Genomic DNA, 53151 nt, shown 5'->3' with positions numbered 1-53151 from the left:
AAAAGCCCCAGCATTGCAGGAGGATACCGCAATCCCTGGTGGGCAGAAAGCACGGCTCACCGCATCGCGGCGATCCAGTCGCGCACCAGCGCGAGACCCGCTTCGTCGGGCTGCGTGCGGCCAAGCTCCGGCATCATGACGCCGGGTTCGGTCGATTCCATCCGATAGGTGAGGATCGAGCGGTCCGGATGACCGGGATCGATCGAGACCATGCGCCCGCCGGAGCCGCGCCCCGCCGCGACCGGTCCCTTGCCGATGCCGATGTGCGGACCCGAAGGCGTCTCCCAAGTGAGGAACAGGCCCGAGTTCGACGCGGGGCCGTCGGGCTTGTGGCAATGGCCGCAATTAACGTCGAGATAGGCGCGGGCGCGGCGTTCGAGGCTTTCGTTCGCGTCCTTCCAGTCCGGCAGGCGCGGTGCGTTTTCAGGGACGCCGGTGACAAGGCCGAGGCGCGAGAGGCGCGCGAGATTGTTTTCGCCCTCGAAATCGTGGTTGAGGTTCCGCGCCTTGGGGCCGATCGGCACCAGCGTGTTCCCGGTGGCGTGGCAGCCCTTGCACTGGTTGACGTTGGGCACCTGCCAGTCGAGCGGTATGGACTTGCCGGCGCCGTCGTGGCCGATGACGGCGACGCGCGCGCCGGCGCGTTTCAGCGTGGCCACACTATCGTCAGCGTTCCACGCATAGGGCCACGCCTTCCAGCCGTCCGCCTGATGGACGAGGAGCCGCGTCTCGATGAGATCGAGGTTGCCGTCCGCACGTGTGAAACCGAAATGCTTGATGAGCACGCTGCCCACGGGAATGTCGAGCAGGCCTTCGCCTGTGTAACGCGCGGTCTTGCCCTCCGGCACATAGAGGAAGCGAGCCTTGTCGGCGTGATCCGAGAAGAGCGGCGTTGCGAGGCCATAGGGGACGACGCGGGCGTTTGGTCGCGTCGCGCCGCCATCGAGGAACAGGCCGGTTTCGGCGAGCGTCGCCGGTGCCGCAGCGCCCGCGAGAACCGCGTCGTTCACCGTCGGGGGCGCGGCGGAGGCGACCAGCAGCGCGGCCGCAAGCAGGGCGGCGGCGCGCAGCATCAGGGCATCGGCTGATCGGCAGGAAGCACCACGGCGGCAAGCGCTGCGGAAGCGCCCGCAGGCGCGACCGGCGCTGGCTGCGCCTTCGAGGGCGGCGTTCCGGCGACGGCAAGCCCGAGCGACACCATCGGTGCGTCGCTCGCGGGGGTGGTCGTGGTATCGTCGGGCTTGTCGCCGAAGCGCGTCACGCCATCCCACAGCACCGGCGGCAGGCCGCCGCCGAGCGCAGCGGCAAGCTCCACGCCACCCGGGAATTTGGGGTCCCAACCGTTCCTGCCGAGCACGTTGCCGAAGATGCGGACATTGCGCGCGAGCGGGTTGTAGCTCGCGTCCTCGAACGGCCGCACGTAGGAAACGACCATCACCGCCGCCGTGCGATTGCCCTCGATGCGGTTGCCGGAAACCTCGACGTTCTCGTTCGCCATCACCATGATGCCGAGGCCCTGCGGTACCTCAGCGACGATGTTGCCGGGCGGGGCGAAGTTCGGCGTGTCGTTGTCGACGACCGTGTTCGAGAAGATGCGCGTCGAGTGCCCCCCCATCTTCGGCAGGTTCGGCAGATCGAAGACGAGGATGCCGCCGGTGTTGTGGTGCGCGAGGTTGCCGTAGACGTCGGCGTGCTTAGAGTTCTCGATCTCGATGCCCGCGACGTTGAAGCTGACGCGGTTGTTGCGAACGATGATGTTTTCGGACTGGCCGACGTAGACGCCCGCGTCCGAGCAGGCGACGACCTCCGAATTCTGCACGAGCACGTTCGTCGCTTCGACCGGATAGAGGCCGTAGGCGCCGTTGTCCTTGTGCGGCCCGCGCGTCCAGACGACGCGCAGATTGTCCATCGTGATGCGATCGACGCCCTTCGCCTTGATGCCGTCGCCCTTCGTGTCCTCAACCGAAAAGCCGGTGAGCAGCACGCGGTCCGACGTGACGAGCAGCCCCTCGCCTGCCCCCGTCTGGCCCTTGAAGCTGAGCACGCTCGCTGCGGGCCCGGCGCCGCGCACGGTGACATTGTCGACATCGAGCGACAGGCCGTTCGTCAATCGGAAGGTGCCCGCGCCGAGCTCGATCACATCGCCCGGCTGCGCCTCGATGAGCGCGGTCTGCAACACCTCCTGATCATTGTCGCCGGGCGCGACAACAATGGTCCTCGCCCATGCGGGTGATGCCGAAACCAGCAGAAACGCCAGCAATGCCTTGCGCATCATGTCCATCCTCCCCTTTTCCGGCCATTATCGTCAGCTTGACGAACCCTGCCAACCCTGCGGAAACTGAGCGGGAGACCTTGAGGGAGGCCCATCATGCACGACATCGTCATTCGCGGCGGAACGATCGTGGACGGCACCGGCGGCGCGCCGTTCACCGGCGACATCGCCATCGACAACGGCCGCATCAGCGCGGTCGGCAACGTGAACGAGGCAGGCCGCGAAGAAATCGACGCGGCCGGCCAGATCGTGACGCCCGGCTTCGTCGACATCCACACGCACTACGACGGGCAGGCGACGTGGGATGACGTCATGGCCCCTTCCGCCTGGCACGGCGTGACCACCGTGATCATGGGCAACTGCGGCGTCGGCTTCGCGCCCGCGCGGCCGGACCGGCACCAGTGGCTGATCGGCCTGATGGAAGGCGTCGAGGACATTCCCGGCACCGCGCTCGCCGAGGGTATGACATGGAACTGGGAGAGTTTTCCCGAGTACCTCGGCGCGCTCGAAGCCCTGCCGCGCACCATCGACGTCGCCTGCCACGTGCCTCACGGCGCCGTGCGCGCCTATGTGATGGGCGAACGCGGCGCCGCGAACGAAGCGCCGACCGCGGACGAGATCGAGGCGATGTCCCGGATCGTCGAAGAAGGTCTGCGCGCCGGCGCGCTCGGCTTCTCGACCTCGCGCACCGTGATCCACAAGTCCGTGGACGGCGAGCTTGTGCCCGGCACCACCGCCACCGCCGAGGAGCTGATCGGCATCGGCCGCGCGATGGGCCGCGTCGGCCACGGCGTGTTTGAAATGGCATCCGACCTGATGCCCGAATGGAACGAGTTCGACTGGATGAAGCGCCTGTCGAAGGAAACCGCGATGCCGGTGACCTTCGCCATGCTGCAATCACCGCTCAAAGCCATGCACTGGACCGACCAGATGGCCGCGACGAAAGCCGCGAACGACGACGGCGCCAACATCCGCGCGCAGATCTCGCTGCGCGGCACCGGCGTGCTGATGGCATGGCGCGGCACCGTGCACCCGTTCGTGATGCGCCCGTCGTGGCAGGCGATCGCCGGCAAGCCTTGGGCCGAGCAGCTCGCGACGCTGCGCGACCCTGCGTTCCGCGCAAAGCTGCTTGCCGAGGACAACCTGCCGCCGCCGCACCCGGACACGGCGGCGCTGTTCATGCTGGTGACGCAGGGCTGGACGATGCAGTTCCCGCTCGGCGAGGAGCCGGACTACGAGCCCGCACCCGAACGCAGCCTCGCCGCGCTCGCGAAGGCGAGCGGCAAGAGCCCGGCCGAGGTGGCCTATGACGTCATGATGGAGGGAGATGGCACGGGCTTCGTCTATCTGCCGATCCTCAATTACGTGGACGGCAACCTCGACTTCGTGAAGGGCCTGCTGGAGCGCGACGACACGGTCATCTCGCTGTCGGACGGCGGCGCGCATTGCGGCACGATCTGCGACGCGGCCTCCCCCACCTTCCTGCTGACGCACTGGGTGAAGGGCCGCGCGCGCGGCCGCATCCCGCTCGAACTCGCGATCAAACGGCAGTGCCGGGATACTGCCCTCCTCTACGGCCTCGCCGATCGCGGGCTGCTCGCGCCGAGGTATCTCGCCGATCTCAACGTCATCGATCTCGATCGGCTCAAGCTCGGCAAGCCGTGGCTGGCATTCGACCTCCCGGCGGGCGGCAAGCGGCTGCTGCAGACGGCGGATGGGTATACCGCGACGATCAAGTCCGGCGCCGTCACCTTCCGGAACGGCGCGGTGCAGGCAGCACGGCCCGGGCGCGTCGTGCGCGGTCCGCAGGCGGAACCGTTGCTAATGGCGGCGGAATAAGCGAAAAGGGCCCTGTATTAGTTGACTGATACGGAAGGGGTTCGTCCGATGCGCAAGTTCCTGCTCCCGCTTTTCGCCGCGCTGACGCTCGCGGCGTGCGGCATCAATACCGTGCCGACGCGCGAGGAGGCCGTGAAGGCGGCGTGGGCCGAAGTGGAAAGCCAGTATCAGCGGCGCGCGGACCTGATCCCGAACCTCGTCGCCACGGTGAAGGGTTTCGCCGCGCAGGAACGCGAGGTACTCGAAGCGGTCACGCAGGCGCGCGCCTCCGCCACGCAGACGACTATCAACACCGACCAGCTCACCGACCCCGCCGCCGTCGCGCGCTTCCAGGCCGCGCAGGACCAGCTTTCGGGCGCGCTTTCCCGCCTGCTCGTCACCGTCGAGCGCTATCCGGACCTGAAATCGAACGAGAATTTCCTCGCGCTGCAATCGCAGCTCGAAGGCACAGAAAACCGCATCACCGTCGCGCGGCGCGATTACAACCAGTCGGTACAGGCCTACAACACCGAGATTCGCACCTTCCCGAGCCTGATCGCGGCGAAGTTCATCTACGGCGCCGAGCCGATCACGCCCTTCAAGGCCACCACCGCCGGAGCCGAAACCGCGCCGACCGTCTCTTTCGAATAGAGATGCGCTGGCTGGCGTGCCTCGCCGCGCTGTTGCTGGCGTTCCCAGCGGCAGCGCAGGAGTTCCCGAAGCTTTCGGGACGCGTCGTCGATGCCGCTGATCTCTTGTCGCCTGAAACCGAGGCCGCGCTCACCGAAAAGCTGAAGACGCTGGAAGACACGACGACACGCCAGCTCGTCGTGGCCACGATCCCCGACCTGCAGGGATACGACATCGCGGACTACGGCTACCGGCTCGGCCGCAACTGGGGCCTCGGCCAGAAAGAGGATGACAATGGCGCGCTGCTCATCGTCGCGCCCAACGAGCGCAAGGTGCGCATCGAGGTCGGCTACGGCCTTGAAGGCTATCTGACGGACGCGCTCTCGTCCGTCATCATCAACCGGCAGATCGTGCCCCGTTTCCGCGAGGGTGACATGGAAGGCGGCGTCGTTGCCGGCACCGACGCCATCGTCGCGCAGCTCTCGCTTCCCCCCGAGGAAGCCCGCGCGAACCTGATCGCCGCGCGCGAGCGGGGGCAGGAAGAGACGCGGCACGGGCTTGGGCTTATCCCCACCATCCTCATCATCTGGTTCGTATTCTGGATGCTGCGCGGCGTGCTCGGCGGCAAAAGGCGGCGCGGGCGCGGCGGGCCCATCATCATCTGGGGACCAGGGAGTGGCGGCAGCTGGGGTAGCGGGGGCTGGGGCGGCGGTTCCTCGGGCGGGTTCGGCGGTGGCGGATTTTCCGGCGGTGGCGGCAGCTTCGGCGGCGGCGGTGCGAGCGGGAGCTGGTGATGCGGCTGACCAACGATGAACACGCCCGCATCAGTGACGCCATTACGTCAGCGGAACAGACGACATCCGGCGAAATCTTCTGCGTGGTTACGCAGCGCACGGACGATTACCGCGCCGTCCCCTTCGCATGGGCGGCGCTCGCCGCGATCGTTCTGCCCCCGCTCCTGCTCTGGATCGGCATTCCCGATCCGCTGTGGTTCACGAGCGGCGGCTGGAGCGACGGCGGGCATCCCGCGCCGCGGCTCATCATCGCGCTCTATGCCTCGCTTTCAGCGCTGCTCTTCGTCGCAGCGTTCCTCGTCGTGCGCATTCCGCCGGTCCTGCACCTGCTCACCCCGCGGTCGCTGCAGCGCAGCGCCGTGCACCGCGCGGCTGTCGAGAGCTTCCTCTCGCATGGCATTCATGTCACCGAAGACCGCACCGGCGTGCTCATCTTCCTGTCGCTTGAAGACCATGCCGCCGAGATCGTTGCCGACGAGGGTATCTATGCGAAGGTCGCGCACGATGTGTGGGGCGATGCGCTGGATGCGCTGCTCGCCGAGGTTCGGGACGGCAGGATTGCTGAAGGTTTCATCAAGGCGATCGGACTGTGCGGTGGCGTGCTTTCGGCCCACTTCCCGCCATGCGAACGCAATCCCAACGAACTGCCGGACAAGCTGATTGAAATTTAGAGCATCGTGCGGAAAAGTGGGAAGCGGTTTTCCGCCAGGAACGATGCGGCCACGAAAATGTATTGCAGGCAAGGGGACTGAAAATGTTGAATGAATTCAAGGCCTTTATTGCAAAGGGCAATGTGCTTGACCTCGCCGTCGCGGTCATCATCGGCGGCGCATTCGGAACCATCGTCACCTCGCTGACACAGGATGTGATCATGCCCGTGATCGGCGCGATCTTCGGCGGGCTCGATTTTTCGAGCCTCTTCATCCGTCTCGGCGCCGTGCCCGAAGGCTATGCGGGATCGCTGACCGACTACGCGGCGCTCAAGGAAGCAGGCGTGCCGATGCTCGGCTACGGTGCCTTCATCACCGCCGCAATCAACTTCCTGATCCTCGCCTTCATCATCTTCCTGCTCGTGCGCACGGCCAACAAGCTGATCGTGAAGAAGGAAGAAGCACCTGCCGGCCCGAGCGAGGAGGTGCTGCTGCTTCGCGAAATCCGGGATTCGCTGAAGAAATAGTCTTCACTGTCAAAAGCAAAGGGCCGCGCGACTGTCTCGTCGCGCGGCCCTTTTTCATGTCCGGCTTTTGTTAGAGCGCGCTGCGCGAAATCAGACGCAGGACGCGCGCTCTATCTCTTTGTTGACGCATCGTTCCTGGCGGAAAACCGGTTCCCACTTTTCCGCACGATGCTCAGAAGCGCTCGCCCGAAAGCCGCTGGCAGAGCATGTCGAGCTGATCGAGATCGCTGTAGAACAGCGTCAGCTTTCCGCCTTCCCCATCGAACTCGAGCCGTACACGGAGGCCGAGCTGCTCGGCGAGCTGGCCTTCCAGCGATTCAAGATCGGCACTGCGGGCCGCTTCGCGCGGCGCAGCCTTGCGAGGTGCGCGCGGCTTCTTCGCCCGCGCCTCGACCTCGCGCACCGAGAGGCCCATCTGCACGACGTCGCGCGCCAGCGCCGAGGGGTCGGGCGCGGTGAGCAGCGCGCGCGCGTGACCCATAGTGAGCCGCCCATCGATCAGCAGGTCGCGCACGTCATCCGGCAGATCGAGCAAGCGCACGAGATTCGCGACATGGCTGCGCGACTTGCCGACGATGCGGGCGATGTCTTCCTGCGTATGGCCGTAGTCGTCGATCAGCCGCTTGTAGCCTTCCGCCTCTTCGATCGCGTTCAGATCCTGGCGCTGAATATTCTCGACGAGCGCGACCTCGAACGCTTCTTCGTCGGTTAGGCGCCGGACGAGCACGGGCACGTCGTGGAGCTGCGCGGCCTGCGCCGCACGCCAGCGGCGTTCGCCCGCCACAATCTCGAAACGGCCGCCATCCACCGGGCGCACGAGGATCGGCTGGAGCAGGCCCTGACGCTTCACCGAGGCGATGAGTTCGGCCTGCGCGGTCTCGTCGAAGCGGCGGCGCGGCTGCTTCGGGTTCGGCGAGATCATCGCCATCGAGAGCATCTGCGCGCCCATGCTACTGCCCGCGTCGCCCGCCGGAACCACTGGCGCTGCTGTCCCGGCTTCGGTGCGCGGCGGCAAGGCGGCGCTCCCCATTTCCTCAAGCAGGGCGGACAGGCCGCGGCCGAGGCCGGTGGGACGCTTAGGCTGAGACATGGACCAGTACTTTCAAAGGATTAAGCGGCGCGCGCGTGCGGTTCGGTCCGCCCCAGAAGCTCGCGGGAGAGATCGATATAGGCTTCGGAGCCGGCGCAGCGGTGATCGTAGACAAGAGCGGGAAGCCCGTGGCTCGGCGCCTCGGACAGGCGGACGTTGCGCGGAATGATCGTCTCGAACACGATCTTGCCGAGAACCGCCCGCACGTCCGCGGCTACCTGTTCGGAGAGGCGGTTGCGCTTGTCGTACATCGTCAGCACCACACCGATGATGTTGAGCCGCTGATTGTACCCTGCGCGCACGCGCTCCACCGTGTTCAGAAGCTGGCTGAGGCCTTCAAGCGCGAAGAACTCACACTGGAGCGGCACGAGCAGAGACTGCGCGGCGACCATCGCGTTCATCGTCAGAATGCCGAGCGACGGCGGGCAATCGATGATGATGTAGTCGTAGGCCTGCATCGCCGGCGCCTCGAGCGCGGCGTCGAGGCGGTGGATGCGGCCCTCCATCTCGACGAGTTCGACCTCGGCGCCCGACAGATCGACCGTCGAAGGGATCAGCGACAGGCGCGGGATCGCGGTGGAAACGACAGCATCTTCTGCGCTGCACGCACCGATCAGCACATCATAGCTCGTGCGCTGGCGGGTGTGCTGATCGACCCCGACGCCGGTCGAGCTGTTACCCTGCGGATCAAGATCCACGATCAGCACACGCCGCCCGGTCGCGGCGATCGCCGTCGCGACGTTGATGGCGGTCGTGGTCTTGCCGACACCGCCCTTCTGATTTGCCACCGCGATTCTGATCACCGACGCCTCCGTACACTGTGCGCCCGCACGATCCGCCCCCGCGAATCGGTAAGACTGGGAATCAATTCATGTTCGAAAACGAAGCGGCGCCTGGCTTCCGCAAGCTCGTCCTCAACCGCCGCGCCTTTCAGCAACAGCCACGTGCAGGACTTTGCCGCATAGGGTTCACCCCAGTCAAACAGCTTCGCGAGCGGCGCGCAGGCACGCGCAGTGATCGTGTCGAACTTGACGGAACCGAGCGATTCCACGCGCTGATTCAAGACCTTGACGTTTCGCTCCAATCCCAGTGCGTCGCGCACGGTTTCAAGGAACACCGTCTTTTTGCGAATCGAATCGACAAGCGTGACCGAATCACCCGTCATCAGCGCGATGACCATTCCGGCGAAGCCCGCGCCGCTGCCGATATCGAGCCAGGTCGGGCGATGTGCAGCACCTTCGCGCTCGGTGAGCTGGAGAAGCTGCGCCGAATCGGCGAAGTGACGGACCCAGACGTGCGGCAGCGTCGCTGGCCCGACGAGGTTGAACTTCGTCTGCCACTCGGTGAGCAACTCGGCATAGATATCGAGCTTCGCCAATGTTTCACGTGAAACATTGAACGTCCGCGCAAACCATGCGCGCTGCTCTTCGGGAGACTCAGGCGGCGCGTTTGACATGGCGGAGCAGTGCGGTGAGGGCAGCGGGGGTGACACCGGCGACGCGTGCAGCGGCACCCAGGCTGTCGGGTCGAGCGCGCTTAAGGCGATCGATCATCTCGTTCGACAAGCCGCCGATCACGGAATAGTCGAGATCGTGGGGCAGGCGCAGCGCCTCATCGCGACGAAAGGCGTCGATCTCGTCGGACTGTCGTTCCAGATAGACAGCGTAGCGCGCATCCGTGTGCAGTTGCTCGGCGTGTGCCTCCGAAATATCGGAAAGTTCGGGCCAGACCGCTGCGGCGTCGGTCCACGCGACATCGGGAAAACGCAGCCATTCGAACGCCGACCGCGTCACGCCATCCTGACGTACCGCGAGACCCGAGCGCTGCAGGTGGGCGGGTGATGCGCGGGCCGCCTCGAGGAGCGCCCGCCCCTTCGCAAGCGCCTCGGCACGTTCGCGATAAAGGCGAGCACGATCACCGCCCAGCAGGCCGAGAGCGATCGCCTTTTCGGAGAGTCGCTGATCGGCATTGTCGGCGCGCAGGTGCAGGCGATACTCGGCGCGCGAGGTGAACATCCGGTAGGGCTCGGTTACGCCCTGCGTCACGAGATCGTCGATCATCACGCCGATGTAGGATTCGGCGCGATCGAACCCGCCCTCTTCCAATCCCAGCGCCGCCCGCGCGGCGTTCAGCCCAGCGACCAGCCCCTGCCCCGCGGCCTCCTCGTAGCCGGTCGTCCCATTGATCTGCCCAGCAAAAAACAGGCGCGGGATCGCGTGCAGTTCGAGCGTCCGTGAAAGCGCGCGCGGATCGATATAGTCATACTCGATCGCATAGCCCGGCCGCGCGATCTCGACGCGCTCCAACCCGGTGAGCGTACGCAGGAATGCCAGCTGCACATCCACGGGAAGTGAAGTGGAGAGGCCGTTCGGATAGATGAGAGGATCATCGAGCCCCTCCGGTTCCAGAAAGACCTGGTGCCCGTCGCGATCGCCGAAGCGCATCACCTTGTCTTCGATCGACGGGCAATAGCGGGGGCCGGTGCCTTCGATGCGTCCGCTATAGACTGCGCTGCTTTGAATGTTCTGGCGGATGATGTCGTGCGTGGTGACGTTGGTCCGCGTGATGCCACAGCTAAGTTGTGGATTCGTCGCTGCGCGCGTCGAGGCCGCGAAGAAGGAAGGCGCTTCATCTCCCTCCTGCCACTCGACACGCGTCCAGTCGATCGTCCGACCGTCGAGGCGCGCGGGCGTTCCGGTCTTGAGGCGTGCCATCGGCAAGCCGAGGTCGCGTAGACGGCGCGCGAGCGCGACAGACGATGCCTCGCCAACGCGTCCCCCGGCATGGACATCACCCCCAACGTGGATGACCCCGCCAAGGAAGGTGCCGGTGGTGAGCACCACCGCACGCGCGGCGATTTCCGATCCGTCTGAAAGTACGACTCCGGATAGGCCGTCCGCATCGACGAGCAAATCGTCAACGCGCGCTTCCAGAACCTGCAAACCGTTTTGGGTATCGATCGCTTGCTGCATCGCGCGGCGATATAGCTTGCGGTCGGCCTGCGCGCGGGGGCCCTGGACCGCTGGCCCCTTGCGGCGATTGAGCAGTCGGTACTGGATCGCCGCCGCGTCAGCGGCTTCCGACATGACACCGCCGAGCGCATCAAGCTCCCGAACGATATGCCCCTTGCCGAGGCCGCCAATCGCCGGGTTGCAGGACATGACACCGATGGTTTCCCGGCCCGGCGTTACCAACAACGTACGCGCACCCGTGCGCGCGGCGGCAGTCGCCGCCTCGCAACCGGCATGCCCGGCCCCGATGACGAGTACGTCGAATCGTTCCATTATGGGTGACGAACTATCCGAATCGGCGCTTCGTGTCGACGTCGTGTTTCACGTGAAACAATGCCCCCTCAGAACGGCGGAAAATGTTTCACGTGAAACATCATTTGCCAATGCAGAAGCGTCCAAACACAATATCCAGTATGTCCTCGACGCCAACCCGGCCCGTCAGCCGGCCCAGAGCGCGCATCGCAACCCTCAACGATTCGGCCCGTAGTACAACGTCGGGCTCCTCAGAAGAAACGATCAGCGCGTGTCGGCATTCGGCAAGCGCATCGCGCTGACGCGCATGTGTTACCAGAGCATCCTGCCCCGCCCCGGCCAGTGCGCTTGTCCTCTCCACGAGGAGCGATTCAAGCGCTGCAAGCCCCTCTCCCGTCACCGCGGACACGCGCAGCCGTTCGCCCATAGGGTCGACACGAAGATCCGCCTTTGACTCGACGACTACCGCCTCCGCCGGGATCGTCGTGTCCCGATCATCCGGGCCGACAAGAAAGACCACGAGATCCGCCTCGTCTGCGCGTTCACGCGCGCGGCGGACACCTTCGGCTTCAACAGCGCCCTCCGCATCGCGAAGGCCCGCCGTATCGACAAGCGTCGCGGCAACGCCGCCGAGATCGAGATGCACCTCGATCACGTCGCGCGTGGTGCCCGCCTCGGGTGAGACGATGGCAACGTCGCGCTTGGCGAGCGCATTAATCAGACTCGATTTCCCGGCATTCGGTGCGCCGAGCAGAACGATGATTAGACCGCGTCGCAGGCGTTCCGCAAATTGGTAGTTACCCAGGTGACTTTCGATCTCGCGCGCGAGTGCCATGATCTCCGGCCCCTCGCCTTCAACAAGCCGTGTGCTGACATCCTCTTCGTCATCGCCGAAATCCAGTGACGCTTCGGTTTCAGCGAGGATCGAAAGCAGCCGTCCATGCCAGCTTTCAGCAAGCGCCCGCAGGCCGCCCGATGCCTGCCGTAGCGCCTGACGCCGCTGCGCTTCGGTCTCCGCATCGATGAGGTCGGCAAGCCCCTCGGCTTCCGTAAGATCGAGCTTGCCGTTGTCGAACGCCCGCCGCGTGAATTCCCCGGGCTCGGCCGGGCGCAATCCCTCGATCGCACCCAGCGCACGCAGCAGTGCCGCAACCACCGCCGGGCCACCCGTGACGTGGAGCTCGGCAACGTCTTCTCCCGTGAAGCTTGCGGGTGCGGGAAACCACAGGACCAGCGCGTCATCGATCGGCGTTCCGGCATCCCGAAGGCGCACGAGCGTTGCACGGCGCGGTGCGGGCAAACGTCCACCAAGCGCCAGCAATGCCGCGCTCGCTGCCGAACCCGACACACGAACAACCGCGACACCGGCAGGCGGCCGGCCTGACGATAAGGAGAATATCGTTTTCTTTTCAATCATTTAGAAATGACGTCATGGCGTCGGGTACTAACCCTTCTTGCCGCTCGTGACGCCTCCGGTCATGGCGTTCCACATCGCCTTCTGCACCTCGCCGATCCCGCTCGCCGCGCTCGGCATCCAATTGGACATAAGACGCTCGACATCCCCTGCCGTGATGCCGTCCTTCATGAGACCCGTCATGCGATCGATGTAAAGGTCGTGCAGCGGGCGGACATCGGGAAGCCCCATGAACGCGCGCGCTTCTTCCGGGGAGCAGTCGATCTCGATATTCACCTTCATGGGCGCCCCTCCTCTTGTGAAAGCCGCACGGTGGCGGATAGGTTCGAGACGCTAAAGCATCGCGCGCAAAAGTGGGAACCGGTTTTGCGCAAAAACGACGCAACAGAAAAAGAACAGAGCGAAACCGGGAAGATCAGACCCATGGCAGAGGCGCTCCGAAACGAAACACTGAAGCGTTCCCATGCCTCCGGCGTACCCCGTGGCTGACCCCGCCATCATCGGGGCTGCGCGTGCCGACGATGACGCGGGAATTCTCGCCATCGTCAATGACGCGATCCTCAATACGACCGCGTGGTATGATCACGAGCCGTGGACTGCGGAGCGCGTTGCCGAATGGCGCACTGCAAAGCTGGCGGACGGCTGGCCCGTCCTCGTTGCGGACGCCGCGAACGATGTCGCCGGCTTCGGCAGCTTCGGCTCCTTCCGCGCCAAGCAGGCCTACGCTGGCACGGCCGAACATTCCGTATATGTTTCAAACACATATCGCGGCCACGGCTATGAACGGCAGCTTCTTGAAGCGTTGATCGATCTCGCACGCGGCCGCGGCCTCCATACGCTCGTTGGCGGAGTCGATTCCGAAAACGCGGGAAGCCTTGCCTTTCACCGCGCACTCGGCTTCGAGGAAGCGGGGCGGCTGCGCGAGGTCGGGCGCAAGTTCGATCGCTGGCTCACACTCGTGTTCATGCAGAAACTGCTGTGAAGGAAAGTCCGATGGCGTATCGAATGGCGTTTCAGAAAACCGGTGGGCCCGAGGTGATCGAACGGCAGGATTTCACGCCCGTCCCGCCCGGCCCCGGCGAACTCGCGATCCGGCATACAGCGATCGGGGTCAACTTCATCGATACCTACCACCGTAGCGGGCTCTACCCGGTCAGCCTTCCCGCCGCGCCCGGCATCGAAGCCGCCGGCGTCGTCGAAGCCATCGGCGAGGGCGTGAGCGGCTTCGCGCCGGGAGACCGCATCGGCTACTTCACGGGAAGACCCGGCGCCTATGCCACGCATCGCAACATTCCAGCTACACAGGCGCTGAAGCTTCCGGACACCCTGCCGGACGAAGACGCGGCAGGCGTGATGCTGAAGGCGGCAACCACCGAATATCTCGTCGAACGCTGTGCCCGCGTGAAAGCCGCAGACGCAGCGCTCGTTCACGCGGCCGCGGGCGGTGTCGGGCTGCTCCTCGTCCAGTGGCTGAAGGCGATCGGCGTCCGCGTCGTCGCCACGGCCGGATCCGCTGACAAGCAGGCGCTCGCACGGTCTGCGGGTGCCGATGTCGTCTGCGACTATGCCGACGCCGCCACCACAGCACGGGAGATGACGGGCGGCACCGGGGTGGACGCGGTGTTCGACGGCGTCGGCAAGGCAACGTGGGATGTATCGCTGTCGGCGCTCCGCACGCGCGGGCTCCTTGTGAGCTTCGGCAACGCCTCGGGGCCCGTGACGGGCGTCGACCTCGGCATTCTCGCCGCCAAAGGCTCGCTCTTCGTCACACGCCCGACGGTCGCGCACTATTACGCCACGCCTGAGGACTTCCGCGCCGGATCGGCCCGCTTCCTTGAAATGCTCGCCACCGGCAAGCTGAAGGCCGATATCCACCAGCGCCACGCGCTTATAGACGCCGCGCAGGTCCACCGCGATCTCGAGGCGCGCAAGACCACGGGCGCGACGATCATGCTGCCGGAGGCGTGACCTTCTCGATCCTGAGCACCCGCTCCGCGCCACTCCGGTCCGGCCAGCGGATCGTCTGACCTTCAGCGAGACCGATGAGCCCGGCGCCGACGAGCGAAAGGATCGAAAGCTTGCCGGCCGCAATATCCGCTTCCGGCGGGTAGACGAGTTCGACCGTCCGGCGGGCGCCGCTGCCCTCGTCGATGAAATCGACGCGCGCGCCCATGCGCACGACGCCCTGCGGGAAGCTTTCAACGCCATGCACGGCGGCGCGTTCGATTTCGCGGAGGAGAAGCGCTGCGGCCTCGGGAAGGCGCGCCTCCGCGGCGAGGGCAAGATCTCCGAGCCTTTCGGCTTCGGAATCGATGAGGTGAATCGGCGGACGCGATGCGTCGATCATGGAACAGGTCTTTCTGACGGCATTGGGGGGGGACGTGGCTGAACTGCCCCGAACCCGTCGGGACATGCCGTCAGGGTCCGGGGCTAAATGCCCGCCAGAAGTTGGCCTCCGCTGCAGAGGCGGCGTGAAAGACTGCGCGTATCCATGATGCGGATGCTGTCCGGACCCTTCGCCGGTGTCAACCGCCGAACACGCCGAGTGTCATCACGCCCACCGAAGGATCGACGATCCCCTCGTAGATCATCTTGAACGCAACGTAGATAATCACGATGAGGCCGAAATAGGCGATCCAGCGATAGCGCTCGATATACTTGGCAATGATGTTCGCCGCGATGCCCATCAGCGCCACGGAAAGCACAAGCCCGACGATCAGGATACCCGGATGGTCGCGCGCGGCACCTGCGACGGCAAGCACGTTGTCGAGGCTCATCGAAACGTCGGCGACGGCGACCGCCCAGGCTGCAGCCAGGAAGCTTTTCGCCGGGCGGATGCCCGAATCTTCGTCGCCTGCGATCTCCGGCGATCCGGGCGATGCGCCAGCGCGTGCCGGATGAAGTTCGCGGTACATCTTCCAGGAGACCCACAGCAACAGCAGCCCGCCTGCAAGAATAAGTCCGACGATCTGCATGAGCTGCGTGACGACAAGTGCGAACGCGATGCGCAGCACGAGCGCGGCAAGCACGCCGATCATGATCACCTTGCGTCGCTGATCGGGCGGCAAACCCGCCGCAAGCGCACCGACGACGATGGCGTTGTCGCCCGCAAGGACAATATCGATCAGCAGAACCTGCGTGAACGCGGCGAGCGCAGCCGGTGAACCGATATTCGAGAAGTCGTGAACGATGGCAGCCCAGATGTCGGCCGGTCCACCGAGGCTTGTGGCCGCCTCAGCGGCCCCCGCCACGCCGAAAAGAACGCTGAAATCCATCGTTCGCTAACGCTCCGTCGTGCTACTGGTTCATTGCCGCGAAGAAATCGTCGTTGGTCTTGGAATCCTTCATCTTGTCGAGCAGGAATTCCATCGCGTCGACCGTGCCCATCTGCATGAGGATGCGGCGCAGCACCCACATCTTCGAAAGCTTGTCCTTCTCGACGAGCAGCTCTTCCTTGCGGGTGCCGGACTTGCCCACATCGATCGCCGGGAAGATGCGCTTGTCGGCAACCTTGCGGTCGAGCACGATCTCGGAGTTGCCGGTACCCTTGAACTCTTCGAAGATCACCTCGTCCATGCGGCTGCCGGTATCGATGAGTGCGGTGGCGATGATCGAGAGCGAACCGCCTTCTTCGATGTTGCGCGCGGCGCCGAAGAAGCGTTTCGGACGCTGCAGCGCGTTCGCATCGACACCGCCCGTAAGCACCTTGCCCGACGACGGCACGACGGTGTTGTAAGCGCGGCCAAGGCGCGTGATCGAATCGAGCAGGATCACGACGTCCTTCTTGTGCTCGACAAGGCGCTTTGCCTTTTCAATAACCATTTCAGAGACTTGTACGTGACGCGTCGCCGGCTCGTCGAAGGTCGAGGAGACGACCTCACCCTTCACGCTGCGCTGCATGTCGGTGACTTCCTCGGGCCGCTCGTCGATCAGCAGCACGATCAGGAACACCTCGGGGTGGTTGTCGGTAATCGCCTTCGCGATGTTCTGGAGGAGCACGGTCTTACCCGTGCGCGGCGGGGCGACGATCAGTGCGCGCTGGCCCTTGCCCTGCGGCGCGATGATATCGATGACGCGCGCGGACTTGTCCTTCAGCGTCGGATCGAGCGTGTCGAGCGTCAGCTTCTCGTCCGGATAGAGCGGCGTCAGGTTGTCGAAATTGACGCGGTGGCGGACCTGCTCGGGATCGTCGAAGTTGATGAGCGAGAGCTTGGTGAGCGCGAAATAGCGTTCGCCGTCCTTGGGGCCGCGGATTTCGCCTTCGACCGTGTCGCCGGTGCGGAGACCGAACTTGCGGACCTGGTTCGGCGATACGTAAATGTCGTCCGGCCCGGCGAGGTAGTTCGCTTCGGGCGAGCGCAGGAAGCCGAAGCCGTCGGGCAGCACCTCGATGGTGCCGCCGCCCATGATCTGTTCATCGTTGTCGGCAAGCGCTTTCAGGATCGAGAACAGCAGATCCTGCTTGCGCATCGTGGACGCGCCCTCGACGCCAAGCTCTTCGGCCATGGCAACGAGGTCGGCGGGGGTTTTCTTCTTGAGGTCTTTAAGGTGCATGACCATCGGTGGGCCTTCGGTGAATCGTGTGAAAAGCTGGCGCCAGGGAGATACGTCAGAAAACGAAACAATGCCCTGCGCGGGCGCCTCAGAACGAGGACTTGACCCCCGACTTAGGAACGCGCCCGGTGGAAGTCAAGCGGATCAGAACGGCCGGAGCACCGCGAGCAGCACGACGACGATCGTAACGAGGCTCGGAAGTTCGTTCAGCATCCGGAGGCCGCGTTCGCTCACCGGGCGCTCTCCACGCGCCATCTTTTTCGAAACGCCCACGATCCAGCCGTGGAAGCTCGAGAACAGGAACACGATCGCGAGCTTCGCGTGGAGCCAGCCGTTGCCGGCGAAGCCGAGATTGAAGGCGAGCGCGAGGCCGAGCACCCAGACCATGATCATGGCGGGGCCGACGATGATCTTGCGGAGCCGCTCGATGCGCGTGATCCACAGCTTATCCTCGGGCGACCCGGGCTCGACCGGGTGCTGATAGACGAGATAGCGCGGCAGCATGAACATGCCCGCCATCCAGAAGATCACGAAAATGATGTGGAAAGCCCGCACCCAGAGGTGCGCGGCCCCGAGCCAGCCGACCCAGCTTTCCATCTACAGCGGCTTCCGGATCGCGGCGAGCGCGGCCTCGACGTGCGCGATCGGTGTTTCCTTGTCGATGCCGTGGCCGAGATTGAAGACATGCGGGCGGGCGGCAAGCGCTTCGCGAATACGCCGTACCGCCGCGGGCAGCGCATCCCCACCCGCGAGCAGCAGCAAGGGATCGAGATTGCCCTGCACCGGCAGGCCTTTTGGCAACGCCTCATCCGCCCACACCAGGTCCACGGTTTCGTCGAGCCCGACGGCATCGACGCCGGTTTCGCGCGCATAGCGTGGCAGATTGCCGCCCGCGCCCTTCGGGAAACCGATGATCGGCACCGCCGTGCGCGCTTTCAGCCGCTCTACGATCGCGCGCGTCGGCGCGATCACCCAGCGATCGAATTCTTGCGGCGCAAGACTGCCGGACCAGCTGTCGAAAATCTGCACCGCATGGACGCCCGCAGCGACCTGACCGGCGAGATAGTCCACGGTGACGTCAACGATCGCGTCGATCAACGCGGAGAAGCGCTCAGGCTCCCTGTAGGCCATCAGTCGCGCCGCCGCCTGATCCCGACTACCCTCTCCCGCCGCCATGTAGGTCGCGACCGTCCACGGGGCGCCTGCGAAGCCCAGGAAGGTGGTTTCATTCGGAAGCGCAGTGGCGACCTTGCGAACCGTCTCGTAAATCGCGTCGAGGTGATGCGGCGCGGCGCTCAGATCCTCCAGCCGCGCACCCGCGAGCTGCGGGGCGAGCTGCGGGCCTTCGCCAGCCGTGAACGTCAGTGTCTGGCCCATCGCGTGCGGCACGATCAATATATCCGAAAAGAGGATCGCGCCGTCGAAGCCGAAGCGCCGGATCGGCTGCAGGGTGATCTCCGCTGCGGCGTCACTGTCGTACACCAATGCAAGGAAACCGCCCTTCTCGGCACGAAGCGCGCGATACTCCGGCAGATAACGCCCCGCCTGACGCATGAACCACACCGGCGGCACAGCCTGCCGTTCACCGTTCAGCACTGCGAGCAAGGACCGGAACCCCATATCTCTTCTCTTATAAATATATAGAAATGGATTTGGATGATTGTTGGGCTGGGGATAACGGGGTTTCCTGTGAAGTCCACAGGCAAGCATGACGCAGCCCGGTGACGCATCGCACGGGTTTGCTTCGCAGGGCACGACTTATCCACCGGATTCACAGGAAGCGTTTTGGATTGTCCACCTGGGGATGATCTGCCGCTACCGACCGGTGGGACGATGAACGACCACGCGCTTGCCGGTTATCCGCTGAGTCCTTAATCGAGTCGTCCGGGGGCTTATCCACAACCGCGCGGCAGGAGGCGACACATGCGGCTGCACTTGCATCTCGTTTCCGATTCGACCGGCGAAACGCTTGAATCTGTTGCAAAAGCTGGTCTCGCGCAGTTCGAGGACGTCGAGACGATCAAGCACTTCTGGCCGCTCGTCCGCTCGAAGGGCCACCTCGACCGCGTGCTGATGGATATCGCGAGCCGCCCCGGCCTCGTGCTGTTCACGCTCGTCAATGCCGATATGCGCAGTCACCTCGAGGCGCGGTGCCGCGCGATGGGGCTGCCGGCCGTCGGCGTGCTCGATCCGGTGATTGAAGGCCTGCAGGCAGTACTGGGCCAGCGCGCCGCCGCGCGGCCGGGCCGCCAGCACCAGATGGACGAGGCGTATTTCCGCCGCGTCGCCGCCATCGACTACACGATGAACCACGACGATGGGCAGGGCGCGGACAATTGGGAAGAGGCCGATATCCTGCTGATCGGCGTCTCGCGCACCTCGAAGACGCCGACCTCGATCTATCTCGCGAACCGCGGCTACAAGACCGCGAACCTGCCGCTGGTGCCGACGAGCCGCCCGCCCGAGCAGCTTTTCCGCCTGTCGAAGCCGATGGTCGTCGGCCTCACCACCAACCCCGACCGGCTCGTGCAGGTGCGCCGCAACCGGCTGCTCAGCCTCGCGCAGGCGCCCGAGACGGCGTACGTGGATATGGACGAAGTGACCAAGGAGGTCGCGGCGGCGCGGCGGCTTTGCGCCGACAACAGCTGGCCGGTGATCGACGTGTCGCGCCGTTCGATCGAGGAATCGGCGGCGGCAATCATCAACCTCTACAATGAACGCGCCGAGGCGCGCGCCAACGGCTCGGCGGCATGACGTCACTCGTTCTCGCGTCGACGAGCGCGTCACGGCAGGCGATGCTGACGGCGGCGGGCGTGCCGTTCGAGGCGCTGGCGCCGATGGTCGACGAGGCCGAGCTCAAGCGCGCGCTTGCCGCCGAGGGCACCGACCCGCGCGGGATAGCGGATGCGCTTGCCGAAGCGAAGGCGGTGAAAATCTCGCGCAAACTGCCGGGCGCGCTGGTGCTCGGCAGTGACTCGGTCGTCGCGCTCGATGACGGCACGATGATCGACAAGGCGCCCGACCGGGAAACCCTCACGGGTCAGCTACGGATGCTTCGAGGCCGAACGCATCGGCTGGTGTCCGCAGCCGTGGTGGCGGAGAACGGAACGCCGGTGTGGCGTTTCGTCGGCGTGGCGAAGCTCACGATGCGCGACTTTTCGGATGCGTTCCTCGATACCTATCTCGATGCCTGCGGCGACGTGCTGCTCGGTTCGGTAGGCGGCTATCATATCGAGGGACGCGGCGCGCAGCTCTTCGCGCGTGTCGACGGCGACCAGTTCACCATTCGCGGCCTGCCGCTCCTCGCCGTGCTCGACTATCTCAGAACCCGCAGTGTGATGCCGATATGACCCTGCCCTATGCCGAGGTGATCGGCGATCCGATCAGCCATTCCAAGTCGCCCACCATCCACAAATTCTGGCTGGACCGGCTCGGCATCGCCGCCGACTATCGCCGTGCGCATGTGAAGCCCGAAGACCTCGCGGCCTATATCGAAAGCCGCCGCGATGACCCGGACTGGCGCGGCTGCAACGTCACGATTCCCCACAAGATCGCGGTAATGGACCATGTCGCCGATCCGGGCGGCGTCCGCGAAAGCATCGGTGCGATGAACACGATTGCGCGTGCCGGGAACGGCACATTGTTCGGCACGAACACCGATGCGGGCGGGTTCTTCGCACCTATTGCGGGCCTCGATCTCGAAGGCCGGCCGGTTGCTGTTGTCGGCGCGGGCGGCGGCGCGCGGGCTGTATTATTCGCCTTGTCGAAAGCGAATGTCGGCCCGGTGACGGTGCTGAACCGCAGCCCGCTGAAAGCGATGGGACTGCTCGCCGCGTTCGGCCTCAAGGGGTCGGCGAAGCCGCTCGATGCCCCGCTTCCCGAAGCGGCGCTGCTGGTGAACGCGAGTGCGCTCGGCATGGCCGGACAGCCGCCGCTCGATCTCGACCTCTCGCCGCTCCCCGACGACGCGGTCGTCTACGACATCGTCTACGCCCCGCTTGAAACCGGACTTCTGAAAGCAGCGGCGGCTCAGGGCCTCGAAACCGTGGACGGACTGGAAATGCTGATCGGCCAGGCCGCGATCGCCTTTTCGCTGTTCTTCGGAGCGCCGCCGCCCGAAGGCTGCGAGGACGAACTGAAGGCCCTGCTCACGCAATGATCATCCTCGGTCTCACCGGTTCGATCGGCATGGGCAAGTCGACCGTCGCGGCGATGCTGCGGCGCGCGGGCGTTCCCGTATTCGATGCGGATGCCGAGGTGCACCGGCTGCAGGGCCCCGGCGGCGCGGCGCTCGCGCCGATCGAGGCGGCGTTCCCGGGCACGACCGGCCCCAAGGGCGTCGACCGCCCGAAACTCGGTGCCGCCGTATTCGGCAACACCGAAGCCCGCCGCCGCCTCGAAAAAATCGTGCATCCCTTGGTGCGTCAGGCGCAGCAGGCGTTTCTGGCCGAGGCGCGGCAAAACCGCGCGGCGCTCGTCGCGCTCGATATTCCCCTCCTTTTCGAAGGCGGCGGTCATGCGCATGTCGACGCGACCATTGTGGTGTCCGCGCCCGCGCACGTGCAGCGCCGCCGCGTGCTCGCGCGGCCGGGCATGAGCCATGAAAAGTTCGCGGCGATCCTCGCCACCCAGATGCGCGACCGGGAAAAGCGCCGCCGCGCCGATTTCGTGATCGACACGGGGCAGAGCCTGCGCGAAACGCGCGCCGAAATCCGTCATCTCGTCTCTTGTCTCCGGCGTCATGGAGTCCGATATTGCAAGTCATGCGTGAGGTCATCTTCGACACCGAGACGACGGGTCTCGACCCGTCGGACGGGCATCGCATCTGCGAGATCGGCTGCGTCGAACTCGTCGGCCGCATCGAAACGGGCCGCACGTTCCACGCGTACATAAACCCGTGCCGCCCGATGCCCGCCGAGGCCGAGGCGGTGCACGGACTTTCCGACAGGTTCCTCGCCGACAAGCCGGCGTTCGCGGCGATTGCTGCCGAATTCGTGGCATTCATCGGCGATGCGCGGCTCATCGCGCATAACGCCGAGTTCGACCGTCGCTTCATCAACTGGGAACTGCGCAACTGCGGCCACGATCAGATACCGATCGAGCGCGTGGGCGATACGCTCGTCATGGCGCGCAAGAAGTTCCCCGGCGCCAAGCATTCGCTCGATGCGCTCTGCACGCGGTTCAGCATCGATCTCACCGCGCGCGACAAGCACGGCGCGCTGCTCGATGCGCAGCTGCTTTCGCGCGTTTATGTCGAACTCATGGGCGGCCGGCAGATCGGCATGTCGCTTGGTCAGGCCGCCGCGCACGAGGAAACGGTTGCGATCCGCGTCGAACGCAGCTACGTGGCGCCCCGCCCGCACGCCGCGACGCCTGAAGAGCTGGCGCGGCACGCTGCCTTCCTCAAGCTGCTGAAAAATCCGCTGTGGGAGCAGTCGGGCACGGGTTGAGTTTTCGTGTTGGGGTTGGATGCGCCGAGAGGGGCATCTGAGAAGAGTTTACCGCCATCGCCCGGCAAACCGGCGGGCGAGGCCAAGAAGAAAGGATGGGCCGAAATGGATATCCGCGTTTCCGGTCAGCAGATCGACGTCGGTGCTTCGCTCACGACGCATATCGAAACCGCGCTGGGCGCGATGGTGCAGAAGTATGGCGTGCGCGCCACCGGCGCGAACGTCACGCTGAAGCCCGGTCCGCACGACGCCGGCTTCGTCTGCGATATCCTGATGCAGCTGACGCAGGGCCTTGTGCTGAAGGCGTCGGATCGGTCGACGCACACGGCGCAGCTCGGCTTCGACGGCGCGGCCGAAAAAATCGACAAGCAGATCCGCCGCTACAAGCGCCGGCTTGAGGATCACCACCGGCTGAACGGCGTGAAGGACATTGCCTTCGACGCCGAATACCGCGTGCTGCGCGCCGCCGACGAGGAGGTGGAAGAGGCCGGCGAGAGCGCCGACAACCCGCTCATCGTCGCCGAGACCCGCGTCGACATTCCCGATGCGAGCGTCTCCGACGCCGTGATGATGCTCGACCTTCGGCACACCGGTGCGCTGATGTTCCGCAACAGCCGGACGGGCGCCTACAACATGGTGTACCGCCGCGAGGATGGGCACATCGGCTGGGTCGAACCGCCCGCCGCCTGAGCGGCGGCGCGTTAACGGCCCTTCCAGACGGTTTGGGGTATAAGCTCAGCCATGTTCGATCTCGTCACACCGCGAACGGTCCACACAGGACTCCGTGCCGGCAGCAAGAAGGCCCTGCTCCAGCAGCTTGCCGCGCTTGCCGCGCCCGTCGTGAGCGTGCCCGAGGCGCGGATCATGGAGGTGCTGCTCGAACGCGAACGACTCGGCTCCACCGGGCTCGGCGGCGGCGTTGCGGTGCCGCACGCGCGGCTTCCCGAACTCAAGACCGTGCAGGGCCTGTTCGCGAAGCTCGATCCGCCGATCGATTTCGATGCGATCGACCGCCAGCCCGTCGATCTCGTCTTCATGCTGCTCGCGCCCGAGGATGCCGGCGCCGATCATCTGAAGGCGCTGGCGCAGATCAGCCGCATGTTCCGGGATCGCCGCCTCGTCGACAAGCTGCGCGGCACAAACAATAGTGATGCTCTTTACGCGCTTTTAAGCGGAGTCGGGCATAGCGAAGCAGCATGAGCATCGAAGTCACCCAGGCTGAAGGCAAAGCGGCGCGTCTCGCGGGCCGCCGTCAGGTCGTGTTCAAGGGCGAAATTCGCCTGATCGACCGGCAGTATGGATGCATCGTGCGCGATATCTCCACGAGCGGCGCGCGCATCGCCTGCAAGCAGATGCTGGCAAAGGGTACCGCGCTTCACCTGTTTCTCCCCAAATACGGCACGTTTCCGTGCCTTGTCGCGTGGGCGGATCAGGGGCTGATGGGTCTCGTCTTCGTTGATGGCGATTCGGGCGGGCTGCAGCGGCTGGGTGATAAGGCGCGGATGCTCGGGTTGCTCGATGCCAAGCCCGATCAGCCCGGACACGCCGCCGCCGCCAGCGCCTGATTGGCGCAGGTGCGAATCAAGACAGACATATGGGTCGGCGCGCTTCGCCGCCGGGTCGAGGCTGCGGGCGGCTTCGCCACCATCATTGCCAAGGGCGAGCCTGATTCGGGCGCCGTTCTGCTCCTCCTGCGCGAATCTTCGGGCACGATAACGGCGCTTTCCCGCGTGAATATGGGAGACGGCAAGGTCTCGTGGCAGCCGATCTTCGAGAATCGCGAAGAGCGCGATCCCACTGCACAAGAAGCGCTCGAAAAGCGCAGGAAATTCGATCCCGATCTGTGGATCGTCGAACTGGATATCGAGAATCCAGGGCGTTTTGTCGACAAAGATTAACAATTTCTTGACTCTCGACTGTTCGAGAGGCAATCCGCACCGCGAAATGATTATGCACCAAGCCTTCTGGGCCGGTGCTGATGTTGAACTCCCGGCGCTGGCGGCCTGATTTTCGGCCCCGTTTGCCCCCTTGGGCAGCCCCGGACAACGAGCGGACCCTTCCATGTCGAAATCCATACGGGGCATCAGCCTCGTCGCGTTCTGCGCGGCGATGATCGCGATGGTATGGCCGAGTGCGGCCCCGGTAGCGGGCGATCATATCGTCAGCAACCTCGAACCCGGCGCGATCGTGCTCAACGTGCCGGCTGCCGCTCAACAGGGCCTTCCGTTCTCGCCGATCCCCATCGAAAACGAACTCGATATCGATCAGACCCCACGCGTTGGCCTCTCCATCTCCGATGAACCCGCACCCGCAATCGATCTTGCCGCGCTCGTCGGCGATGTCGCCGATATGCCCCGCAGCGAACTCGATGACGACATGCGCTGTCTTGCGAGCGCGATCTACTACGAGGCGCGGGGCGAATCGCTCGAAGGCCAGCTTGCCGTCGCGCAGGTCATCTTGAACCGTGCGGAGAATGATCGCTGGCCCGATGATATCTGCGCCGTCGTCTACCAGAGCGGGCAGTTTTCCTTCACCTTCGATGGCAAACCCGATGTTCCCACCGTGAAGGGCGCGGCATGGAAGCGCGCCGAAGCGATCGCGATTATTGCGGTCGGCGAAGGCTGGCAGGACGTGACCGATAAGGCGACGTTCTTCCACGCAACCTACGTGAAGCCGGGCTGGCGCCGCGTGAAGGAACAGACGCGGCGCATCGGCGGACATATCTTCTACCGCTAGGACTGATCGACATTCAGCCCTGACGGTCTGCAAATGGCGGCTTTCTGAGCTTCCGGTGCTCACGCACCTTTAGTGCGCTGCGCTCCGGGTCACAGAAATCCACCATTTTCGCCACGTCATCTTCTGAATGTCGATCAGTCCGAGGCCACTTTCGTTCCCGTCCTGTTCTGCTAGAGTGCGGCGGATGAGTCCCGCTGCACTCTCCGCCGAATCGCCGATGGTGGCGTGCGACGTCGTGCGGGGGGTCACGCGCATGTTCCATCATCTCGGCCTTGCCGCGCTCGCCGAAGTGCCGCTGCGCAACGGCCGCCGTGCTGACGTCTATGCGATCGACGCCAAGGGCGAGATCGTGATCTGCGAGGTGAAGGTGTCGCTCGCCGATCTGCGCGGCGACATGAAGTGGCCCGATTATCTCGATTTCTGCGACCGTTTCTTCTGGGCGGTGCCGCCGCACATTCCGGCGGCGATTCTCGATGAGCCCGCGTTCCGGCCGGAGATCAGCGGCGTGATCGTCGCAGACCGCTTCGATGCGGCGATCCTGCGCATGGCACCGACAAGCCCGCTGCCCGCTGCAAGGCGACGTACCGAAATCCTGCGCTTCGGCCGCCTCGCGGCAAGCCGTTTCCAGCGGGCCGAAGACCCGTTTTTCGGCGAGCTTTCTTAACGCGGCGAGCGTTTCGACAGGATACGCTGCAGCGTCCGCCGGTGCATCTTCAGACGCCGCGCAGTTTCCGAAACGTTGCGGTCGCACAGCTCGTAGACGCGCTGGATATGCTCCCACTTCACGCGGTCGGCGGACATCGGCTCCTCGGGCGGCGCGGGCTTTGCTTCGCCGGGGGCGAGCAGCGCGTTCAGAATCGCGTCCGGGTCGGCGGGCTTGGGCAAATAATCGACCGCACCCGCCTTCACCGCGGCGACGGCGGTGGCGAGGTTGCCATAGCCCGTGAGCATCACGATGCGGATGCCGGGCCGGAGCGCGCGCAGCTCCCCGACAAGATCGAGCCCGTTGCCGTCACCAAGCCGCATGTCGAGCACCGCGTAAGCCGGTTTCAGCTCGGCAGCGATCCCGCGCGCCTCTGCGACGCTGGAGGCGGCCGCGACGGTATAGCCGCGACGCTCGAGCGTCAGGCCAAGCCGCTGGCGAAAGGCGTTGTCATCGTCGACGAGCAGCAGCGTACGATCAGCAGAGGGCGAAGCGCCGGTTTCGGTTTCGGTGGTCATGCCTGTCCTTCCGTTCCTGCCGCGATATAGGCGATCGGCCAGACGATTTCGACTACCGCACCGCCCCCTGCGGCATTTCGGAACGTCAGCGCGCCGCCGGTGCGTTCGATCAGCGTCGTGGCGATGAAGATGCCGAGCCCGGTGCCGCCGCGCGCCGAGCGCGATGGGCCGAGATAGGGCTCGCCGAGATGCGGCAGGAGTTCGGTCGGAAAACCCGCGCCGTCGTCGGTGATCTGCAGCGTCACGTTTTCAGCGTCGGTAATGGCCGCGATCCGCACCTCGCGTACCGCATGGCGAACGGCATTGTCGACGAGGTTGACGAGTCCGTGCAGCAGCTCGGGCGTGCGCGCCACGACTGTGGCGGGGGCATCGACATGCACGCGCTTGCCGCTCGCCTCGAAGGGCTGCGCCACCTCGTGCAGCAGCACGCGCAGCGGCACGTGCGGGAACGGCGCATCCACTTCGGCGCGGCGGGCGAGATCGGTCATGATCTCGCGGCAACGCTTGGCCTCCCGGTCGAGCAGCGCGACGTCCTCTCCGAAATCGGGATCGCCTTCGAGTGTCTCGGCGAGATCGCGCGCGACGAGACTGATCGTGCCGAGCGGTCCGCCGAGTTCATGCGCCGACGCCGCGGCGAGCGCGCCGAGCGCCGACATCTTCGTCTCACGCTCCAGCACCGCCTGCGTGATGACGAGCGCCTGCTGCCAGCGCCGCGCGTCGAGCGAGACGCGGAGCACATAGATGGCGAGGAAGACGACGGTGAAACCGAGCGCGACGAGGCTGGCGAGCACGTAGATCGGCGGCAGCACTGGCGGTGGCCCCGCCCACGGCAGCGGCAGCGACCACTGCCAGAGCACGCCGAGGATCGCCATCGCGATCAGGATCAGCGCGACCGTGGCGCGCGCGCTGAGCAGCGTCGCGGAAATCGTCACTGGTGCGACGAGCAGCACACTGAACGGATTGGCGAGCCCGCCCGTCAGATAGAGAAGAACGCCGAGTTGCAGGAGGTCGAACGCGAGGTGCAGCAGCGCCTCGACACCGACAAGACGTGCGGTCGGCGCGTAGAGCGTCGAAAGCCCGATGTTGAGCAGCGCGGAAGCGAGGATCGCTGCACCCGCCGCCGCAAGCGGCACCTGGAAGCCGAGCAGCAGGTGCACGACGAGGAAGGCGATCGACTGGCCGGCGATCGCCATCCAGCGGATCGTGACGAGCGTGCGGACACGGACACCGGCGGTGCCGAGCGCCGTCGGCAGCGGCGCCTGCTGGAGTGATTGCGGCTGCGGCACGCCGCGGCCCGTCAGTTGCCCGGGTTCGGCAGCGGCAGCACGGTCGTCGGCTTCGCCTCGTCGGCCTTCGCCTTGTTGTCGTTGTCCTTGAACATGCGCACGATCGCGGCGGCGCGGCGGTCGCGCTCGGCATACTCGCGCGCGGACATGCCGGCGACATGGTCGGCAAGATCGGGGTTCGCGCCCGCGTTCAGCAGCTCGCGTACGACCATGGCGTTCCTCTGCTGCACGGCAACGACGAGCGGGCTCTCGCCCCGGCCGTTCGCCGCGTTCACATCGGCCTTGCGGCGCACGAGCGTCTGGATGCCGTCGATGAAGCCGAGCTGCGATGCGACATGGAGCGGTGTGTTACCGTCCTTGTCGCGCACGTTCACGCTGGCGCCGTTCGCGATCAGGAAGTTCATCCATGGCACGTCGCGGCGCTTCGTCACCATGTGCAGCGCCATCTCGCCGGTATCGTTGTCGCGCATGTCGATCAGCGTCGATCCGGGCTGGTCGATCAGCGACTTCACCTTCAGCACGTCGCCGTCCTTCACCGCCTTGAAGAAGTTGTAGCGATCCGAGAATTGCGCGGCGGCGGGCGCGGCGAGCGACAGCGCGGCGAACGTCATGAGAAGGGCGGCAAGATTACGCAGGCTGGGCATGTGGCGCGGATCCGATTTGTCCCCGGGGGCAAAGCTGGTCTATAGGCCGGACAAGCTGAATATGAAACAACCGCGTCGCCTCTCCTTTCTTCGCATCGCGCTGCTGCTCGCGGCCGCCGTCGCGTTTGTCGCGGCGTTCATCTGGCTCGCCGCGCCGAAGCCGGCTGCACGGGGTATGGAGGAGCCGCCGCTCGCCGGTGCGCCCATCGGCGGCGACTTCGCGCTCACCGACCAGAACGGCAAGCGCGTTACGAACGACAGCCTGAAGGGCAACTACCGCCTCGTCTATTTCGGCTACAGCTTCTGCCCGGACGTGTGCCCGGTGGACGTGCAGCGCATGGCGCAGGGCCTGAAGGCGTTCGAGGCGGCGGACCCCGCCGCCGGTGCGCGCGTGCAGCCGGTGTTCATCACCGTCGATCCGGCGCGCGACACATCCGCCGTGCTCAAGGATTTCGTGGCGGCATTCCACCCGCGCCTGACCGGCCTCACGGGAACGCAGGCGGAGATCGATACGGCAAAGCGCGCCTACCGCGTCTATGCCGCGAAGGGCGAGGGCACCGATCCGCAGAACTACCTGATGGATCACAGCGCCTTCATCTACCTGATGGACCCGGACGGAAAGCCCGTCATGTATTTCGAACGTGCGGATGATGCGGCGGCGATCGCCGCGGGCCTTGCGAAATGGGTGGGCTGACGGACCGCTTCTGGGAAACCAGGCGGCTTGAAGAGATGTCGCGCGCCGAGTGGGAAGCGCTCTGCGACGGCTGCGGCAAATGCTGCCTGCACAAGCTCGAGGATGAGGAGACGGGCGAGCTCGTCGCCACCAACGTCGCCTGTCGCCTGCTCGATCGCCGCACGGGGCGCTGCTCCGATTATCGCAACCGCCGCGCGCACATTCCAGACTGCGTCCGTTTGACGCCGGCGAAGGTGCGCAGCATCGATTGGCTCCCCTCCACCTGCGCCTACCGCCTGCTCGATCGCGGCGAGCCACTGCCCCAATGGCACCCGCTCATCACGGGAGACCCGGAAAGCGTGAAGCGTGCCGGCGAATCGGTCAGCGGCTGGACGGTTTCGGAAGACGATGCCGGACCGCTCGAACACCATATGCTGGACCGCGAGCTGTGAGCCTCGCGTTCCTGCGGCGCACGCTTTCGCGCAAACCGGTTCTCCCCGACGTGCTCGATGTCGATGGCCGCATCGTGCCGCTCCGCGTGCGCGTCAGCACGCGCGCACGGCGCATGACGCTGCGCGCCGATGCCGCGCTCGGCTGCATCGGCCTCACGCTGCCGAATGGTGTTTCGCACCGGCGCGCCGCCGCGTTCCTCGAAACGCAGAAGCCGTGGATCGCGGCGTGCACGCGGAAATGGCCGACGCCGCGCCCGTTCGCGCCCGGGGCCGATATCCCTTTCGGCGATACCGAGATCAGGATCGAATGGCGCGCGGATCTGCCGCGCACGGCCCGGCTGGAGGGCGATGTGCTCCACATCGGCGGCCCTGCGGACGCACTGCCGCGACGCGTTGAAACCTGGCTGCGGCGCGAGGCGCAGCGGCTGCTCACCGAGGATTGCACCGCGCTTGCCGCCGAGATCGGGCTGCCGCCGCCGCCGGTCCGGCTCGGCGACACCACCGGCCGCTGGGGCAGCTGCAGCAGCCGCGGCGCACTCGCGTTCAGCTGGCGGTTGGTGATGGCGCCGGAATACGTGCGCCGCGCGGTCGCCGCGCACGAGGTTGCGCACATCGTCCATCACAATCACGGGCCGGAATTCCACGCTTTGTGCAGCCGCCTCTCGGGTGCCACCGCGCGCAAATCGACGCGTTGGCTCGCCGCACACGGCGCCGCGTTACATTGGATCGGGCGCCGCTGAAGGCTCCACGGGCGGCGCGGCCTCTTCCAGCCACGCATTGTCGAGTGCTCCCGGCCGGTGCACCCGCGGCAGCGGGTTGCCCTCGCCGTCCACCGGCACCTCGATCGCGCCCTGATAATCGGGACCGCCACGGTAATATTCATCCGGATAGCCCGCGACCGTGCCGTCCAGGCCATAAACCTCCGCATCGGGCTCGCTCAGCGTGTCGTCGATCTGGATGTTGCTGTTCAGCTCGACGATCGGCATTCCCTTCGTCGCGACGCGCATGAACGCTGCGAAGGCGCGCGCGGGCGCCGTGCCGCCCTGCAGGCCGCCGACGCGCTTGTTGTCGTCGCGGCCCATCCAGACGCCGGCGGTGAGATCGCCGGTGAAGCCCACGAAATAGCCGTCCTTGTTGGAGCTGGTCGTGCCGGTCTTGCCCGCGAGCGGCCGCCCGATCTGCGCCTGGCGTCCGGTGCCGGTCTCGACCGCCGCCTGCAGCAGGTTGGTCATGTTCGCGGCGACCCACGGCGCGACGAGCACGCGCGGGTTTTCCGCCTGGCGCTCATAAAGCTTGCGGCCGCGCGCGGTCTCGATCGTGGTGACGGCATAGGGCCGCACCTCGATGCCGCCGCGCGCCACGGCGGCGTAGGCGGACGTCATATCGATCAGGCGGACCGTGGAGGCGCCGAGCGCCGTCGCGGGCTGGCGGCTCACCGGCGTCGTGATGCCGAAGCGCCGCGCCATGTCGGCGACGGCATCGAAGCCGACACGCGCGCCGAGCTGCACCGCGACCGTGTTGATGGAAAGCGCGAACGCCTGCCGAACCGTCATCTCGCCGGCGAAGCGCCCGTTCGAATTGCGCGGGCTCCAGCCGCCGATCTGCACCGGCTCGTCGACGACGACATCGTCGGGCAGCACGCCGCTTTCGATCGCGGCGAGATAGACGAACAGCTTGAACGCCGAACCCGGTTGCCGCTCGGCGATCGTCGCGCGGTTGTAGAGCGATTCGACATAATCCTTGCCGCCCACCATCGCGCGCACCGCGCCGTCGTGCGACAGCGCGACGAGTGCGCCCTGCGCCTCCGCCGGTGTCTGCGTGCGGACGGCATCTTCCGCGGCTTTCTGCATCGAAGACAGCAATGTCGTGCGCACGACGAGCGGCTCCACCGTCTCGTCGGTCAGGATATCGAGCTGCGACATCACCCAGTCGGTGAAGTAGCGCACATTGTTCTGCCGGGCCTGCGGCGCGAACGTGATGTCCCTCAGCGCGGCCTGCGCGGAGGCAAGATCGGGCAGCGGCTTCGTCTCGTGGATCACCGACAGCACGACCGCGGCGCGTTCGCGTGCGCGCTCGGGATCGGAGGAGGGCGCATAGCGCGACGGCGCTTTCACAAGCCCCGCGATGATCGCCGCCTCGGGTAGACTCAGCGTGCGTGCGCTGTGGCCGTAGAAACGCCGGCTCGCCGCGTCGATGCCGTAGGCGCCGCCGCCGAAATAGACACGGTTGAGGTACAGCTCGAGGATCTGCTCCTTCGAAAACTTGCGCTCGATGGCGAGCGCAAGCAGGCCTTCCTTCGCCTTGCGCGTCCACGTGCGGTTGTTGTTGAGGAAGATGTTGCGCGCCAGCTGCTGCGTGATCGTGGAGGTCGCCTTCAGCCGGTCGCCCGTCTTCGCGCTCACGAAGAGCGCGCGCGCGATGCCGAGCGGATCGATGCCGGGATGCCAGCGGAAGCGGCGGTCTTCCACCGCCAGCATCGCATCCACCATCACGTCGGGAATCTCGTCATAGGTCAGCCACTGGCCGTAGGATGGGCCCACCGATACGAGCACGGCGCCGTCCGCCGAAAGCACGCGGATCGACTGGCCGTTCGGCGAGCGCATCATGTCGTCGAACGAGGGCAGCGACGACATCTGGATGCCCACCGCGACCGCCAGAATGACGAGCAGGAGGGTTCCGAAGGCGAGCGAAATTTTCAGTGCTGATTTCAGAAATCGGCCCAAGGCGTGCGTATCCGTATACCGTCCCCGTGTGGGCCGTGTATGCGCCAATCGCGGCGGCAACAAGGCCCGTTCGACGAAGAGACTGCGCGTGCCGACCTTTCGCCAGCCTGAAGCGCGCGGCGCCCCCGGCACGCCGCAGACGAGGTTAACAATTCATTAATTACTTCAGGTACGGAACAGTTTCATTTCGTCTTCGCAAGACACGGAAGTAAACAATCACTTAATCTGTTCGACAATGAAATAATTCACCATGATGTTCCCGCGATCGACTACATTGCCAGTCGCTCATGAAACCAGAAGTCATCATCGTGCCATCGGTTCCGGCCACCGCGACGCTCGCGCGGCAGGAACGCTGGCTGCTCGCCGGGCTGCTCGCGGCGGCCCTGGCGCTGTTCGTGGTGACCTTCCTTGCGATGCAGCCGTTCATCGTCGAACGCGTTGCTGGAGAGATTCGGAAGGAGGCCGGGATATCGCAGGCCGCCCCCTTCGATATCGATGCCGAACTCGCCGATCTCATGGAAACCGAACCCGTGGATCTTTCGGCGGGGGCCGATCTTCCCCCTGCCGATGTGTTTGCGGAAGCGAAGGGGCCGCCGCTCAATCTTCTGGCGCAGGTCGAACGGGCGCACATCGCGGTTGCCGCTGCGGCGCTGCCTTCCGTCCCCACCGGCCCCGTGCTCACCGAGGAAGAGCAGATGATCGTGGAGGCGAACGCTGAACGCCGCGCGGTGAAGCTGGCGCTCGAGCGGCTGTTCGCACGCACCGAGAACGGCCACACCAGCCTCGCCGCGGCGGTGCTCGTGCAGCCGCTGCTGCGCCGCGCCGAACAGGCGGCGGGGCAGCTCGATGTCTACGGCGATGCGCTGCTGCTTTCGGAAGGTCCGCTGATGAAGCAGGTCGCGTTTGCGGGTTTTCACGCCAGCCGCGCCGCCGCGATGATGGACATCGAACGCGCCGAGGCGATACTGGGCTGAGAGGCTTTCAGGCTGAGGCGGGCTGCGCTTCAAATCCACTCACACTTTGGCGCGCGATCCTTTAGAGCGTGTCCCGTTGATTTTGAAGCGTCGTGACGGAGCGGAAAAGGGCGCATGGGTAGGAGCGAGGAGGGAGCGATGCGGAAGCATCGTAACCGACGAGCGACGCCCCCATGCGCCCTTTTCCGCCCGCCGCTTCGCGGTTGCGTTACCGCGCCCGCCGGACGGCGTCGCGCGGTTTGCGCGTAGCTCTGCTACGCGCCGCACCACGCTCCTTGCCGGACGAACGCGGAAACGCAATCACGATGCTTCAAAATCAACGGGACACGCTCTAAAGCGGTGCCATGAGGACGAACCGCCCGGTGCGCCGGGTTTGACCGAAAAAGCGGAAGACGGGACGCGCGACGCGGATACCGCGGCGCTCGCCAAGGGCGGGCGCACGAACTTCTTCGGATTCGTGCTCCGGCTGCTGGCGCGCCTGCCTTTCCTGTTCATCGCCGGTCAGCTCTACGGTGCCGAGGCGCTCGGCCGGTTCGCCTACGCCACGATGATCGTGGAGCTGATGGCAGCGCTTGCCACCATCGGCCTCAAGCGCGGCCTCGCCAAGGAACTCAGCAAAGGCGATCGCCCGGAAAGCCATGTCGTTGGCGATGGGCTGGTGCTCGCGTGGATGCTGTCGCTGATCGGCGCGCTCATCATGATCGCGGTGCCGCAGATCGTCTTCCCGAACAGCAAGATCTCGGGGCTGGACAGGATCTTCCCGCTCGCTGCGATCTTCATCGTGGGTTCTGACGTCACGCTCGCGGCGCTGGCCTATCGGCACCGCGTCGGCGCGACGGTAACAGCGCGTTCGATCGTCGAACCGTGGGTGCTCACGATCTGCGCCGCCGCGCTCGCGTTCATCCCGGAATGGAAGCCCGATGCGATGATCATCGCCTATGCCGTGTCGCTCGGCGCGGCGTTCGTCGCATCGATCGTGCCGTGCGTGCGCGTGTTCGGCCTGCCGCGCGGATGGCGGCCGCACCCCGGGCGGCTGTTCCGCATGATGCGGGAGAATCTGCCGATCGCGGGGGCCGATGCCATCGAATGGGCCTCGCGGCGCATCGATCTCCTGATCCTCGGCCAGTTCGCAACGCCCGCCGTGCTCGGCATCTATTATGTCGCGCAGCAGGTCGTCACGCTGCCGCAGAAGCTCAAAGTGACGTTCGATCCGATTCTGGCGCCGGTCATCACCAATGGCCTCAAGCAGAGGAATAACGCCGTCATCGCCGGGCATCTGCGGCAGGTCGGGTTCTGGATTCTCGCCGCGCAAATCGGCATCGCGCTGTCGCTCGGCATGACGGGCGAGGCGGTGCTCGATCTCGTCGGCGAAGGCTTCGGCAGCGGCACGATGATCCTCAACCTGCTGCTGCTCGCCGAGATCGCCTATGTCACGGGCGCGGTCGCGGAAACCTGCCTCGTCTATACCGCGCGGCACCGCAACCTGATGCTGTCGGTGGCGACGCTCGGCGTGCAGGTCGGTCTCACGCTGGCATTCATTCCGCTGTTCCGCGAGCTGTTTCCTGCCGAATCGCCGAACGCTGCGGTGAACGGCATCGCGCCCGCCGCCGCGCTGCTCGCATCGGCCCTGTTCGCGACCGTAGTGAAATCGCGGCTGCTGCGCGCCACGCTCGGCGAGCCGGTTTCCGGCTGGCGCTGGCCGATGCTGCTCGCGGCCGGCGCGGCTTTCGCTATCGGGATTCTCGTGCAGCGCTATCTCGTCGCGTACTGGGAACTCGTGCTCGGTCTGCCGGCGATCCTCGCCACCTACGGCATCGTGCTCTGGTATCGCGGTTTCGAAGAGGAAGACCGGCTGCTCTTCGCCGGGCGAGACAAGATGCTCAAGGACCGGGAGCAATCCTAAAGCGTGTGTCGCGGTGTCCGTTTCGCGCCCCACGGGCCACTGAGATCGTGAAGCTCCACATCGATGCATTCCGCGTCCGCCCGCAGCGCCGCGCCGCCCGCGAAATCGATTTCGATGCCGCCGTTTTCCCAGCGCAGCGCGAGCAGATCGAGCACCGCGCCCGATGACGGCCAGCTCCGCCGCTTGAGACCCGTGAGCGAATCCAGCCGCAGCACGCAGCGCACGCGCGAGGGTTGCCGCGTTTCCCAGCGGTAGCGGTTGGCGATGATGACGAGCCGCCGCGCCTTCGCATCGTAGGCAACGTCGCCGCTCTTCACGGCGGCGTCCTGCATCAGCGCGGAAATCGTTTCGAGATCCGCCTCGTCGGCGGCCAGCAGCCGCAGCCGCTCAGCCATCGGAAACCCGCTCGATGTCGGCGCCCGCGCCGGAGAGTTTCTCTTCGAGATGCTCGTAGCCGCGATCGAGGTGATAGATGCGGTTCACCACCGTCTCGCCCTCGGCCGCAAGTCCCGCGAGCACAAGGCTCATCGAGGCGCGAAGGTCGGTCGCCATCACCTGCGCGCCGGTCAGCCGGGCAACCCCGTGCACCTCGGCGGTGCGGCCCGAAACGCGAATGTCCGCGCCCATGCGCGCCAGCTCGGGCACGTGCATGTAGCGGTTTTCGAAGATTGTCTCGGTGAGGTGGCTGGTGCCCTCGGCGAGCGCAAGCATCGCCATGAACTGCGCCTGCATGTCGGTCGGGAAGCCGGGGAACGGTTGCGTTTCGATGTCGATCGCCTGGATACGGCCGGTGTGCTTCACGCGGACACCGCCTTCGGTGGCCTCCACCTCCAGCCCCGCATCGCGCAGCCGGTCCGCGACGACGCCGAGCGTGGCGAGATCGGCGCCGACGAGTTCCACCTCGCCGCCAGCCGTGCCGACCGCACAGGCGTAGCTGCCCGCCTCGATCCGGTCCGGCATCACCGCGTACGTCGCGCCGTGCAGACTGGTGCGGCCCTGCACGCGGATCGTCGAAGTGCCGTGCCCTTCGATCTTCGCGCCCATGGCATTGAGGCAGTTGGCGAGGTCGACGATTTCGGGTTCGCGCGCGGCGTTCTCGATCACCGTTTCGCCCTTCGCGAGCACGGCGGCCATCAATGCGTTTTCCGTGGCGCCCACGGAAACGATCGGGAACTCGATGCGTCCGCCGACGAGGCCCTTCGCGGTCGTCGCCTTCACATAGCCCGATGTCACCTCGATCTCGGCGCCGAGCGCTTCCATCGCTTTCAGGTGCAGGTCGACCGGCCGGTTGCCGATCGCGCAGCCGCCGGGCAGCGAGACGGTCGCCTCGCCCGCGCGCGCGAGCAGCGGCCCCAGCACGAGCACCGAGGCGCGCATCTTGCGCACGATATCGTAGGGCGCGAGCGTCGTGGTGAGCCGCGCCGCCTTGATCGTCATCACGCGCCCGAATTCGCCGCGCCGGTGCCCCTCGATCAGCGTCGAGACGCCGTGCTGATTGAGCAGGTGGCCGAACGTGTCGACGTCGGCAAGCCGCGGCAGGTTGCGCAGCGTCAGCGGCTCCTCGGTGAGGATCGCCGCGGGCATCAGCGTGAGTGCGGCGTTCTTCGCGCCCGAGATGGCGATGCGCCCGGAAAGCGGCCTGCCGCCGCGAATGATGATCTTGTCCATGGGGTTATGGTCTAGCGGGATTTGTGGCGGCGCGTAAGCCGCCGATCGAGAAGACGAGGAGCCCCGCCCAGATGAAGCCGAACGCGGTCAGCCGCCAGATGTCGAGCGGTTCGCCGAAGATGAAAACGGCGATCAGAAAGACGAGCGATGGGGCAAGATACTGGAGCAAGCCGAGCGTCGAAAGGCGCAGCCGCAGTGCCGCATAGCCGAACAGTCCCAGCGGGACCACCGAAACGACGCTCTGCCCGATGAGCGCCATGTCGGTAACGGCGCCGTAGTGGAACAAGGGTTCCGCCGCGAGCACCAGCCAGCCGATCGCGATCGGCGAGACGACGCCCGTTTCCACGATGAGCCCCGTTACGGGATCGACCGGCGTATGCTTGCGGATGAGGCCATAAAGACCGAACGATACGGCAAGCCCGATCGATACCCACGGCACGGTTCCGTGCGCGATGGTGACGATCCCGACACCGGTGGCCGCAAGCGCCACGGCGATGCGCTTCGGCGTTTCGAACGGCTCCTTGAGCAGCACCACGCCGAGCGCGACGTTCAGCAACGGCTGCATGAAATAGCCGAGACTGGCTTCAAGCGCGCGACCGTTCAGCACCGCCCATGTATAGATCAGCCAGTTGCCGCCGATCAGCGCGCCGCTCGCCGCGAGCATCAGCAGCAGACGGGGCTGCCCGAGTGCTGCGCGCAGACGCGGCAGGCCCCGGATGGCGAAGGCGGCGAGGCACGTCAGCAGGAACGACCACACGATCCGGTGCGCCAGCACGTCCTCGGCTGGAATCCCATCGAAAAGATGCAGGTAGAGGGGCATCAGCCCCCAGATCAGGAAGGCGCCGACGCCCGCCGCAAGCCCGCGGCGTGTCTGTTCCTCGGTCACGCCGCTAGAGCCGCGGCAGCGTCACGCCGCGCTGGCCCATGTATTTGCCCGCGCGGTCGGCATAGCTCGTTTCGCAAGGTTCGTTGCCCTGCAGGAACAGGAACTGGCACGCGCCTTCATTCGCATAGATGCGCGCAGGCAGCGGCGTCGTGTTGGAAAATTCCAGCGTCACATGGCCTTCCCAGCCGGGCTCGAGCGGCGTCACGTTCACGATAATGCCGCAGCGCGCGTAGGTCGATTTGCCGAGACAGATCACGAGCACGTCGCGCGGCACGCGGAAATATTCCACCGTGCGGGCGAGCGCGAACGAGTTGGGCGGGATTATGCACACATCGGTCTTGCGATCGACGAAGCTGTTCGAATCGAAATTCTTCGGATCGACCACCGCCGAATCGACGTTGGTGAAGATCTTGAATTCGTCGGCGACGCGCGCGTCATAGCCATAAGAGGAAAGGCCGAAGCTGATCGTGCCCTCACGGCGCTGGCTGTCCACGAACGGCTCGATCATGCCGTTCTCAAGCGCCTGCCCGCGAATCCATTTGTCGGACATCACCGCCATGTAACCCGGCCCTTCCAGAAGACAGCGTCAGCCGCGGATGTGCAGCACGCAGATCAATGTGAATAGCCGCCGCGCGGTATCGAAATCCACTTCGATCTTGCCGCTCATCCGCTCGATCAGCGTATCGGCGGCGGCGTTGTGGATGCCGCGCCGCGCCATGTCGACGGTTTCGATCTGACTCGCCGTCGATTGCCGGATCGCCTGGTAATAGCTTTCGCAGACCGCGAAATATTCGCGGATCACGCGGCGGAACGGAGAGAGCGCGAGCACGATCGTCTCGATGTGCGCATCGTCGCTGGCCGCGATATCGATGGCGAGCCGGCCGTCCTCCACGCGAAGGCGAATCCGGTAGGGCCCCTCGTACGGGGCGCCGCGCGTCGTCACCAGCCGGAAGCTGTTGCCTTCGAGCAGATCGAAGATCGCAACGCGCCGCTCCTGCTCGATATCGGCGCTCCGCCACAGGATCGTGCGGTCGTCGAGCTGGACATCGATGATGCGGTAATCGCCCATGTCGCTGCTTTATCGGGGCAAGCGCCCGCACGATAGCCCGAAATCGGCACCGCCAACGACGCCCAACGCCTTAGGGCTGAACACCCCCCGAACCCGTCAGGGTTCGCAAGGCCGACCGGCCGCCCGAGCTTATGCGAGGAAGCCAAGGCGACGGATGTCGCCGCCCGGCGTCTGAGGGACAAAAAACCGAACGCGTTCGCAAGGCCGACCGGCCGCCCGAGCTTATGCGAGGAAAGCCAAGGCCGCGGATGCGGCCGCCCGGCGATTGAGGCTAAACAAAAAAGAAAAATTGGCGCGCCCGGAACGATTCGAACGTCCGACCCTCAGATTCGTAGTCTGATGCTCTATCCAGCTGAGCTACGGGCGCGCACGGGAGGGCGCTACATAGTCGCCTCCGGCATCGTGTTCAAGCCCGTGTTTGCACTGTCGTGGCGGTTTGCACGTGCTTGCGGCTGAGGGGCGGCATCTCTATCGTCCCGCCCCGATGCGATACCTTGCTTTCCCGGCTTTTCTGGCCGTTTCCCTGACGCTCGGCGCCTGTGCGGACCGCGGCGGCGAATGGCCCTCGCTGGCGCGCGTGCCGGGTTCGCCGAACGCACCCTGCGGTCCCGCGGCCGAATCGGCGCCGACCGGAGCGCGTCCCTGCGTTGCCGCGCCGCCGGTGACGGCCGCTACCCCCGCTCCCGATCTTCCCGCGCTCGAAGCGCGTCTTGCGGCGGCGCGCGGAGCGTGGGCGGATGCGCTGAAGACCGCGGAGACCGCCGTATCGGCGGCGGCCAGCGCCGGTGCGGGCGAAAGCGCGTGGGCGGCGGCAGAGCTTCAGCTCAGCCGGCTCGAACGCGCGGCGGCGCCGTTCGCGGAGGTTGCCGAAGCGCTCGCAGGGTCCGAATCCGGCGCAGCGCTGCGAGAGGCGGCAGAGGCCGACCGGGCGCGTCATCTCGAAGCCTTCGCCCGGCTTCGGTCCGCGCTTCGGCGTTAGCGCATCCTCCCGAAAAGTCGTCCGGCGCAACTTTTTGTGCGCCCAACACAACTTATGCGTGTGTCGTTTACGGCTTGTTTACGACTTCGGGACTAAACCTGTGGCTGCAGACTGATCAGCCAACGGTTCGTCCCCTGGTTCCTCTCCGTTTCCGCCGGGCGGTCTGCTGAAAGAAGGGCACGAAAGCCGCCCCCGCGGCGATCCAAGTGCCCCAACGGTGCCCGAAAGGGCCGCGGCGCCAAGTCCCCCGTGCGCCCTGGCCTTGATCGCCGCCCGGTCCGTGCACCCCGCCGGACCGGGCGGCTTTTCGTTGTGCGGACGTTGACGCCGCGCGGGTGGGTGATGCACGCTTGCAACGCAGTCGCCCACACGGCCCCGGCGGGTGGACCCGAATCTCTCGCCGTGCGTTCAGCGCCGTGAAGGAACATTAAGGAAAATGGTGCATCGTGCCTGCCGTGTGGGGGCCGTATGCACCGAGATGGAAAACAAGATGGCCGAAAAGGACACGGGAAGCAGAGCTGAAAGGGTTGCAGAGGCCCGGCCCATGCGAAGTCCCGATCTGCAGAACACGGAATTGCAGGCTTTGCTGCAGGAGTTGGACCGCCCGCTCGATCAGGCCGTGGTCGACAGAGGTTTGCTGCGGCTCGCCGCCTTCGTTGCCGGACGGCAATAATCCAGCTTAACGGCGTCGTCGTGCCAGGTGCGCAACCGCGAGCAGTGCACGGGAGGTCAGCAGTTCCGGGCTCGCGGCTCCCGGTGACTTGATCTGGCGCTCCGCATCCAGCAGGCGCGAAAGGCCATTGCGCAGCGCCGGCGCGTTCCATGCCGATGCCTGCCGCCCGATGCGGTCGCGCGCCTTCCAGAAGATTGGCGGTCGCGCGGCTTCTACCGCTTCTTTCGCGCTGCGACCGCTGTCGATCGTGCGCCTGAGTTCGCCGAGCAGCGTTAGCCGCCGCGCCACCGCGCGCAGCTGCGGAATCCCGACGATGCCGTTGCGACCGAGCTTTGCCGCCTGCACTTCGGCCTCGGCGGAATCGCCGTCCGCGACCGCGTTCACCAGCGCGTCGAAATCCGATTCGGCCATCGCCGCGCCGAGTTCGGCGAGCGTTTCCATTTCGAGTGCGCGGACCCGGTCCGGCGCGGCATCGAGGTAGAGCGCGAGCTTTTCGAGTTCGCGGGCCAGCACGCCGCGCTCGGCGCCGAAACCGGCGGCGAGCGCTTCCGCCGCTTCGCGTGAGGGCTTGAGGCCGTGCCGCGCGCAGGCATCGATCACCATGTCCACCGCCTCGCGGCCATCGGGCACGAAGCACTGCGCGACGATGGCGAGCGGTGAGGCCGCCGCCGCCTTGATGAGCGCGGACGTCGCCTTGAGGCTCCCCGTTCCCACCATCACCACGGGATTGCCCGCGGCGGGTGCGGTCAGCAGCGCCTCGACCGCGGCGGTGCAATTGTCGCCCGCGCCGTCCACGCGGATCAGGCGGCGGTCGCCGAACATCGAAACCGCGGCGGCTTCATCGGCAAGCCTCGCGGGATCGCCGGCGAGTGAGGTGGGATCGAAATCGATGCGACCCATCGGGTCGTCGGCAGGAGCAAGCAGCGCCGTAAACTTGTCCGCGATCTCGCGCGCCTGCGCCTCGTCGGGGCCGTAAAGCAGAACAAGTCGGGTGGCGGGGTCGAAGCGCGCCAGCGCCGCATCGATCGCCTTGCGATCGGCTGCCTTCACGCCGCCTTCACCGCGCCGCTTCGCTGCGCGCGAACAGCGCGACGCGCGCGATGATCTGCTGGGCGATCTCTTCGGAAAGCCGTTCGAGCGCGGCATTTTCGGCCGCGAGTACGGCGTATTCGGAACTCACGATGTCGATGCCCGCGTCAGACCTTGCGGCGGCATCGATCAGCACGGCGCCGCTTGCGTCTTCCACCAGCTGCCAGCGCGCGCGCAGCTGGCGCCGTTCGCGCGAGATCGAATCGTCACCGCGCACGCCGAAGCCGCTGAGGCTGTCGTCGAGCTTCACGATCAGCTTGTAGCGGCGCTCGCCGCTTGCGTCGGGCAGACGATCGAGCAGCGCCTGCCGCACCAGATAGCCCGATTTTTCCGGGATCACCGGCACGTCGATCCCGGTCAGGATCGTCGCGCCCGGCCCCTGGCTGCCGCCCGAATAGACCGGTTGCAGCCCGCAGCCCGCCATCAGCAAGAGCAGCAGGGCGGCGGCGCGTTTCATGCGACGATGTTCACGAGCCGGTCGGGCACCACGATCACCTTGCGCGGAGTCTTGCCATCCAGCGCACGCTGCACCTTCTCGCGGGTCAAGACCAGCGCTTCCATGTCTTCGCGCGTCGCGCCCTTCGCGGCTTCCACTTCGTCGCGCAGCTTGCCGTTCACCTGGATGGCGATTGTCACCGTGTCCTGCGCCAGCATCGCGGGGTCGGCTTCCGGCCACGCGGCATCGACCGCAAGCCCCGCTTCGCCAAGCGCTTCCCACGCCTCTTCGGCAAGGTGCGGCATCGCGGGCGAGACGAGCTGCACGAGCATCTTCACCGCATGGCGGCGCGCCGAAGACGGCGCGGCCTTCTCGATTGCGGCGGCGAGCTCATAGCTCTTCGCGACCGCCTTGTTGAAGCGCAGCGCCTCGATATCGGCGGTGATGCCGTCGATGGCGACATGCGCCGCGCGGGTCAGCGCGTCGTCCTCGCTGGCGTCGCTTTTTCCGGCATCGTCTTTGGTCTCGTTCACCAGCCGCCAGACACGCTGCACGAAGCGCCACGCGCCCTCGATGCCCGCCTCGGTCCACTGCAGGTCGCGCTCGGCCGGGGAATCGGACAGCACGAACCAGCGCACGGCATCGGCGCCGTACTGGTCGAGGATCGGCGAGGGATCGACGGTGTTCTTCTTCGATTTCGACATCTTCTCGACGCGGCCGACCGTCACCGGTCCGCCGCTGATCTCGAAGAGCGAATTGTCGCGCCGTTCCACTTCGCTCGGCAGCAGCCAGCGGCCGTCGGCAGCGCGGTAGGTCTCGTGCGTCACCATGCCCTGCGTGAAGAGCTGCCGGAACGGCTCGTCAAGGTCGATGAGCCCGCAGGCCTTGAGCGCGCGTGTCCAGAAGCGCGCGTAGAGCAGGTGCAGGATCGCGTGCTCGACGCCGCCGATATATTGGTCGACCGGCAGCCAGCTTTCCGCCTCGGCGCGATCGAACGCCTTGTCCTTCGGCTGGCTCGCGAAGCGGATGAAATACCAGCTCGAATCCGCGAACGTATCAAGCGTATCGGTCTCGCGCCGCGCCGGCTTGCCGCACGTCGGGCAGTCGGCGTTCTTCCACGTCGGGTGGTGTTCCAGCGGATTGCCCGGCGTCTCGAAGGTCACGTCGGCAGGCAGGCGTACCGGTAGCTGGTCTTCGGGCACCGGCACCACGCCGCAATCCCCGCAGTGGATCACTGGGATCGGTGTGCCCCAATAACGCTGGCGCGAAACGCCCCAGTCGCGAAGCCGGAACTGCGTCGTCCCCTCGCCCCAGCCCTCGCCCTCGGCGCGCGTGATCACCGCGGCAATGGCGTCATCGACCTCCATGCCCGTCAGGAACCCAGAGTTCACCAGACGACCGGGCCCGACATACGCCTCGTCCCCGATCGGCTCCTCGGCATCGCCGACAACGCGCGTCACCGGCAGCTGATACTTGCGCGCGAAATCAAGGTCGCGCTGGTCGTGCGCCGGGCAGCCGAAGATGGCGCCCGTGCCGTATTCCATCAGCACGAAGTTCGCCGCGAAGATCGGCAGCGTCCACGTCGGGTCGAGCGGATGCACGACGCGCAGGCCCGTGTCGTAGCCCTTCTTCTCGGCGGTCTCGATCGCTTCGGCGGAGGTGCCGGTCTTGCGGCACTCCTCGATGAAAGCAGCAAGTCCCGCGTCCTTGGCCGCGAGCTCGGCTGCAAGCGGGTGATCCGCGGCAATGGCGGCGAAGCTGGCGCCGAACAGCGTGTCGGGGCGCGTCGTGAACACGTCGAGCCCATCCTCGCGGCCTTCGATCGCGAAGCGGAACTTCAGGCCTCGGCTGCGGCCGATCCAGTTCTCCTGCATCAGCCGCACCTTGTCCGGCCACTGGTCGAGACCGGAAAGCCCATCCAGCAGATCGTCGGCAAACGCAGTGATCTTCAGGAACCACTGGCTGAGCAGGCGGCGTTCCACGGGCGCGCCCGAACGCCATCCTTTGCCGTCAATCACCTGCTCGTTGGCGAGCACGGTCATGTCGACCGGATCCCAGTTGACGTAGCTTTCCTTGCGATAGACGAGCCCCGCCTCGTACATCTTCAGGAACAGCGCCTGCTCGTGGCCATAGTATTCGGCGTCGCAGGTCGCGAATTCGCGGCTCCAGTCGAGCGCGAAGCCGAGGCTCCGGAACTGCTCGCGCATCGCCGCGATGTTCTGTCGCGTCCAGCTTTCGGGGTGCGTCTTCTTCTCGAACGCGGCGTTCTCGGCGGGCATTCCGAAGGCATCCCAGCCCATCGGATGCAGCACCTCGAAACCGCGCGCGCGGCGGAAGCGCGCGATCACGTCCCCCATCGTGTAGTTGCGCACATGGCCCATGTGCAGACGCCCCGACGGATACGGGAACATCTCCAGCACATAGGTCTTGGGCTTTTCGGACGCGCTGTCCGCCGCGAAGGCCTGGCGCTCGTCCCAAATGCGTTGCCAGCGGCCGTCAGCGACCGCGGGGTTGAATCGCGTCATCGGCCTTTAGCCCTGATACACGGCCCTGCGGATGTCGCGGGCGCGGGCGAGGATGGTTTCCTCGAGCTTCTGCACGGTGCCGGCGCGCACCGGGGCGTCGATCCAGTTGCCGCCCTGCTGCTGCTGGCGGACGGCGGCAACGCGCAGCGCGTCGGCGCGCAGCTCGCGGTCGAGGATGTACACGGTGACCTTCACGCGCTCGCCGGGCGCCTGCGGATTGGCATACCAGTCGGTCACGATCACGCCGCCGTTCGAATCGACCTGCGCCATCGGCATGAACGCCAGCGTTTCAAGGCTTGCCCGCCAGAGGTAGGAATTGACGCCGATCGTCGTCGTCGTCGCGGCGGCGAGGTCGGCGCGCGGCGCGTCCTTCTTGCCTCCGCAGGCGGCGAGCAGGGCCAGCGCGATCGCCAGACCCGTAATGCGTACACTCGTCTTCACGTGGATTTCCGCTCCATCAGGCTTGCTCGGCGGCCGTTATAGGCAGCGCTTTCGGGGGCGCATAGCCCCTCTTCGCGTTGCATTCGCTGTTGAGATGTTGCAACAGGTTCGAACGAACCCGGCCGGTCGCCGCCAAACGAGCGATTCGGACTCGGATTCGTGCGGAGGAATCTGTAGTTCTGTCACGTAGTTGTCACAGGCACGCGACAGAAGCGCGGGGGTTATGATTCGGGTTGGGACATACGCAGCAAACGCACTGGTCGCGGTTTCCGCGGGCCTGATGCTATGCGCGCTCCCCGCCGCCGCCTCTTCGAAGAAGCCGATCGAGAAGGTGGCTGCCGACAAGGCCGCAGCCGCGAAGGGTTCTGAAACCCGCCGCAAGCTCACGACCACCGCGGGCGTGGTGACGCCGCTGAAGGCCGAAACGCTCGGCTCCTTCACGCCGCCGATGCTCGACAATGCGCGCCGCGCTGGCGTTGCCGGGGCTTCGCAGGAGCGCACGTTCCGCTTCACGCCGTCTGGCAAGAGCCGCGACAGCAAGGCGTTGGCACTCGGCGTCACGTCGCGCGTCGTCCGCGCGGCTGCGCCGGAAACCGCGCGCCCGGCCGAGACCGAAGCGGCGACGGCCTACAACTTCGACGTGTCCGTGGCGCTCCGGGGCTTCGCGCTCACCGGCGGCTACAGCAAGATCGCCAGCGTGCTCAGCGACGAGCGCGAAGGCGTCGATCTCGGTCTCTCCTATCGCGGCAGCCGCTGGAAGACCGCGCTTCAGCTGAACGCCGAACGCGATGCCGACGGCTGGGTGAACCCGCTCAGCCTCGACAAGCGCTACACGGTCGAACTCGGCGGCGCCTATGCGCTGAACCCGCGCCTCTCGGTCATCGGCGGCGTGCGTTACCAGCTGTCCGAACCCGACCCCTCGGGTCGCTACCTGCTGCGCAGCGGCGAACGCCTCGGCACCGACGGCGAAGCCGGCGCTGTCTACCTGGGTACGTCCTTCAGCTTCTAGGATCGGCTCCGGTTTCGCCCGTCCCGGGCTGCAAACGGTAAGCCTCACTCATTCCATGCGTCGATCGCGCCCCATGCCTGCGCGCCGAGCGCTTGCATCCGTGCGTAGCGCTTGGGGGTCATGCCGCCCAGCGCTGCGACGGTGATCCCCGCTCCACGCGCCATCAGCCCGAAACGGAGCGGTCCGAGCGTCCGGGTACCGGGGTGCGAGCGTGTCGGGAATACGGGCGACAGGAATACGAGGCTCGCGCCTGCGCGCCTTGCCCGCACCAGCCCGGCGCGATCATGTGACGCTGCCGTTATGACGTCACGAACGGGGCGTCCGCCGTCCGGCATATGCACACCGGCCGCGCCCACGGTTCGCGCGAGCCGGGTGTCTCCGGCGACCACCAGTATGTGCCCGTATCGCCGTGCGAGCTTTGCCGCGCGCCGGGCAATCGCTTTGCGATCCGTTGCATCATAGTGCCGCAGCACGATGCCGCTGCCACGCGGCAAACGGCGGATTGCATCCCACAGCGCCTCGCCCATGCGCGGGTCGGTGAACAGCCAGGTTTCAGGCAGGCGCTGGGAGTGGCGGCGTCGCATCCCCCTCTCTATAGGGAAGCGCATGACCGCTGCCGAGACACTCGCCGACATTCACGCCCTCATCGAAAAGGCCGCGAAGCTCGCCGGTCGGAAACCGGACGTTACGCTGGTTGCCGTCTCTAAGACTTTTGATGCGGAGGATATCCGTCCTCTCCTCGAAGCCGGCCAGCGCGTGTTCGGGGAGAACCGCGTGCAGGAAGCGGCGGCGAAATGGCCCGCACTCCGCGATGCGTTCCCCGGCGTAGAGCTCCACCTCGTCGGCCAGCTCCAGTCCAACAAGGCGGCTGAGGCGGTCGCGTTGTTTGACGTCATCCATTCGCTCGACCGCTCGTCGCTCGTCGCCGCGCTCGCGAAGGCCATGGCCGTGTCTGGCCGTCGGGTGCCCTGCTTCGTGCAGGTCAATATCGGCGATGAGGCACAGAAAGGCGGCGTTGCCATCAATGATCTTCCCGCGCTTCTCGCCGAAGCGCGCGCGGCGGAGATCCCGCTCGCCGGATTGATGTGTGTGCCCCCTGCCGACAAAGAGCCCGCGCCCTATTTCGCGCTGCTCGCGAAACTCGCCGCGCGCCATGGGCTCACCGGGCTCAGCATGGGTATGTCGTCGGATTTCGAAACCGCCGTTCAGCTTGGCGCTACGCATGTGCGGATCGGCTCTGCACTGTTCGGAACGCGCGAAACGCACTAGGCTGCCTCTTATGGGCGGCGACATCCTCATTTACGGCGCGAACGGCTACACGGGCCGGCTGGTGGTGGAACGCGCACTCGCGCGCGGATTGAAGCCGGTTCTGGCGGGGCGCAATCGTCAGGCGGTCGAAGCGCTCGCCGACGAAACCGGGCTTCCTTCGCGCGTTTTCGACCTCAAAGGGGATGCTTCCGAGCTTTCGGATATCGGCACGGTGCTGCACCTCGCCGGACCGTTTTCACGCACGTCGGCACCGATGCTTGAGGCCTGCCTCGCGGCGCGCGCGCACTACATCGACATCACCGGCGAGATCGACGTGTTCGAGGCGCTCGCCGCGCGTGATGCAGAAGCGAAGGCGGCCGGCATCGCCGTGCTCCCCGGTGCGGGGTTTGACGTCGTGCCGTCGGATTGCCTCGCCGCGCATTTGAAGCGGCGCCTGCCCGGCGCGGTCTCGCTCGATCTCGTCATCGGCGGCCTCAACGAGGCGAGCCGGGGGACGACACGCACGATGCTGGAAGGCATGGCGGCGGGCACGCGCGTGCGCGAGGGCGGAGCCATCGTCGAACTCTCCGAGGTGCCGCGCGGCACCGCCGATTTCGGACGCGGCCTCAAACCCACCGTCGGCGTGAGCTGGGGCGACGTCTCGACCGCCTGGCATTCCACCGGCATCCCCGACATCCGCGTTTTCTTCGAAGCGAGCCCGCCCCTCGAACGCGCGCTCGGGATGCCGCGCCTGCTCCGGTCGCTGATCGCCAGCGCGCCGGGCCGCTGGCTCGCGGGACGTGCCATCGACCGGATGCCGCCCGGCCCCGATGCCGAAGCGCGCGGCCGGGGGCGCAGCGTGCTCGTCGGCCATGCGACGGACGCCGAGGGAAACCGCGCCGTCAGCCAGCTCGAAACCCCGGAAGGCTATACGCTCACGGCGCTCACCGCCGTCGAGATCGCCCGCCGCATCCACGGCGGCGAGGTTGCGCCGGGTTTCCACACGCCCTCCAGCGCCTTCGGTCCCGATTTCATCCTCGGCTTCAACGGGGTCAAGCGGCGGGACTTGTCGTAGACGGGGCCAGCGCTTCGAGGATGCGGCAATCGGCGACCGTGCCGCCGCAGCACGACGCGATCAGATCGGAAAGTGCCGCCTTCAGGGCTTCGAGATCGGCGATCTTGCGCTCGACCTCGGCGAGATGATCGCGCGCGAGGTCGTCCACCGTGGCGCAATCGCGGGCTTTGTCGTCCGAGAGTTCGAGAAGCGCGCGCACCTGATCGAGCGAAAAGCCGAGATCGCGCGCGCGGCGGATGAACGACAGGCGATTGAGGTCCGGCGCGCCGTATGCACGGTAGTTGCCGTCCGTGCGCGGCGGCTTCGATAGCAGACCGATGCGCTCGTAGTAGCGGACCGTCTCGACGTTCGTGCCCGTCGCGCGTCCGAGCGCGCCGATTTTCAGTTCCATGCTCTTGACCCTGTAGCAGCTACAGGGTGCATATGCGGTGTCCTGTCTGAAAAATCGAGGGTGACGCATGGCGGGCGGGTGTTGCGGATGTGAGACGAAGGCACCAGTCGTCGACAAGGCATGGCGGCGGGTGCTCTGGATCGCGCTCGCGATCAACGCGGGTATGTTCGCGGTCGAGATCGCGGCGGGAGTCGCGGCGCATTCCGCCTCGCTCAAGGCCGATGCGCTCGATTTCCTGGGGGATAGCGCCAACTACGCGATCAGTCTCGGCGTCGCGGGCATGGCACTCGAATGGCGCGCCCGCGCGGCCTTGCTGAAAGGCATTTCGCTGCTGCTGCTCGGGCTCTGGGTGCTCGGCACCACCGTCTGGATGACATTTGCCGGAACCCTGCCAAAGGCCGAGACGATGGGCATCGTCGGTGTGCTCGCTCTTCTCGCCAACCTCGCCTGCGCGGTCATGTTATGGCGGCACCGGGACGGCGATGCGAACCGCCGCTCGGTGTGGATCTGCTCGCGGAACGATGCGATCGGCAACGTTGCTGTGGTGGCGGCCGCGCTCGGCGTGTTCGGCACCGGCACGGCGTGGCCCGATCTGGCGGTTGCCGTGATCCTTGCGGGGCTTGGCGTCAGCGGCGGCTGGCAGATCATCCGGCAAGCGCGCAGCGAATTGAAAACAGGCCGCGAACCTCAGGCGATCTCGATCGTGTCGGTCGGGGAGAGCTGCTCCACGAGCGCCAGCAGCGCCTCACGCGAAACGGCAACGCAGCCCTGCGTATAGGGCCTTTCTGCCTTGCAGTGCAGGAAGATGGCGCTGCCCATGCCGGGCACCGGCGGCGTGTCGTTGTGCCCGAGGATGACGATGAGATCGTAGAGGCCGTCATCGCGCCAAAGATGCTCCGCCGAGAAGCGATGCGGATGCTGCACCGGCCGGTTGTAGGCGGGGTCGCGCACATCGTCGGACCAGCCGTCGCTTTCGTGCAGCCTGCGCCACGGCAGCCGTGTGTTCGGGGCGGCGAGCTTGTCGGGGCGCACCAGCAGTGCGCGAATGGCGTATGTGCCGCGTGGTGTCATGGCGTCACCTTCGCGCTTGTCCGCCGCGGCCGTCGCACCCGCCTTGCCGATCAGGCACGGGATGGTCTCGCCAAACGCCATCAGCGTGCGTGCGGCGGTATCGACGCGGATGGCACTCACAGCATGTGCCCGGTGCGATCGCGCTTGGTGCGCAGATACGCCTCGTTGTGCGCGCCTTCACCGGCCTTGAGCGGCAGCCGCTCAGCCACGGTGATGCCCTCCGTCTCAAGCCCCGCGACCTTGGCGGGGTTGTTGGTGAGCAGGCGGATGGTGCCGAAACCGAGCGCCTTCAGCATGTTCGCCGCGAGCGCGAACTCGCGTTCGTCGATCTCGAAGCCAAGGCGGAGGTTGGCGTCCACCGTATCGAAGCCCTGATCCTGCAGCGCATAGGCGCGCAGCTTGTTGATGAGGCCGATGCCGCGCCCTTCCTGCTGGAGATAGAGCAGGATGCCGCCGCCGGATTCGGCGATCGCGTGCAGCGCGGCGTGGAGCTGATCTCCGCAATCGCACTTCAGCGAGCCGAGCAGATCGCCGGTGAGGCACGAACTGTGCAGGCGCACCAGCGGCGTGGTGCCGTAGGGATCGCCGATCAGCAGCGCGAGATGCTCCGGACCGCCCGGCAGGCGGAAAGCGACGATCTCGGTCTTCTCGTGAACCTTGATGGGCAGGCGCGCGCGACTGACGAGCTTCAGCGCGCCGGTTTCCGCGAAGTGTTCGATATCCGCCGCCGCCACGACGTCAGCCGCCGCGCCGTCCTCGATCACGAACAGCGCGGGCAGCAGCCCGGCGTGCTTGGCGAGGTTCAGCGCGGCGCGGCCGGCGCGTTCGATGCGCCCGGGCGGCAGGCTGCGGAACGGGCCTTTCATCGGCGTTGCGAGGTCGAGCACCGGATCGGCGACCGCGCGCGCGATATCGAGGTCGAGCCACGGTGTGCGTTCGATCAGCACGGCCTGCATCCCCGCCGCGGCGAGCTGGTTGCCGAGGCCCAGAAAGGCGGCGCGCTTGTCGGTAAGCAGCACATTTGCCCGTGCACCGCCCTCGAACGCTGCAAGCGATTCGGAATCGGCAAGCTCGATGGCAAGGACCGTGATGGACACCACGCCGTCGGTTACCTGTACGGGGTGACCGCGCCTGAGCGCGTCGATGGCACGTTCGGCGCTCTGCACCGCGCTGGTCAAAGCGCGAACTCCGCGATCAGGGGAACGTGATCAGAGGGTTTCTCCCAGCTCCGCGCGGGTTCCAGCACACGGAAGCCCGCAAGCGTGTCCTTCATCGCGGGCGAGACCCACACATGGTCGAGCCGCCGGCCGCGGTCGTTCACCGTGTGATCCTTGTTGCGATAGCTCCACCACGTGTAGAGCCGCTGCGGCGCGGGCACGAGCGTGCGCGCCACGTCCACCCAGTCGTGGCTCTGCATCAGGCCGGTCAGCGCCTCCACCTCGATGGGCGTGTGGCTGACGACGTCGAGCAGCGCCTTGTGGCTCCACACGTCGCACTCGAGCGGCGCGATGTTGAAATCGCCGAGGATGATCGTTGGGTCGCGCAGAGATTCGGACCAGCGCGTCATGCGCTGCACGAAATCCAGCTTCTGCCCGAACTTCGGGTTCAGCGTCCGATCGGGGATGTCGCCGCCCGCAGGCACGTAGACGTTTTCAAGCAGGATGCCGTTCGGCAGCCGCACGCCGATGTGGCGCGCCTCGCCATTGTCCTGCCAGTCGAACCGGCGCTCCTCCACGAGTGGCTGCTTCGAGAGGATGGCGACGCCGTGGTGCATCCGCTGGCCGTTCAGGATCATGTGCGGGTAGCCCAGGCGCTGGATCGCGGCGAGCGGGAAGTCCGCGTTCTGCGCCTTGGTTTCCTGCAGGCAGATGATGTCGGGCGATTCGTCCTTCACCAGCTGCGCGATGATGGGCAGGCGGATGCGGACGGAGTTGATATTCCAGCTGGCGATCTTGAGACGAGACATGGCGAGCGGCTTAGCAAGGCCGGGCGCCGACGCAAAGGCTCAGAAATGCGTAGGCCCCCGCCTTCAAGGTGAAGACGGGGGCCCTTTTTGCGCTCGTCACGCAAGTCGGCGGCGGGTCCGGGCAACAGGGGGCAAATCCCGAACACCAGCCGACTGATGACAATTTAAGGGGCCGATCCTGTCGCTTCAATGAACGGGCCGTCGCTTGAGCGGTGATTCTGACCGTTCCGCCCCTGAATCTCGTTTTACCGGCTGCCGGGGCGGCTGCGCGGGCGCGGATCGCGGTAGCGGAAGGCGTTGTCGTTCACCGGCACGTTGAAGGCGATGTTGGAAAGATCGACACGCGTGGTGTTGCCCTGCGCATCGAGCACACGCCAGCCTTTGAGCTCAAGGCCGCCGGGCGCGGTCCGGTCGCGCTCGAAGAAAATGGTGATGACGCCGTATTCGGGATGCTTCCTGTCCTTCGCCTCCACGGTCAGCGCCTTCGGCGTGGAGGAGACGATTCGGGCGTAGCGCGTGAGATCGGCATTGGCATCGAGCAGCACCGAAAGCGGCGTCTGCTTGATCGGATAGCGCGAGACCTGAGACACCTGATAGTCGATCATGGTGAGGTTGCGCCCGTCCGCGACCACGAGCAGCGGCACCTCCTTCTGATACTGGAAGCGCACCTTCCCCGGCCGCGCCAGCGTGAGCTTGCCGGTCGCCACCGCGCCGCTCTCGGCGGTCTGCCGGAAATCCGCCGTCATCGTCCGCGTCGCAGCAAGGTGCGCGCTCACCTCGGGAATCGAAGCGGCTGCCGGCGCCGAAAGGCCGAGCGTGAAGGCAAGGGCAAGAAGGGCTTTTTTCATCGCGAGTCCTGATAGCGCCGACGCAAAGGTGCGGCAAATCCGGGCGCACGTTGCTGCATCGCGCTTGAACCCGCGTTGAACCGGCAGGCCTTCGTCAGATCCGGTTCCCGTCCGGGTCGATCAGCACTTCGCGGCGGCCGACGTGGTCGGGCGTGCCGACGTAGCCGTCCTTCTCCATGCGCTCGATGAGGCGCGCGGCGTTGTTGTAGCCCACACGCAGTTGGCGCTGGAGGTAGGAGGTGGAGGCCTTCTGGCTTTCGGCGACCACCTGGATGGCGCGGCGGTAGAGGCCGGCTTCGGCATCGTCCTCGTCGATCGGCAGGCCGAACTGACCGTCCGAGCCTTCGGGCTCCTCGGTGACGGCGGCGATATATTCGGGGGCGCCCTGCGCGCGCCAGTGTATCGCGACGCGCTCGACCTCCTCGTCCGATACGAACGGCCCGTGCACGCGCGCGATCTGCTTGCCGCCGGGCATGTAAAGCATGTCGCCCTTGCCGAGCAGCTGCTCGGCGCCCTGCTCGCCGAGGATGGTACGCGAATCGATCTTGGAGGTGACCGAGAAGCTGATGCGCGTCGGCAGGTTCGCCTTGATGACACCGGTGATGACGTCAACCGAAGGCCGCTGCGTCGCCATGATGAGGTGGATACCCGCCGCGCGCGCCTTCTGCGCGAGGCGCTGGATCAGGAACTCCACCTCCTTGCC

The 53151-nt window shown here is 66.1% G+C and carries 61 protein-coding genes, 1 tRNA gene and 1 pseudogene (1 of these 63 only partly in view); 29 read left to right on the top strand and 34 right to left on the bottom strand.

The window, feature by feature from the left end; genetic code table 11:
• Positions 1-56: 56 nt before the first annotated feature.
• Entirely contained in the window at positions 57-1073 is a 1017-nt protein-coding gene (locus tag ACFQ00_RS01460; RefSeq protein ID WP_381485132.1) for an SO2930 family diheme c-type cytochrome, read from the bottom strand.
• Positions 1073-2275 carry a parallel beta-helix domain-containing protein gene (locus ACFQ00_RS01455; protein ID WP_381485129.1) on the bottom strand — a complete coding sequence of 401 codons (1203 nt, stop codon included), beginning with the start codon at positions 2273-2275 and terminating at the stop codon, positions 1073-1075. The genes ACFQ00_RS01460 and ACFQ00_RS01455 overlap by 1 nt, the downstream gene beginning before the upstream one ends.
• Positions 2276-2368: 93 nt before the next feature.
• Between ACFQ00_RS01455 and ACFQ00_RS01450 the strand changes: the two genes are divergently transcribed.
• From ACFQ00_RS01450 to mscL, 5 genes are all read left to right on the top strand, one after another.
• A complete protein-coding gene (locus ACFQ00_RS01450; RefSeq protein WP_381485126.1) occupies positions 2369-4111 on the top strand; it encodes an N-acyl-D-amino-acid deacylase family protein in 1743 nt (580 codons plus the stop codon).
• A 48-nt stretch (positions 4112-4159) separates the two neighbouring features.
• On the top strand, positions 4160-4741 hold the full coding sequence (locus tag ACFQ00_RS01445; protein ID WP_381485123.1) for a LemA family protein: 582 nt from the start codon (positions 4160-4162) through the stop codon (positions 4739-4741).
• A gap of 2 nt (positions 4742-4743) precedes the next feature.
• Positions 4744-5514 carry a TPM domain-containing protein gene (locus ACFQ00_RS01440; RefSeq protein ID WP_381485120.1) on the top strand — a complete coding sequence of 257 codons (771 nt, stop codon included), beginning with the start codon at positions 4744-4746 and terminating at the stop codon, positions 5512-5514.
• Entirely contained in the window at positions 5514-6185 is a 672-nt protein-coding gene (locus ACFQ00_RS01435; RefSeq protein WP_381485117.1) for a TPM domain-containing protein, read from the top strand. Before ACFQ00_RS01440 ends, ACFQ00_RS01435 begins: the two co-directional genes overlap by 1 nt.
• A gap of 83 nt (positions 6186-6268) precedes the next feature.
• Positions 6269-6691, top strand: a complete 423-nt coding sequence (gene mscL, locus ACFQ00_RS01430; RefSeq protein WP_381485114.1) for a large conductance mechanosensitive channel protein MscL — start codon at positions 6269-6271, stop codon at positions 6689-6691.
• A 172-nt stretch (positions 6692-6863) separates the two neighbouring features.
• On the opposite strand, the gene ACFQ00_RS01425 is transcribed toward mscL, so the two are convergent.
• From ACFQ00_RS01425 to ACFQ00_RS01400, 6 genes are all read right to left on the bottom strand, one after another.
• A complete protein-coding gene (locus ACFQ00_RS01425) occupies positions 6864-7781 on the bottom strand; it encodes a ParB/RepB/Spo0J family partition protein (RefSeq protein ID WP_381485112.1) in 918 nt (305 codons plus the stop codon).
• Positions 7782-7801: 20 nt separating this feature from the next.
• A complete protein-coding gene (locus ACFQ00_RS01420; RefSeq protein ID WP_381485109.1) occupies positions 7802-8584 on the bottom strand; it encodes a ParA family protein in 783 nt (260 codons plus the stop codon).
• Positions 8581-9159, bottom strand: coding sequence for a 16S rRNA (guanine(527)-N(7))-methyltransferase RsmG (rsmG, locus tag ACFQ00_RS01415; protein ID WP_381485107.1), 579 nt, complete (start codon positions 9157-9159; stop codon positions 8581-8583). The genes ACFQ00_RS01420 and rsmG overlap by 4 nt, the downstream gene beginning before the upstream one ends.
• Before the next feature lie 58 nt (positions 9160-9217).
• On the bottom strand, positions 9218-11068 hold the full coding sequence (gene mnmG / locus ACFQ00_RS01410; RefSeq protein ID WP_381485881.1) for a tRNA uridine-5-carboxymethylaminomethyl(34) synthesis enzyme MnmG: 1851 nt from the start codon (positions 11066-11068) through the stop codon (positions 9218-9220).
• Positions 11069-11165: 97 nt separating this feature from the next.
• Positions 11166-12461 (bottom strand): tRNA uridine-5-carboxymethylaminomethyl(34) synthesis GTPase MnmE, encoded by a 1296-nt coding sequence (gene mnmE / locus ACFQ00_RS01405; RefSeq protein WP_381485104.1) that lies wholly within the window; start codon positions 12459-12461, stop codon positions 11166-11168.
• Positions 12462-12488: 27 nt separating this feature from the next.
• Entirely contained in the window at positions 12489-12740 is a 252-nt protein-coding gene (locus ACFQ00_RS01400) for a DUF6489 family protein (RefSeq protein WP_374596007.1), read from the bottom strand.
• Between the two features lie 199 nt (positions 12741-12939).
• Here ACFQ00_RS01400 and ACFQ00_RS01395 point away from each other — a divergent pair, with 199 nt between their 5' ends.
• Positions 12940-13440, top strand: coding sequence for a GNAT family N-acetyltransferase (locus ACFQ00_RS01395; protein ID WP_381485101.1), 501 nt, complete (start codon positions 12940-12942; stop codon positions 13438-13440).
• An 11-nt stretch (positions 13441-13451) separates the two neighbouring features.
• Positions 13452-14426 carry a quinone oxidoreductase family protein gene (locus tag ACFQ00_RS01390; RefSeq protein ID WP_381485098.1) on the top strand — a complete coding sequence of 325 codons (975 nt, stop codon included), beginning with the start codon at positions 13452-13454 and terminating at the stop codon, positions 14424-14426.
• Here ACFQ00_RS01390 and rnk read toward each other — a convergent pair.
• The 5 genes from rnk to hemE all read right to left on the bottom strand — a co-directional run bounded on the left by rnk (position 14407) and on the right by hemE (position 18632).
• Complete coding sequence (rnk, locus tag ACFQ00_RS01385) at positions 14407-14805, bottom strand: nucleoside diphosphate kinase regulator (RefSeq protein WP_381485096.1); 399 nt, start codon at positions 14803-14805, stop codon at positions 14407-14409. The two genes, ACFQ00_RS01390 and rnk, sit on opposite strands and share 20 nt — an antisense overlap.
• A gap of 178 nt (positions 14806-14983) precedes the next feature.
• Complete coding sequence (locus ACFQ00_RS01380) at positions 14984-15733, bottom strand: YjbE family putative metal transport protein (RefSeq protein WP_381485093.1); 750 nt, start codon at positions 15731-15733, stop codon at positions 14984-14986.
• 22 nt (positions 15734-15755) lie between these two features.
• Positions 15756-17012, bottom strand: coding sequence for a transcription termination factor Rho (gene rho, locus ACFQ00_RS01375; protein ID WP_121053438.1), 1257 nt, complete (start codon positions 17010-17012; stop codon positions 15756-15758).
• 144 nt (positions 17013-17156) lie between these two features.
• Positions 17157-17609, bottom strand: a complete 453-nt coding sequence (locus ACFQ00_RS01370) for a CopD family protein (RefSeq protein WP_381485091.1) — start codon at positions 17607-17609, stop codon at positions 17157-17159.
• Positions 17610-18632, bottom strand: coding sequence for a uroporphyrinogen decarboxylase (gene hemE, locus ACFQ00_RS01365; RefSeq protein WP_381485090.1), 1023 nt, complete (start codon positions 18630-18632; stop codon positions 17610-17612). It abuts the gene before it with no gap.
• Between the two features lie 303 nt (positions 18633-18935).
• On the opposite strand from hemE, the gene ACFQ00_RS01360 reads away from it, so the two are divergent.
• The 11 genes and pseudogenes from ACFQ00_RS01360 to ACFQ00_RS01310 all read left to right on the top strand — a co-directional run bounded on the left by ACFQ00_RS01360 (position 18936) and on the right by ACFQ00_RS01310 (position 25862).
• Positions 18936-19766 (top strand): pyruvate, water dikinase regulatory protein, encoded by an 831-nt coding sequence (locus tag ACFQ00_RS01360; RefSeq protein WP_121053405.1) that lies wholly within the window; start codon positions 18936-18938, stop codon positions 19764-19766.
• Entirely contained in the window at positions 19763-20362 is a 600-nt protein-coding gene (locus tag ACFQ00_RS01355; RefSeq protein ID WP_381485085.1) for a Maf family protein, read from the top strand. The genes ACFQ00_RS01360 and ACFQ00_RS01355 overlap by 4 nt, the downstream gene beginning before the upstream one ends.
• Positions 20359-21171, top strand: a complete 813-nt coding sequence (locus ACFQ00_RS01350) for a shikimate dehydrogenase family protein (protein ID WP_381485083.1) — start codon at positions 20359-20361, stop codon at positions 21169-21171. The genes ACFQ00_RS01355 and ACFQ00_RS01350 overlap by 4 nt, the downstream gene beginning before the upstream one ends.
• Positions 21168-21746 (top strand): annotated as a pseudogene (coaE, locus tag ACFQ00_RS01345) (dephospho-CoA kinase); the annotation flags it as partial. The gene ACFQ00_RS01350 and the pseudogene coaE, both read left to right, overlap by 4 nt.
• A 29-nt stretch (positions 21747-21775) precedes the next feature.
• Complete coding sequence (dnaQ, locus tag ACFQ00_RS01340; RefSeq protein WP_381485081.1) at positions 21776-22462, top strand: DNA polymerase III subunit epsilon; 687 nt, start codon at positions 21776-21778, stop codon at positions 22460-22462.
• Positions 22463-22567: 105 nt separating this feature from the next.
• Positions 22568-23152 (top strand): ribosome hibernation-promoting factor, HPF/YfiA family, encoded by a 585-nt coding sequence (hpf, locus tag ACFQ00_RS01335; RefSeq protein WP_381485079.1) that lies wholly within the window; start codon positions 22568-22570, stop codon positions 23150-23152.
• A gap of 51 nt (positions 23153-23203) precedes the next feature.
• The gene (gene ptsN / locus ACFQ00_RS01330) at positions 23204-23662 is read left to right on the top strand and encodes a PTS IIA-like nitrogen regulatory protein PtsN (RefSeq protein ID WP_381485078.1); all 459 of its coding nucleotides are present in this window, start codon (positions 23204-23206) and stop codon (positions 23660-23662) included.
• On the top strand, positions 23659-24027 hold the full coding sequence (locus tag ACFQ00_RS01325) for a PilZ domain-containing protein (protein WP_381485075.1): 369 nt from the start codon (positions 23659-23661) through the stop codon (positions 24025-24027). Before ptsN ends, ACFQ00_RS01325 begins: the two co-directional genes overlap by 4 nt.
• A gap of 9 nt (positions 24028-24036) precedes the next feature.
• The gene (locus tag ACFQ00_RS01320) at positions 24037-24360 is read left to right on the top strand and encodes a DUF1491 family protein (protein ID WP_381485073.1); all 324 of its coding nucleotides are present in this window, start codon (positions 24037-24039) and stop codon (positions 24358-24360) included.
• Between the two features lie 163 nt (positions 24361-24523).
• On the top strand, positions 24524-25198 hold the full coding sequence (locus ACFQ00_RS01315) for a cell wall hydrolase (protein WP_381485070.1): 675 nt from the start codon (positions 24524-24526) through the stop codon (positions 25196-25198).
• Positions 25199-25382: 184 nt separating this feature from the next.
• Entirely contained in the window at positions 25383-25862 is a 480-nt protein-coding gene (locus ACFQ00_RS01310; RefSeq protein ID WP_381485068.1) for an MmcB family DNA repair protein, read from the top strand.
• Here ACFQ00_RS01310 and ACFQ00_RS01305 read toward each other — a convergent pair.
• Genes ACFQ00_RS01305 through ACFQ00_RS01295 form a run of 3 tightly spaced genes read right to left on the bottom strand, consistent with a single transcriptional unit; the run spans position 25859 to position 28349 of the window.
• Positions 25859-26419: an ActR/PrrA/RegA family redox response regulator transcription factor gene (locus ACFQ00_RS01305; protein ID WP_381485065.1), complete on the bottom strand. Its 561-nt coding sequence runs from the start codon at positions 26417-26419 to the stop codon at positions 25859-25861. The two genes, ACFQ00_RS01310 and ACFQ00_RS01305, sit on opposite strands and share 4 nt — an antisense overlap.
• Positions 26416-27705, bottom strand: a complete 1290-nt coding sequence (locus ACFQ00_RS01300; RefSeq protein ID WP_381485062.1) for an ActS/PrrB/RegB family redox-sensitive histidine kinase — start codon at positions 27703-27705, stop codon at positions 26416-26418. Before ACFQ00_RS01300 ends, ACFQ00_RS01305 begins: the two co-directional genes overlap by 4 nt.
• Before the next feature lie 11 nt (positions 27706-27716).
• Complete coding sequence (locus tag ACFQ00_RS01295; protein ID WP_381485059.1) at positions 27717-28349, bottom strand: ankyrin repeat domain-containing protein; 633 nt, start codon at positions 28347-28349, stop codon at positions 27717-27719.
• 61 nt (positions 28350-28410) lie between these two features.
• On the opposite strand from ACFQ00_RS01295, the gene ACFQ00_RS01290 reads away from it, so the two are divergent.
• Genes ACFQ00_RS01290 through ACFQ00_RS01280 form a run of 3 tightly spaced genes read left to right on the top strand, consistent with a single transcriptional unit; the run spans position 28411 to position 30214 of the window.
• Positions 28411-29043, top strand: coding sequence for an SCO family protein (locus ACFQ00_RS01290; RefSeq protein WP_381485056.1), 633 nt, complete (start codon positions 28411-28413; stop codon positions 29041-29043).
• Positions 29031-29474 carry a YcgN family cysteine cluster protein gene (locus ACFQ00_RS01285; protein ID WP_381485053.1) on the top strand — a complete coding sequence of 148 codons (444 nt, stop codon included), beginning with the start codon at positions 29031-29033 and terminating at the stop codon, positions 29472-29474. The genes ACFQ00_RS01290 and ACFQ00_RS01285 overlap by 13 nt, the downstream gene beginning before the upstream one ends.
• Positions 29471-30214 (top strand): M48 family metallopeptidase, encoded by a 744-nt coding sequence (locus ACFQ00_RS01280; protein ID WP_381485050.1) that lies wholly within the window; start codon positions 29471-29473, stop codon positions 30212-30214. The genes ACFQ00_RS01285 and ACFQ00_RS01280 overlap by 4 nt, the downstream gene beginning before the upstream one ends.
• Here the strand turns inward: ACFQ00_RS01280 and ACFQ00_RS01275 are convergent.
• Positions 30191-32197 (bottom strand): transglycosylase domain-containing protein, encoded by a 2007-nt coding sequence (locus ACFQ00_RS01275; protein ID WP_381485048.1) that lies wholly within the window; start codon positions 32195-32197, stop codon positions 30191-30193. The two genes, ACFQ00_RS01280 and ACFQ00_RS01275, sit on opposite strands and share 24 nt — an antisense overlap.
• A 308-nt stretch (positions 32198-32505) precedes the next feature.
• Between ACFQ00_RS01275 and ACFQ00_RS01270 the strand changes: the two genes are divergently transcribed.
• Both ACFQ00_RS01270 and ACFQ00_RS01265 read left to right on the top strand, forming a co-directional pair.
• On the top strand, positions 32506-33171 hold the full coding sequence (locus ACFQ00_RS01270) for a hypothetical protein (protein ID WP_381485046.1): 666 nt from the start codon (positions 32506-32508) through the stop codon (positions 33169-33171).
• 373 nt (positions 33172-33544) lie between these two features.
• A complete protein-coding gene (locus tag ACFQ00_RS01265; protein ID WP_381485043.1) occupies positions 33545-35074 on the top strand; it encodes a lipopolysaccharide biosynthesis protein in 1530 nt (509 codons plus the stop codon).
• On the opposite strand, the gene ACFQ00_RS01260 is transcribed toward ACFQ00_RS01265, so the two are convergent.
• From ACFQ00_RS01260 to ACFQ00_RS01235, 6 genes are all read right to left on the bottom strand, one after another.
• On the bottom strand, positions 35071-35469 hold the full coding sequence (locus ACFQ00_RS01260) for a DUF2948 family protein (RefSeq protein ID WP_381485041.1): 399 nt from the start codon (positions 35467-35469) through the stop codon (positions 35071-35073). The two genes, ACFQ00_RS01265 and ACFQ00_RS01260, sit on opposite strands and share 4 nt — an antisense overlap.
• Entirely contained in the window at positions 35462-36742 is a 1281-nt protein-coding gene (gene murA / locus ACFQ00_RS01255; RefSeq protein ID WP_381485038.1) for a UDP-N-acetylglucosamine 1-carboxyvinyltransferase, read from the bottom strand. Before murA ends, ACFQ00_RS01260 begins: the two co-directional genes overlap by 8 nt.
• Positions 36743-36746: 4 nt before the next feature.
• Entirely contained in the window at positions 36747-37628 is an 882-nt protein-coding gene (gene rarD / locus ACFQ00_RS01250; RefSeq protein WP_381485036.1) for an EamA family transporter RarD, read from the bottom strand.
• 4 nt (positions 37629-37632) lie between these two features.
• Positions 37633-38187, bottom strand: coding sequence for a dCTP deaminase (gene dcd / locus ACFQ00_RS01245; RefSeq protein WP_374595978.1), 555 nt, complete (start codon positions 38185-38187; stop codon positions 37633-37635).
• A gap of 27 nt (positions 38188-38214) precedes the next feature.
• The gene (locus ACFQ00_RS01240) at positions 38215-38697 is read right to left on the bottom strand and encodes a UPF0262 family protein (RefSeq protein ID WP_381485032.1); all 483 of its coding nucleotides are present in this window, start codon (positions 38695-38697) and stop codon (positions 38215-38217) included.
• A gap of 290 nt (positions 38698-38987) precedes the next feature.
• Positions 38988-39064, bottom strand: a tRNA-Arg gene (locus ACFQ00_RS01235).
• Positions 39065-39139: 75 nt separating this feature from the next.
• Between ACFQ00_RS01235 and ACFQ00_RS01230 the strand changes: the two genes are divergently transcribed.
• Both ACFQ00_RS01230 and ACFQ00_RS01225 read left to right on the top strand, forming a co-directional pair.
• Entirely contained in the window at positions 39140-39676 is a 537-nt protein-coding gene (locus tag ACFQ00_RS01230) for a hypothetical protein (protein WP_381485029.1), read from the top strand.
• A gap of 478 nt (positions 39677-40154) precedes the next feature.
• A complete protein-coding gene (locus ACFQ00_RS01225; protein WP_381485026.1) occupies positions 40155-40349 on the top strand; it encodes a hypothetical protein in 195 nt (64 codons plus the stop codon).
• A 6-nt stretch (positions 40350-40355) separates the two neighbouring features.
• Here the strand turns inward: ACFQ00_RS01225 and holA are convergent, their stop codons facing one another.
• From holA to ACFQ00_RS01205, 4 genes are read right to left on the bottom strand one after another with little or no spacing between them, the layout of a single operon-like run.
• Positions 40356-41399, bottom strand: a complete 1044-nt coding sequence (gene holA, locus ACFQ00_RS01220; protein WP_381485022.1) for a DNA polymerase III subunit delta — start codon at positions 41397-41399, stop codon at positions 40356-40358.
• 7 nt (positions 41400-41406) lie between these two features.
• Positions 41407-41895 carry an LPS assembly lipoprotein LptE gene (lptE, locus tag ACFQ00_RS01215; RefSeq protein ID WP_381485019.1) on the bottom strand — a complete coding sequence of 163 codons (489 nt, stop codon included), beginning with the start codon at positions 41893-41895 and terminating at the stop codon, positions 41407-41409.
• Positions 41892-44399, bottom strand: a complete 2508-nt coding sequence (gene leuS, locus ACFQ00_RS01210; protein WP_381485016.1) for a leucine--tRNA ligase — start codon at positions 44397-44399, stop codon at positions 41892-41894. The genes lptE and leuS overlap by 4 nt, the downstream gene beginning before the upstream one ends.
• Positions 44400-44405: 6 nt before the next feature.
• Entirely contained in the window at positions 44406-44840 is a 435-nt protein-coding gene (locus ACFQ00_RS01205; RefSeq protein WP_374595971.1) for a DUF3576 domain-containing protein, read from the bottom strand.
• A gap of 223 nt (positions 44841-45063) precedes the next feature.
• Here ACFQ00_RS01205 and ACFQ00_RS01200 point away from each other — a divergent pair, with 223 nt between their 5' ends.
• The gene (locus ACFQ00_RS01200) at positions 45064-45849 is read left to right on the top strand and encodes a porin (RefSeq protein ID WP_381485013.1); all 786 of its coding nucleotides are present in this window, start codon (positions 45064-45066) and stop codon (positions 45847-45849) included.
• Between the two features lie 44 nt (positions 45850-45893).
• On the opposite strand, the gene ACFQ00_RS01195 is transcribed toward ACFQ00_RS01200, so the two are convergent.
• Positions 45894-46433: a thiamine phosphate synthase gene (locus tag ACFQ00_RS01195; protein WP_381485011.1), complete on the bottom strand. Its 540-nt coding sequence runs from the start codon at positions 46431-46433 to the stop codon at positions 45894-45896.
• 22 nt (positions 46434-46455) lie between these two features.
• Here ACFQ00_RS01195 and ACFQ00_RS01190 point away from each other — a divergent pair, with 22 nt between their 5' ends.
• Positions 46456-47118, top strand: a complete 663-nt coding sequence (locus ACFQ00_RS01190; protein WP_381485008.1) for a YggS family pyridoxal phosphate-dependent enzyme — start codon at positions 46456-46458, stop codon at positions 47116-47118.
• Between the two features lie 10 nt (positions 47119-47128).
• Positions 47129-48172, top strand: coding sequence for a saccharopine dehydrogenase family protein (locus ACFQ00_RS01185; RefSeq protein WP_381485006.1), 1044 nt, complete (start codon positions 47129-47131; stop codon positions 48170-48172).
• Here the strand turns inward: ACFQ00_RS01185 and ACFQ00_RS01180 are convergent.
• Positions 48150-48563, bottom strand: coding sequence for a MerR family transcriptional regulator (locus ACFQ00_RS01180; RefSeq protein WP_381485005.1), 414 nt, complete (start codon positions 48561-48563; stop codon positions 48150-48152). The genes ACFQ00_RS01185 and ACFQ00_RS01180 overlap by 23 nt on opposite strands.
• 67 nt (positions 48564-48630) lie before the next feature.
• Between ACFQ00_RS01180 and ACFQ00_RS01175 the strand changes: the two genes are divergently transcribed.
• Complete coding sequence (locus ACFQ00_RS01175) at positions 48631-49341, top strand: cation transporter (RefSeq protein WP_381485002.1); 711 nt, start codon at positions 48631-48633, stop codon at positions 49339-49341.
• Here ACFQ00_RS01175 and ACFQ00_RS01170 read toward each other — a convergent pair.
• From ACFQ00_RS01170 to ACFQ00_RS01150, 5 genes are all read right to left on the bottom strand, one after another.
• Complete coding sequence (locus tag ACFQ00_RS01170) at positions 49251-49754, bottom strand: L,D-transpeptidase family protein (RefSeq protein ID WP_381485000.1); 504 nt, start codon at positions 49752-49754, stop codon at positions 49251-49253. The genes ACFQ00_RS01175 and ACFQ00_RS01170 overlap by 91 nt on opposite strands.
• Complete coding sequence (ribA, locus tag ACFQ00_RS01165) at positions 49751-50812, bottom strand: GTP cyclohydrolase II (protein WP_381484998.1); 1062 nt, start codon at positions 50810-50812, stop codon at positions 49751-49753. The genes ACFQ00_RS01170 and ribA overlap by 4 nt, the downstream gene beginning before the upstream one ends.
• On the bottom strand, positions 50809-51600 hold the full coding sequence (gene xth, locus ACFQ00_RS01160; protein ID WP_381484994.1) for an exodeoxyribonuclease III: 792 nt from the start codon (positions 51598-51600) through the stop codon (positions 50809-50811). The genes ribA and xth overlap by 4 nt, the downstream gene beginning before the upstream one ends.
• Before the next feature lie 245 nt (positions 51601-51845).
• Positions 51846-52448, bottom strand: coding sequence for a LolA family protein (locus ACFQ00_RS01155; protein WP_381484991.1), 603 nt, complete (start codon positions 52446-52448; stop codon positions 51846-51848).
• Between the two features lie 94 nt (positions 52449-52542).
• A protein-coding gene (locus ACFQ00_RS01150) for an FtsK/SpoIIIE family DNA translocase (RefSeq protein WP_381484989.1) crosses the window boundary here: on the bottom strand, positions 52543-53151 show its 3' end. 1713 nt of this gene lie beyond the right edge of the window; the window shows 609 of its 2322 coding nt (coding positions 1714-2322); the start codon falls outside the window, past its right edge; the stop codon is at positions 52543-52545.

It is taken from the genome of Sphingosinicella xenopeptidilytica (genome assembly GCF_042676985.1).
Lineage (GTDB): Bacteria > Pseudomonadota > Alphaproteobacteria > Sphingomonadales > Sphingomonadaceae > Sphingosinicella > Sphingosinicella xenopeptidilytica.
This window is presented reverse-complemented; position numbering and strand designations above follow the sequence as displayed.

What these genes read in the sequence shown, in the direction of transcription:
- ACFQ00_RS01460 (WP_381485132.1), bottom strand. Translation starts at nt 1,073, where the DNA reads ATGCTGCGCGCCGCCGCCCTGCTTGCGGCCGCGCTGCTGGTCGCCTCC.
- ACFQ00_RS01455 (WP_381485129.1), bottom strand. Translation starts at nt 2,275, where the DNA reads ATGATGCGCAAGGCATTGCTGGCGTTTCTGCTGGTTTCGGCATCACCC.
- ACFQ00_RS01450 (WP_381485126.1), top strand. Translation starts at nt 2,369, where the DNA reads ATGCACGACATCGTCATTCGCGGCGGAACGATCGTGGACGGCACCGGC.
- ACFQ00_RS01445 (WP_381485123.1), top strand. Translation starts at nt 4,160, where the DNA reads ATGCGCAAGTTCCTGCTCCCGCTTTTCGCCGCGCTGACGCTCGCGGCG.
- ACFQ00_RS01440 (WP_381485120.1), top strand. Translation starts at nt 4,744, where the DNA reads ATGCGCTGGCTGGCGTGCCTCGCCGCGCTGTTGCTGGCGTTCCCAGCG.
- ACFQ00_RS01435 (WP_381485117.1), top strand. Translation starts at nt 5,514, where the DNA reads ATGCGGCTGACCAACGATGAACACGCCCGCATCAGTGACGCCATTACG.
- mscL (WP_381485114.1), top strand. Translation starts at nt 6,269, where the DNA reads ATGTTGAATGAATTCAAGGCCTTTATTGCAAAGGGCAATGTGCTTGAC.
- ACFQ00_RS01425 (WP_381485112.1), bottom strand. Translation starts at nt 7,781, where the DNA reads ATGTCTCAGCCTAAGCGTCCCACCGGCCTCGGCCGCGGCCTGTCCGCC.
- mnmE (WP_381485104.1), bottom strand. Translation starts at nt 12,461, where the DNA reads ATGATTGAAAAGAAAACGATATTCTCCTTATCGTCAGGCCGGCCGCCT.
- ACFQ00_RS01400 (WP_374596007.1), bottom strand. Translation starts at nt 12,740, where the DNA reads ATGAAGGTGAATATCGAGATCGACTGCTCCCCGGAAGAAGCGCGCGCG.
- ACFQ00_RS01390 (WP_381485098.1), top strand. Translation starts at nt 13,452, where the DNA reads ATGGCGTATCGAATGGCGTTTCAGAAAACCGGTGGGCCCGAGGTGATC.
- rnk (WP_381485096.1), bottom strand. Translation starts at nt 14,805, where the DNA reads ATGATCGACGCATCGCGTCCGCCGATTCACCTCATCGATTCCGAAGCC.
- ACFQ00_RS01380 (WP_381485093.1), bottom strand. Translation starts at nt 15,733, where the DNA reads ATGGATTTCAGCGTTCTTTTCGGCGTGGCGGGGGCCGCTGAGGCGGCC.
- rho (WP_121053438.1), bottom strand. Translation starts at nt 17,012, where the DNA reads ATGCACCTTAAAGACCTCAAGAAGAAAACCCCCGCCGACCTCGTTGCC.
- ACFQ00_RS01370 (WP_381485091.1), bottom strand. Translation starts at nt 17,609, where the DNA reads ATGGAAAGCTGGGTCGGCTGGCTCGGGGCCGCGCACCTCTGGGTGCGG.
- hemE (WP_381485090.1), bottom strand. Translation starts at nt 18,632, where the DNA reads ATGGGGTTCCGGTCCTTGCTCGCAGTGCTGAACGGTGAACGGCAGGCT.
- ACFQ00_RS01360 (WP_121053405.1), top strand. Translation starts at nt 18,936, where the DNA reads ATGCGGCTGCACTTGCATCTCGTTTCCGATTCGACCGGCGAAACGCTT.
- ACFQ00_RS01355 (WP_381485085.1), top strand. Translation starts at nt 19,763, where the DNA reads ATGACGTCACTCGTTCTCGCGTCGACGAGCGCGTCACGGCAGGCGATG.
- ACFQ00_RS01350 (WP_381485083.1), top strand. Translation starts at nt 20,359, where the DNA reads ATGACCCTGCCCTATGCCGAGGTGATCGGCGATCCGATCAGCCATTCC.
- dnaQ (WP_381485081.1), top strand. Translation starts at nt 21,776, where the DNA reads ATGCGTGAGGTCATCTTCGACACCGAGACGACGGGTCTCGACCCGTCG.
- hpf (WP_381485079.1), top strand. Translation starts at nt 22,568, where the DNA reads ATGGATATCCGCGTTTCCGGTCAGCAGATCGACGTCGGTGCTTCGCTC.
- ptsN (WP_381485078.1), top strand. Translation starts at nt 23,204, where the DNA reads ATGTTCGATCTCGTCACACCGCGAACGGTCCACACAGGACTCCGTGCC.
- ACFQ00_RS01325 (WP_381485075.1), top strand. Translation starts at nt 23,659, where the DNA reads ATGAGCATCGAAGTCACCCAGGCTGAAGGCAAAGCGGCGCGTCTCGCG.
- ACFQ00_RS01315 (WP_381485070.1), top strand. Translation starts at nt 24,524, where the DNA reads ATGTCGAAATCCATACGGGGCATCAGCCTCGTCGCGTTCTGCGCGGCG.
- ACFQ00_RS01310 (WP_381485068.1), top strand. Translation starts at nt 25,383, where the DNA reads ATGAGTCCCGCTGCACTCTCCGCCGAATCGCCGATGGTGGCGTGCGAC.
- ACFQ00_RS01305 (WP_381485065.1), bottom strand. Translation starts at nt 26,419, where the DNA reads ATGACCACCGAAACCGAAACCGGCGCTTCGCCCTCTGCTGATCGTACG.
- ACFQ00_RS01295 (WP_381485059.1), bottom strand. Translation starts at nt 28,349, where the DNA reads ATGCCCAGCCTGCGTAATCTTGCCGCCCTTCTCATGACGTTCGCCGCG.
- ACFQ00_RS01290 (WP_381485056.1), top strand. Translation starts at nt 28,411, where the DNA reads ATGAAACAACCGCGTCGCCTCTCCTTTCTTCGCATCGCGCTGCTGCTC.
- ACFQ00_RS01285 (WP_381485053.1), top strand. Translation starts at nt 29,031, where the DNA reads ATGGGTGGGCTGACGGACCGCTTCTGGGAAACCAGGCGGCTTGAAGAG.
- ACFQ00_RS01260 (WP_381485041.1), bottom strand. Translation starts at nt 35,469, where the DNA reads ATGGCTGAGCGGCTGCGGCTGCTGGCCGCCGACGAGGCGGATCTCGAA.
- murA (WP_381485038.1), bottom strand. Translation starts at nt 36,742, where the DNA reads ATGGACAAGATCATCATTCGCGGCGGCAGGCCGCTTTCCGGGCGCATC.
- dcd (WP_374595978.1), bottom strand. Translation starts at nt 38,187, where the DNA reads ATGGCGGTGATGTCCGACAAATGGATTCGCGGGCAGGCGCTTGAGAAC.
- ACFQ00_RS01240 (WP_381485032.1), bottom strand. Translation starts at nt 38,697, where the DNA reads ATGGGCGATTACCGCATCATCGATGTCCAGCTCGACGACCGCACGATC.
- ACFQ00_RS01225 (WP_381485026.1), top strand. Translation starts at nt 40,155, where the DNA reads ATGGAAAACAAGATGGCCGAAAAGGACACGGGAAGCAGAGCTGAAAGG.
- lptE (WP_381485019.1), bottom strand. Translation starts at nt 41,895, where the DNA reads ATGAAACGCGCCGCCGCCCTGCTGCTCTTGCTGATGGCGGGCTGCGGG.
- leuS (WP_381485016.1), bottom strand. Translation starts at nt 44,399, where the DNA reads ATGACGCGATTCAACCCCGCGGTCGCTGACGGCCGCTGGCAACGCATT.
- ACFQ00_RS01200 (WP_381485013.1), top strand. Translation starts at nt 45,064, where the DNA reads ATGATTCGGGTTGGGACATACGCAGCAAACGCACTGGTCGCGGTTTCC.
- ACFQ00_RS01195 (WP_381485011.1), bottom strand. Translation starts at nt 46,433, where the DNA reads ATGCGACGCCGCCACTCCCAGCGCCTGCCTGAAACCTGGCTGTTCACC.
- ACFQ00_RS01190 (WP_381485008.1), top strand. Translation starts at nt 46,456, where the DNA reads ATGACCGCTGCCGAGACACTCGCCGACATTCACGCCCTCATCGAAAAG.
- ACFQ00_RS01185 (WP_381485006.1), top strand. Translation starts at nt 47,129, where the DNA reads ATGGGCGGCGACATCCTCATTTACGGCGCGAACGGCTACACGGGCCGG.
- ACFQ00_RS01180 (WP_381485005.1), bottom strand. Translation starts at nt 48,563, where the DNA reads ATGGAACTGAAAATCGGCGCGCTCGGACGCGCGACGGGCACGAACGTC.
- ACFQ00_RS01175 (WP_381485002.1), top strand. Translation starts at nt 48,631, where the DNA reads ATGGCGGGCGGGTGTTGCGGATGTGAGACGAAGGCACCAGTCGTCGAC.
- xth (WP_381484994.1), bottom strand. Translation starts at nt 51,600, where the DNA reads ATGTCTCGTCTCAAGATCGCCAGCTGGAATATCAACTCCGTCCGCATC.
- ACFQ00_RS01155 (WP_381484991.1), bottom strand. Translation starts at nt 52,448, where the DNA reads ATGAAAAAAGCCCTTCTTGCCCTTGCCTTCACGCTCGGCCTTTCGGCG.